The organism is Nonomuraea sp. B19D2, from assembly GCF_040137845.1.
Taxonomy (GTDB): domain Bacteria; phylum Actinomycetota; class Actinomycetes; order Streptosporangiales; family Streptosporangiaceae; genus Nonomuraea.
Map to the genome: position 1 here is coordinate 1 of NZ_JBEFAK010000021.1, position 57671 is coordinate 57671.

Annotated in this window: 47 protein-coding genes (1 of these 47 running past the window's edge); 17 read left to right on the forward strand and 30 right to left on the reverse strand. The window is 71.0% G+C overall.

The features are described from left to right. A partial coding sequence (locus tag ABN273_RS32735) for a substrate-binding domain-containing protein (protein WP_349452941.1) occupies positions 1 to 275 on the forward strand: 275 nt, incomplete at its 5' end. Here the strand turns inward: ABN273_RS32735 and ABN273_RS32740 are convergent. Further along, positions 259 to 1917, reverse strand: coding sequence for an AbfB domain-containing protein (locus ABN273_RS32740; protein WP_349452942.1), 1659 nt, complete (start codon positions 1915 to 1917; stop codon positions 259 to 261). The genes ABN273_RS32735 and ABN273_RS32740 overlap by 17 nt on opposite strands. Before the next feature lie 71 nt (positions 1918 to 1988). Continuing rightward, on the reverse strand, positions 1989 to 6473 hold the full coding sequence (locus ABN273_RS32745) for a hypothetical protein (RefSeq protein WP_349452943.1): 4485 nt from the start codon (positions 6471 to 6473) through the stop codon (positions 1989 to 1991). A gap of 564 nt (positions 6474 to 7037) precedes the next feature. On the opposite strand from ABN273_RS32745, the gene ABN273_RS32750 reads away from it, so the two are divergent. Beyond that, a complete protein-coding gene (locus ABN273_RS32750; RefSeq protein WP_349452944.1) occupies positions 7038 to 7571 on the forward strand; it encodes a hypothetical protein in 534 nt (177 codons plus the stop codon). On the opposite strand, the gene ABN273_RS32755 is transcribed toward ABN273_RS32750, so the two are convergent. The 7 genes from ABN273_RS32755 to ABN273_RS32785 all read right to left on the reverse strand — a co-directional run bounded on the left by ABN273_RS32755 (position 7572) and on the right by ABN273_RS32785 (position 13545). Next, positions 7572 to 9380 (reverse strand): hypothetical protein, encoded by a 1809-nt coding sequence (locus ABN273_RS32755; RefSeq protein WP_349452945.1) that lies wholly within the window; start codon positions 9378 to 9380, stop codon positions 7572 to 7574. It lies immediately after the preceding gene. Further along, complete coding sequence (locus ABN273_RS32760) at positions 9373 to 10089, reverse strand: response regulator (RefSeq protein ID WP_349452946.1); 717 nt, start codon at positions 10087 to 10089, stop codon at positions 9373 to 9375. Before ABN273_RS32760 ends, ABN273_RS32755 begins: the two co-directional genes overlap by 8 nt. After that, positions 10086 to 10418, reverse strand: a complete 333-nt coding sequence (locus ABN273_RS32765; RefSeq protein ID WP_349452947.1) for a hypothetical protein — start codon at positions 10416 to 10418, stop codon at positions 10086 to 10088. The genes ABN273_RS32760 and ABN273_RS32765 overlap by 4 nt, the downstream gene beginning before the upstream one ends. Positions 10419 to 10425: 7 nt before the next feature. Beyond that, positions 10426 to 11556, reverse strand: a complete 1131-nt coding sequence (locus tag ABN273_RS32770; RefSeq protein ID WP_349452948.1) for a sensor histidine kinase — start codon at positions 11554 to 11556, stop codon at positions 10426 to 10428. Next, entirely contained in the window at positions 11553 to 12617 is a 1065-nt protein-coding gene (locus ABN273_RS32775; protein WP_349452949.1) for a hypothetical protein, read from the reverse strand. Before ABN273_RS32775 ends, ABN273_RS32770 begins: the two co-directional genes overlap by 4 nt. Continuing rightward, the gene (locus ABN273_RS32780) at positions 12614 to 13237 is read right to left on the reverse strand and encodes a response regulator (RefSeq protein WP_349452950.1); all 624 of its coding nucleotides are present in this window, start codon (positions 13235 to 13237) and stop codon (positions 12614 to 12616) included. Before ABN273_RS32780 ends, ABN273_RS32775 begins: the two co-directional genes overlap by 4 nt. A gap of 74 nt (positions 13238 to 13311) precedes the next feature. Continuing rightward, positions 13312 to 13545: a hypothetical protein gene (locus tag ABN273_RS32785; RefSeq protein WP_349452951.1), complete on the reverse strand. Its 234-nt coding sequence runs from the start codon at positions 13543 to 13545 to the stop codon at positions 13312 to 13314. A 132-nt stretch (positions 13546 to 13677) separates the two neighbouring features. On the opposite strand from ABN273_RS32785, the gene ABN273_RS59715 reads away from it, so the two are divergent. The 4 genes from ABN273_RS59715 to ABN273_RS32805 all read left to right on the forward strand — a co-directional run bounded on the left by ABN273_RS59715 (position 13678) and on the right by ABN273_RS32805 (position 15053). Next, complete coding sequence (locus tag ABN273_RS59715) at positions 13678 to 14127, forward strand: DUF6444 domain-containing protein (RefSeq protein WP_502911169.1); 450 nt, start codon at positions 13678 to 13680, stop codon at positions 14125 to 14127. Between the two features lie 140 nt (positions 14128 to 14267). Then, a complete protein-coding gene (locus ABN273_RS32795; RefSeq protein ID WP_349452952.1) occupies positions 14268 to 14399 on the forward strand; it encodes a hypothetical protein in 132 nt (43 codons plus the stop codon). Positions 14400 to 14411: 12 nt separating this feature from the next. Further along, the gene (locus ABN273_RS32800; protein ID WP_349452953.1) at positions 14412 to 14831 is read left to right on the forward strand and encodes an IS66 family transposase; all 420 of its coding nucleotides are present in this window, start codon (positions 14412 to 14414) and stop codon (positions 14829 to 14831) included. An 81-nt stretch (positions 14832 to 14912) separates the two neighbouring features. Then, entirely contained in the window at positions 14913 to 15053 is a 141-nt protein-coding gene (locus ABN273_RS32805) for a hypothetical protein (protein WP_349452954.1), read from the forward strand. A 200-nt stretch (positions 15054 to 15253) separates the two neighbouring features. Here the strand turns inward: ABN273_RS32805 and ABN273_RS32810 are convergent, their stop codons facing one another. Beyond that, positions 15254 to 15712: a hypothetical protein gene (locus ABN273_RS32810; protein ID WP_349452955.1), complete on the reverse strand. Its 459-nt coding sequence runs from the start codon at positions 15710 to 15712 to the stop codon at positions 15254 to 15256. A 79-nt stretch (positions 15713 to 15791) separates the two neighbouring features. On the opposite strand from ABN273_RS32810, the gene ABN273_RS32815 reads away from it, so the two are divergent. Continuing rightward, positions 15792 to 16094, forward strand: coding sequence for a hypothetical protein (locus ABN273_RS32815; protein ID WP_349452956.1), 303 nt, complete (start codon positions 15792 to 15794; stop codon positions 16092 to 16094). Positions 16095 to 16496: 402 nt separating this feature from the next. On the opposite strand, the gene ABN273_RS32820 is transcribed toward ABN273_RS32815, so the two are convergent. Next, the gene (locus ABN273_RS32820; RefSeq protein WP_349452957.1) at positions 16497 to 16625 is read right to left on the reverse strand and encodes a hypothetical protein; all 129 of its coding nucleotides are present in this window, start codon (positions 16623 to 16625) and stop codon (positions 16497 to 16499) included. A 388-nt stretch (positions 16626 to 17013) separates the two neighbouring features. On the opposite strand from ABN273_RS32820, the gene ABN273_RS32825 reads away from it, so the two are divergent. Continuing rightward, entirely contained in the window at positions 17014 to 19149 is a 2136-nt protein-coding gene (locus ABN273_RS32825) for an ATP-binding protein (protein ID WP_349452958.1), read from the forward strand. Between the two features lie 16 nt (positions 19150 to 19165). Here the strand turns inward: ABN273_RS32825 and ABN273_RS32830 are convergent, their stop codons facing one another. Genes ABN273_RS32830 through ABN273_RS32845 form a run of 4 tightly spaced genes read right to left on the reverse strand, consistent with a single transcriptional unit; the run spans position 19166 to position 25091 of the window. After that, positions 19166 to 20293 (reverse strand): substrate-binding domain-containing protein, encoded by a 1128-nt coding sequence (locus ABN273_RS32830; RefSeq protein ID WP_349452959.1) that lies wholly within the window; start codon positions 20291 to 20293, stop codon positions 19166 to 19168. After that, positions 20290 to 21288: an ABC transporter permease gene (locus ABN273_RS32835; RefSeq protein ID WP_349452960.1), complete on the reverse strand. Its 999-nt coding sequence runs from the start codon at positions 21286 to 21288 to the stop codon at positions 20290 to 20292. The genes ABN273_RS32830 and ABN273_RS32835 overlap by 4 nt, the downstream gene beginning before the upstream one ends. After that, positions 21282 to 22793, reverse strand: coding sequence for a sugar ABC transporter ATP-binding protein (locus tag ABN273_RS32840; protein ID WP_349452961.1), 1512 nt, complete (start codon positions 22791 to 22793; stop codon positions 21282 to 21284). The genes ABN273_RS32835 and ABN273_RS32840 overlap by 7 nt, the downstream gene beginning before the upstream one ends. 12 nt (positions 22794 to 22805) lie before the next feature. Then, complete coding sequence (locus ABN273_RS32845; RefSeq protein ID WP_349452962.1) at positions 22806 to 25091, reverse strand: helix-turn-helix transcriptional regulator; 2286 nt, start codon at positions 25089 to 25091, stop codon at positions 22806 to 22808. A 346-nt stretch (positions 25092 to 25437) separates the two neighbouring features. On the opposite strand from ABN273_RS32845, the gene ABN273_RS32850 reads away from it, so the two are divergent. Next, positions 25438 to 28752: a glycosyl hydrolase family 95 catalytic domain-containing protein gene (locus ABN273_RS32850; protein ID WP_349452963.1), complete on the forward strand. Its 3315-nt coding sequence runs from the start codon at positions 25438 to 25440 to the stop codon at positions 28750 to 28752. A 207-nt stretch (positions 28753 to 28959) separates the two neighbouring features. Here the strand turns inward: ABN273_RS32850 and ABN273_RS32855 are convergent, their stop codons facing one another. After that, on the reverse strand, positions 28960 to 31515 hold the full coding sequence (locus ABN273_RS32855) for a LuxR C-terminal-related transcriptional regulator (protein WP_349452964.1): 2556 nt from the start codon (positions 31513 to 31515) through the stop codon (positions 28960 to 28962). A gap of 66 nt (positions 31516 to 31581) precedes the next feature. Here ABN273_RS32855 and ABN273_RS32860 point away from each other — a divergent pair, with 66 nt between their 5' ends. Next, entirely contained in the window at positions 31582 to 32682 is a 1101-nt protein-coding gene (locus ABN273_RS32860) for a hypothetical protein (RefSeq protein ID WP_349452965.1), read from the forward strand. On the opposite strand, the gene ABN273_RS32865 is transcribed toward ABN273_RS32860, so the two are convergent. Further along, entirely contained in the window at positions 32669 to 33484 is an 816-nt protein-coding gene (locus ABN273_RS32865) for an aminotransferase class IV family protein (protein WP_349452966.1), read from the reverse strand. The genes ABN273_RS32860 and ABN273_RS32865 overlap by 14 nt on opposite strands. Before the next feature lie 175 nt (positions 33485 to 33659). Between ABN273_RS32865 and ABN273_RS32870 the strand changes: the two genes are divergently transcribed. Then, positions 33660 to 34583, forward strand: coding sequence for a helix-turn-helix transcriptional regulator (locus ABN273_RS32870; protein WP_349452967.1), 924 nt, complete (start codon positions 33660 to 33662; stop codon positions 34581 to 34583). A gap of 104 nt (positions 34584 to 34687) precedes the next feature. Here the strand turns inward: ABN273_RS32870 and ABN273_RS32875 are convergent, their stop codons facing one another. From ABN273_RS32875 to ABN273_RS32885, 3 genes are all read right to left on the reverse strand, one after another. Then, a complete protein-coding gene (locus ABN273_RS32875; protein WP_349452968.1) occupies positions 34688 to 37435 on the reverse strand; it encodes a heparinase II/III family protein in 2748 nt (915 codons plus the stop codon). Positions 37436 to 37538: 103 nt separating this feature from the next. After that, entirely contained in the window at positions 37539 to 37715 is a 177-nt protein-coding gene (locus tag ABN273_RS32880; protein WP_349452969.1) for a hypothetical protein, read from the reverse strand. A 324-nt stretch (positions 37716 to 38039) separates the two neighbouring features. Next, positions 38040 to 38225 carry an aldo/keto reductase gene (locus tag ABN273_RS32885; RefSeq protein ID WP_502911170.1) on the reverse strand — a complete coding sequence of 62 codons (186 nt, stop codon included), beginning with the start codon at positions 38223 to 38225 and terminating at the stop codon, positions 38040 to 38042. Between the two features lie 100 nt (positions 38226 to 38325). On the opposite strand from ABN273_RS32885, the gene ABN273_RS32890 reads away from it, so the two are divergent. Next, the gene (locus ABN273_RS32890; protein ID WP_349452970.1) at positions 38326 to 39381 is read left to right on the forward strand and encodes a LacI family DNA-binding transcriptional regulator; all 1056 of its coding nucleotides are present in this window, start codon (positions 38326 to 38328) and stop codon (positions 39379 to 39381) included. Positions 39382 to 39524: 143 nt separating this feature from the next. Next, positions 39525 to 41540, forward strand: coding sequence for an alpha-galactosidase (locus ABN273_RS32895; RefSeq protein WP_349452971.1), 2016 nt, complete (start codon positions 39525 to 39527; stop codon positions 41538 to 41540). On the opposite strand, the gene ABN273_RS32900 is transcribed toward ABN273_RS32895, so the two are convergent. The 4 genes from ABN273_RS32900 to ABN273_RS32915 all read right to left on the reverse strand — a co-directional run bounded on the left by ABN273_RS32900 (position 41527) and on the right by ABN273_RS32915 (position 45496). After that, positions 41527 to 42300, reverse strand: a complete 774-nt coding sequence (locus ABN273_RS32900; protein WP_349452972.1) for a glycoside hydrolase family 43 protein — start codon at positions 42298 to 42300, stop codon at positions 41527 to 41529. The genes ABN273_RS32895 and ABN273_RS32900 overlap by 14 nt on opposite strands. A gap of 48 nt (positions 42301 to 42348) precedes the next feature. Continuing rightward, positions 42349 to 43305 carry a family 43 glycosylhydrolase gene (locus ABN273_RS32905; RefSeq protein WP_349452973.1) on the reverse strand — a complete coding sequence of 319 codons (957 nt, stop codon included), beginning with the start codon at positions 43303 to 43305 and terminating at the stop codon, positions 42349 to 42351. 164 nt (positions 43306 to 43469) lie between these two features. Next, positions 43470 to 43625 (reverse strand): hypothetical protein, encoded by a 156-nt coding sequence (locus ABN273_RS32910; RefSeq protein ID WP_349452974.1) that lies wholly within the window; start codon positions 43623 to 43625, stop codon positions 43470 to 43472. A 212-nt stretch (positions 43626 to 43837) separates the two neighbouring features. After that, on the reverse strand, positions 43838 to 45496 hold the full coding sequence (locus tag ABN273_RS32915) for a sensor histidine kinase (RefSeq protein ID WP_349452975.1): 1659 nt from the start codon (positions 45494 to 45496) through the stop codon (positions 43838 to 43840). Positions 45497 to 45648: 152 nt separating this feature from the next. Here ABN273_RS32915 and ABN273_RS32920 point away from each other — a divergent pair, with 152 nt between their 5' ends. Beyond that, a complete protein-coding gene (locus tag ABN273_RS32920) occupies positions 45649 to 46290 on the forward strand; it encodes a response regulator transcription factor (RefSeq protein WP_349452976.1) in 642 nt (213 codons plus the stop codon). Positions 46291 to 46296: 6 nt separating this feature from the next. On the opposite strand, the gene ABN273_RS32925 is transcribed toward ABN273_RS32920, so the two are convergent. From ABN273_RS32925 to ABN273_RS32945, 5 genes are all read right to left on the reverse strand, one after another. Continuing rightward, positions 46297 to 46953, reverse strand: a complete 657-nt coding sequence (locus ABN273_RS32925) for a CBS domain-containing protein (protein ID WP_349452978.1) — start codon at positions 46951 to 46953, stop codon at positions 46297 to 46299. A gap of 63 nt (positions 46954 to 47016) precedes the next feature. Next, positions 47017 to 47715, reverse strand: a complete 699-nt coding sequence (locus ABN273_RS32930; protein ID WP_349452979.1) for a DUF305 domain-containing protein — start codon at positions 47713 to 47715, stop codon at positions 47017 to 47019. A gap of 159 nt (positions 47716 to 47874) precedes the next feature. Then, positions 47875 to 48360, reverse strand: coding sequence for a CBS domain-containing protein (locus tag ABN273_RS32935; RefSeq protein ID WP_349452980.1), 486 nt, complete (start codon positions 48358 to 48360; stop codon positions 47875 to 47877). Between the two features lie 107 nt (positions 48361 to 48467). Then, positions 48468 to 49580, reverse strand: a complete 1113-nt coding sequence (locus ABN273_RS32940) for a carboxylate-amine ligase (RefSeq protein ID WP_349452981.1) — start codon at positions 49578 to 49580, stop codon at positions 48468 to 48470. A gap of 154 nt (positions 49581 to 49734) precedes the next feature. After that, positions 49735 to 50721: an NAD-dependent epimerase/dehydratase family protein gene (locus tag ABN273_RS32945; protein ID WP_349452982.1), complete on the reverse strand. Its 987-nt coding sequence runs from the start codon at positions 50719 to 50721 to the stop codon at positions 49735 to 49737. Positions 50722 to 50941: 220 nt separating this feature from the next. Between ABN273_RS32945 and ABN273_RS32950 the strand changes: the two genes are divergently transcribed. The 3 genes from ABN273_RS32950 to ABN273_RS32960 all read left to right on the forward strand — a co-directional run bounded on the left by ABN273_RS32950 (position 50942) and on the right by ABN273_RS32960 (position 55550). Then, entirely contained in the window at positions 50942 to 53779 is a 2838-nt protein-coding gene (locus tag ABN273_RS32950) for an ATP-binding SpoIIE family protein phosphatase (RefSeq protein WP_349452983.1), read from the forward strand. Positions 53780 to 53876: 97 nt separating this feature from the next. Continuing rightward, complete coding sequence (locus ABN273_RS32955; RefSeq protein WP_349452984.1) at positions 53877 to 54002, forward strand: hypothetical protein; 126 nt, start codon at positions 53877 to 53879, stop codon at positions 54000 to 54002. Between the two features lie 87 nt (positions 54003 to 54089). Beyond that, a complete protein-coding gene (locus ABN273_RS32960; protein WP_349452985.1) occupies positions 54090 to 55550 on the forward strand; it encodes an aKG-HExxH-type peptide beta-hydroxylase in 1461 nt (486 codons plus the stop codon). Positions 55551 to 55561: 11 nt separating this feature from the next. On the opposite strand, the gene ABN273_RS32965 is transcribed toward ABN273_RS32960, so the two are convergent. Continuing rightward, positions 55562 to 57671, reverse strand: the 3' portion of a protein-coding gene (locus ABN273_RS32965; RefSeq protein ID WP_349452986.1) for an AfsR/SARP family transcriptional regulator. 749 nt of this gene lie beyond the right edge of the window; 2110 of the gene's 2859 nt are visible here — the last part of the coding sequence; its start codon lies beyond the right edge, outside the window; it ends in the stop codon at positions 55562 to 55564.

A 57671-nucleotide genomic window follows, 5' to 3' on the forward strand; every position in this document is an offset into this window, starting at 1 on the left:
CGGGGCTGAGCGTGCCCGAGGACATCTCGCTCGTGGGCTACGACGACATACCGCTGGCGACGGACCTGCGGCCGCAGTTGACGACCGTGCGCGTGCCGTACGAGGAGCTGGGCCGCAGTGCCGTGCGCCTGGCGCTGGAGCTGAGGGAGGGGCGGGCGGGCAGCGGCTCGGAGCAGCATGCCGTCTTCGGCACCCACGTGGTGGTGCGCCAGTCCGTGGCCCAGTATGTGCCGGGGCCCGCCCGCGACATCACGGGAGTCAGGCCCACGCGGTGACGGCCGTGAAGGAGCTGTCGTCGCGGAACCCGGCCGTGCCGTCGTCGGCGTCCACCCAGAGCTCGTAGTTGCGGTGCCGCAGGAAGCGGCCGGGATAGTTGCTCGACTCGAGCCGCACCGAGCCGCTCGCGGCGCCGGGGACGGCGTAGAAGGTGGCGTCGGCCTTGAACAGGGCGGTCCCGTCGTCGGCGGCCAGGCGCGCCCGCCACCCGGAGTGGCGCAGGTACTGCCCGTTGGCGGCGCGCAGGGAGTAGCCGTTCGGCGCGGCGAGGCCCGGCACGATCGTGAAGGTGGCGTCCTGCCGGGTCAGGGCGTCGCTGGAGGCGCTCACCTCGTGCAGGTAGCCAAGGCTGTTCTGGTGCCTGACGTAGCGGGCGGGGAAGTTGACCGAGCGCAGCGACCTCGTCCCGGTCGGGAGGGTGGCGGTGCCGGGGACCCTGGTGTGGGTGAGCGTGCCGAACCCGAGCTGGTCGAAGCCGCCGCTGTTGGGCCCGTAGTCACCGCCGCCGCCCTCCGGCCGCACCTTGGCGACGAACGCGGCCGAGTACGGCATGGCCAGGCCGCGCCTGATCGCGTAGTGGTGGTAGACGGTCTCCCAGACGGGCCGCATCTCGCCGCGGCTCGCGGCGGAGATCGCGGTGTGCGTCTGCTGGGCGCAGTTCTGGCCGGTGCCCCAGGTGTAGGCGGTGAACGGGACGTCCTCGCCCAGGTTGTACTTGGCGATGTACTCGCAGGCTTTGGCGAACCGGTTGCCGTCGTAGCCGTACAGGTCGATGCCCTGGTTCCAGGCCATCTCGCAGAAGGCGCCCATCTGCCCGACGCCCATCATGGTGTGGCCCTGGTCGCGCCCGCTCTCCTGCCACTGCGCGAGGCCGCCGCTGTGCAGGAACGGGATGGCGTGCATGATCGAGCCGTTGCCCGCGCCGGTCTTGAAGTACGTGACGGCCCGGTCGATGAGGTCCTGGCGGTCGCAGAGCACGCCGATGGCCAGGATCGAGTTCATGTTGCACAGATCCCAGTTGGCCCAGTAGTTGGTGATGCAGGCGTCGTTGTGGTTGGTGAGGAAGTGCTCGTTGAGCGGGTGGAAGACGTTGAGCATCATCCGCTGGAAGCGGGCCAGGTCGAAGCCGCTGTAGCCGCGCATGATCTCGCCGACGTTGGCGAACTGGTAGCCGTAGATGCCCGCGGCGAGGAAGCGGTCGGCGTTGCCCGTGACCGTGGTGAGCGTGCCCGACCAGGCGTTGAGGATGTCGCGTGCCTTGTTGCCGTGCGCGGTGCTGCCGCTGACCTTCCAGCGCAGCGCGTTCTGGTAGGCGGCGTGGATGTCGTTGTAGAGGATGCCGTAGTTCTGCCCGTCGCCGCCGCGGATGATCGTCGCCTGCGGGTTGGGGGTCCAGGTGCTCTGGGAGTGGGAGTTGGCCACGAGCCGGTCCCAGCCCGCCTTCCACGGCTGGGCTCCGGCGTTGACCATGGAACGCATGCGGTCGAAGTCGGCCTGCGTGTGCAGCAGGCCGGGGTGGCTGGCCGCGGCGGCGGGTTCGGCGCGGCCGAGCAGGGCCGCGCCGGCGCCGGCGGCGATCACCGTGTTGAGCGCTGTCTTGAGCGCGCCACGACGGCTGACGGCGGGAGTGCGTGCGGACATGACCTCTCCTTTGGGGGGTTGGAGGGTGCGGCACGGCTCACGCCGGGCAGGCGCGAGCCGTGCCGCGGGGGTCACAGGCTCGCGAGGGCGACGCGCAGCCGCTCGGCCGCGGCGTCGATCTGGTCCTGACCGGACAGGCCGGAGCGGGCGTGCTCAAGCGCGGCGGTCAGCTCGGGGGTGTACCGGGTCGGGTCGACGGCCTCGGCCTCCTTGATGAGCAGGTCGAGCAGGGTGCGGTCGTCGCTCATGGACAGGAACTCGATCTCGGCCACGTTGGTGTTGCCCGCCGGGAAGGCGATCCGCAGCCACGGGTAGGCCGCGGTCCGCGGGAGCGGGACGGAGTACCACTGCGCCGTGTCGACCCCGCTGACCGTGTGCAGGTCGGTCCAGGTCGCGCCGCCGTCGGCGGTTGCCCTGAACACGGCGCCGTTCAGCCGCGTGACGTGCGTGGAGCGCGGGTGGTAGCGGATCGCGTCCAGCGCGACCGCCTTCGGCAGGCGCACGTCGATCCAGCCCGCCGCCGTGGTCGTGTCGGTCGCGGTGGCCAGGTCGCCGTCGAAGGCGCGCCAGCCGTTCTGGGCCTTGGTCCCGCCTCCGCCCCACGGCTCGGTGGACGCCTCCACCATGGACGGCTCGACGGCCACCTTCCTCAGCAGCGTGCCGACCGGCTCGAGCTGCTCGACGGCGGCGTAGATCAGGTCGATCAGCTCGTCCTCGTCGCCGCCCGCCTTCGCCTCGGCGATCGCCCGGGTCAGCAGGTAGTAGCTGCCCTTGGTGTAGTCGGCCGCGGGCAGCTTCTCCGCCTCGGCGATCACCGTGGCGAGCGGCTCGGCCGTCGCCATCAGCAGGCCCGGGCCCGGCCGTTCTGCGCCGTCCGCGCCGATCGCCGCGATCCGGTAGAAGCGCGTGCCGTGCCGCAGCGGCTCGTCGGTGAACTCGAAGGTCAGCGCGCCGGCCAGCACCGGGCGCCAGGCGGCGCTCGCGCCGTCCTTGCGGTACACGGTGAACCGGGTGGCGGTGTCCGGCTTGCTCCAGCGCAGCGTCACCCGGTCCCCGGCCCGCTCCACCCGGGCGTACAGCGTCCCGTCGCGGTCGGGCGAGACCGTGACGTCGGTGAACGTGGCCGCCGTGGCCGCCACGACCCCGGCGTACACGCCTTCGGGGAAGGGCGTGAACAGCTCCGCCACGTACGACCACGACCGGCCGTCCTTGCTCGCCCACGCCCGCACGATCTGCGCGTCGGCGTCCCGTACGAGCTTGACGAACGGATACTCGGCCGCGGTGTGGCCCTGGACGTTCGCGTTGAGCGGGCTGCGCAGCTCGTCCTGCCAGTCGTGCCGGGAGTCGCGGTTGCGGTTCTGCAGGACGAGCCTGCCCGCGGCGTCCGCGCCGAAGTAGATGTAGCGCGCGTCCGCCCGGAGCATCACGCCACTGGCCGGGCCCTGCGCCTGCGCGATCCGCGCGCTGACCGACCCGCTGCCGGTGAGCACCTCGTTGGAGAACAGCAGACTGTCCTGGATGTCACGCTTGTCCAGGTAGTAGTCATCGCCCTCGCCGAGGCCCTTGCCGTTGCCCCCGGTGAGCTCGACGCGGTGCTCGCCCGCCTTGACCTTGCCGGTGACCTCGCCGACGCGGTCCACCGGCTCGGCGGGCGGCTCGACGGCCTGCGAGGCCCAGCCGGAGCCGTGGCGGTTCACCCCGGTCACGGTGTACGCGCCCTGCTTGCCGGTCCTGAAGGTGGTGCCGCGGACGCCAGTGGCGATCACCTCGCCGTCGCGCCTGATCGTGTAGGACTCGGCGCCGGCGGCGGGCTTCCAGGTGAGGGTGACGCCGTCGCGGTCGCGCAGCGCCTGGACGAAGTCCACGTGGTGCGGCCCGGGCCGCTCGGCGACGACGCCGTCCAGCTTCAGCACCAGCGCGGTCTCGGGCGGCACGCGCACCGCGCCCTCGGGCACCTGCCTGCCCGAGACGAGGTCCACCGCGTCGCCGGGGACGTGCAGGGAGAACGACCGCTTGTTCCCGTAGTCGTCCCGGGTGGTGTTGAAGGCGAACACGTAGTTGCCGTAGCGGGCGGTCAGGAAGTCCGCGTATCCGGAGTAGGGCGTGTCGAACTCGTAGTTCTCCCGCCGTACGGTGCCGACGCCCGGCTGGTGGGCGGCGGGCAGGATCTCACCGGCCAGCGCCTGCGGCAGGCCGCCGTCGCCCTTCTGCTGGTCCTCCATGAAGTCGACGTCGATGTTGTCCATCCGCACGTTGTAGTCGCGGTAGGCGAACCGGGTGTCCGTGGCGATCTGCACGACGTTGTGGTGGTCCTTGGCCAGGACGTGCAGCCGCCCGTTCCCGGCGACGCCGCGCTGCCGTTCGAACAGCGAGCCGAAGATCCGGGTGTCGACGTCGCGGACGGAGACGAACATGTTGTCCACGTCCGCGAACGCGAACCGCTGGTAGCCGGCCGGATCGACGCCCAGCCCGGCGATCTCCCCGGGCGTGTAGGCGGCGAAGTCCGTCTGCGGGAGCACGGCCCCGGCCGCCGGCCGGTTGCGCAGGTAGGCGTAGGTCTCGGGCAGCCACATGTCGTACTTCCGCTTGGCCTCCACGGAGGAGAACGTGTTGAAGTACTGGTTGTCGGCGATCTGCTGCTGGAGGAACCCGGCGGCCTCGTTCGCGTAGCGCCGGTACGGCTCCCACTCCGCGCCCGAGTAGCGCTCGGCGTGCTCGGCCAGGTGCTTGTCCAGCGTGACGTACTCCATCGTCCGCCCCTCGCTGTTGCGCAGGGCGTAGGCGGGCCAGCCCGGGTAGCTGGCGTTGCGCTCGTCGACGACCATCTCGGCCAGGGACACCCGCTTGCCGTTGCCGTCCGTGCCGGTGTAGCGGGTGAAGCCGCGGGCGTGCAGGTTCTTCAGCGCCAGCTTGAGAATCTCGTCGTTGAGCCGCTCGTCGCCCTTGTGCCCCCGGGTGCGGAAGAAGTACTCAGGCAGGTAGTTGGTGGCTTCGCCGTAGTTGGCGACGAAGGTGTTCTCCCTGGTCAGGCCGGCTTTGGTCATGCCGGTGTAATGCTCGCCGTACGGTAGGCGGCGCACCACCTTCCCGTCGGCGTCGAGCTTGCTCCTGGCCAGGCCCTTGCCGACGATCTGCGCGAAGTCGTCGGTGAAGCGGGCGGTGGTGTCGTGCCAGAAGAGCGAGTGGTAGAGGTCCAGGTCCTTGCCGTCGGGCCCCACCAGCACCTCTTCACCGAGGAAGGGCTCGACGCCGAGCGACTCCAGCAGGATCCGGTGGCTCCTGGCCTTGCCCTCGTAGAAGCGCGAGCCGATCATCCGCAGGCCCTCGTGCGCCTCCCACGCGCCCTCGTAGGTGTACATCACCTGGTTGTAGATGTAGGACAGGCGGGCTCGGGCGAAGTCGAAGTTGGCCTTCAGCACCCGCTCGTACGCCTCACGCCGGGACAGCTCGCCGCCGTCCCAGTCCACGCCCTTGAGCGAGGCCGGCCCGTCCTGCGTGCCGGTGACGAAGGGCTCGTTCAGGAACGCCTCGAACTCCTGCGTGCCGTACACCTCCGGGATCAGGTTCTCCACGATGTACAGCGCCTCGCCCAGCGCCCCGTAGTAGCCGCCCCAGTCGCCCTGGTGGCCGCCCCTCAGTAGCAGCCGGGTGTCGGCGTAGTAGTCCTTCACGTGGTTGTCGATGGCCTTGAACAGGCGGCGCAGCGCCGCCTTCTTGAGCTCGGGCGTGTTCGCCGGCACCCACGGCTCAAGCAGCGCCGAAGCGTAGAAGCGCAGGTCGTCCTGGTAGCGGACGATCGACAGCTTCGCCGTCGGCGAGGCGTCGAGCTGGGCACTGTACTGGTTGAACAGGTCGATCTGGCTCTGCCTGTAGCGGTCGACCATCGCCTGCTTCTCGGCGTCACTCGGCCCGGGCGCGGGCGTGGTGTCCGGGGTGACCGCCCCCTGCTTCTCGCCGGAGACGTCCAGGTACGCGGTGGTGTGCGTGTAGGCCCGGTAGTAGCCGCGCGAGTCGGCGGTCACGGGCTGGCTGAACGCGGCGTCATACGTCCTGACGGTCATCTCGACCAGCCGCCTGCCTTGCGTGTGCGCGAGCGGCAGCATGATCGTGTTGTAGTAGAACCGGCCGGGCAGCGGCTTGCTCGATCCGAGGTTGATCGCTTCGTAGTCGCCCGAGCGGCGGTAGCCGATCTGCTCGCCGTTGATGTAGGCGATCGTCTTGTAGGGCGAGACGTCGCTCCCCCAGAACTTCAGCGTGAAGTAGTTCTGCGCGACCGGATCGACCGCCACCCTGAACCGCAGCTCGCCTCCCTTGACGCTCGGCGGGGCGGTCGGCTTGGCGATCCTGGCGGGCTCCCCCAGCGCCCCGTCCACCACCGCGGTGGACGCCGCCTGCAGCGCGTGGGTGCTCTCGGATTCGGCGTCGCCGAACGTGACCACGTCCACGTATCCGGCGGGCAAGGGGGCGGTCGCGACGGCCGCCGCGGGCGTCACGGCGAGGAAGGGCAGCAGCAGGGTCGCGGCGAGCGGGCCGGCTAACCGGAGCCGTGTGCGCATGGCGGATTGATCTCCTGACACGGGGAGTGATGCCTTCGGGCTTGAGGGATAGAAAACGTTGTCCCCCGACATTAAGTGGGAGTTAGACAAGCGACAAGAAGCTGTTACCTACGCGTTACAAGACCGAGCGGCTCGCAGCGCGTCCACCCAGATGCGTTCCCGCTGCTCCAAAGCCGAATATGACGCTCGCGAGATTCCCGCGCGCGACGGAAATGCGTCTCCCCCTCTTGCCGACTCGGCGGCTCACGCTTAGTCTGAGGGCACTTCAATAGACACCGGTCTCTACGCCCTCCGCCCGCGCCCTGGAGACGGCTGCCGTACGGAGGAGGCCCTCCCCGGCCTCGGGGGCGTCGTGCTCGCCGCCGCGCACGCGGACAAGGCGGACAAGGCTGCACCACCCGGCAGCAGACGATGTCCGCGTACGTACCCGTCACCGGCGCGGCGTTGCGGTGGCGTCGGGTGAATCTGGCCCCTGCGTGATTTCGGGGTGCGGAACGCGCGCCTGCCGTCGTTACCGTGAGCCCGCACCGGACGAAAAGGGGATTTCACGTGCGAACGAGGATCATGGTCGCGGCCGCAGGCGCGGCTTTGCTGGCCGGAATGCTGGGAGCCGCGCCGGCGGCGGCGGAGGAGAAGGTGACGTACAAGCTCAAGGCGTTCACGCACGCGCGCGAGGGCGTTGGCACCTGCCCTCCCGCAGACAGGCAGTGGTTCGAACGGAATGACAGGAAGGGCGCGCCGATCGCGTGGACGTACACCAACGGCGACAGTCCCTGCGTGATTGTCGTCTACAGCCCGAGGACGACCTCCCGCACGTGTGATTTCTACTTCTACGTCCCGAGCGACTGGGCGGACGGCATCGTCCGGTTCGATTTCGACACCTCCGACGGGAAGTACGTCGGGGGGCCGGGCACATACGGCCTCAACGAGGCGAAACGCGAGGGGTGGCACCGCATCGCAACGGGGTCTCTGGTTTCGTCGATCAGTTTCACCGACGCGAACGGGCAGGACTACAAGGAGAGGAAGCTCGGGTGGGGCCTGGGCGAGGAGTACGGGATCAGGCAGGTGTGCCCGAAGGCGATCCGGGAAAGCGCATAGTCAGAGCCGGGTGAGGCGGCGGCGGACCTCGGCGAGGCGGCGCTCGATCTCCGGCAGGAAGAACGGGTCGATCCGCGCCCGGTCCGCCACGAGCCGCCGCTCCGCCTCCTCCTGCGCCTGCCGTACCAGGTCGAGGACCGCCTGCCTGCCCTCCTGGTAGCCCGCCTGGACGGCCGCCGCGCGGTCCCGGGAGAGGACCTGGTCGAAGGCGGCCTTCTCCTGGATGAGGAGCTCGCGCAGGGTGGAGGCGCCGACGGTGAAGGCCAGCGGCCACAACAGCGCGGTGAGGTCGGCCAGGCGGACGGGCACGGGCAGGAGCGCGGAGCAGGCGGCGAAGACGGCCGCGGACGCGGCGACGGCGGCGACTCGCCGGCCGCGCGACAGGTCGCGGCCGTACATGACCGCGAGCGGCCAGGCGAAGAGGGGGAAGTGCAGGAACGGCATCCTGGTCAGCCCGCCGGCCGTGGGATTGCCCAACAGCAACGTCGAAACCAGCGCGTCCACCACACCGAAAGCGAGCGCCGCCGCCAGGGCCCGCCCGTGCGCGAAGTCGCCGTCGGCGACGATCTGGCGGTGTGACCACCAGGCGACCGCCAGCCCGATGATCATCAGAAGCAGGCCGACCGGAAGGGGCACCGCATCCAGCTTGGGCCAGCAATGGGACAGGCTGCCCACCGCTCCCAAGGCGATCATGCTGGGACCCGGGTCCAGCGAGGGAACCCGGCTCGGGGTGTCTTCGGGCAGGATCACCGGTGCGTCGCCGATCCGGACCTCCTGGCGCTGCCCCAGCGGTCTGAGCTCCGCCACCCTCACCGCGACGAGGTCCCTGGGCGCCAGCCGTTCCAGCTCGGCCTCCAGCCTGGCCACCTGACGGTGCGTCAGCAGAAGGGAGCCGCAGCCGTCCTCGGCGCGCAACTGCACGTCCCTGGCCAGGTCGGGGCTGGCGAGGTTGTGGCGTTGCTCCCAGCGCAGCAGGGCAGCGGACAGGTAGTCGGCGCAGCCGGTGGTCTGCTCGGCCAGGTGCTGGCGCCAGGCCGCCAGCGGCGAGTGCACGGCTTTGCCCGGTACGGCCAGCAGCGGCCACGTGCGGGTGATCAGGTCGACCACGGTGTCGGCACCCACCGCGATGCTGTGCCGCCCGGCGAGTGCGGCCTGGCCGCGCGCCGCCTCCCGGTCGGCCAGGGCGGTGCGCAGGTGTGCGTGCAGGCGCAGCTCAAGATAGCGGGCCAGCCCCAGGCCGCACAGCACGGTGAAGGCCGGCCAGAGGAAGGGGGACGCGCTGAACGGGCGCGCCGCGGCGAGCAGGGCGGCGTTGGTGGCCAGGCCCACCGCGAGGGGCACGGCGAGCGCTCGGGTGCCCTGCACCAAGGCCAGTTCGAGAGCCAGCGGCGCGGTCAGCAGCGCCGGGGCGTCGATCGGATCGCCCATGACGACCGACCAGCCCGCCACGTCCGCCATGTCCAGCGCCAGGCGCAACCGCGGCGGGACGCGCAGGCCGTGCCGCAGGCACAGGTAGAGCACCAGGTCGTAGGTCAGGCAGACCGCGCCGGCGACCAGTGCGCCGGACATGCTGAGCCGCCCGCCGGCCACGGCCATGACACACATCGCGGTCCGCGCGACGAGGCGCAGGTTGAGGAAGAACTGCGTGGTCGTGAACGCGGTGGTGGCGGCGGCCAGCCGGGCGAACGGCGGCATCTCGGCCACCGCCGGCCCGATGCGGCCGTGCCGGTCGTCCGGACCGGTGTCGCGCAGCTCACTCCTCGCCGGCCCGAGGCGGCTGTTGCGGCGCCGGACGCCGAGGTCAGCCATCGTCGGCCTGAGGTGGCGCGGCCTTGACCCGGGTGGCCCACTGCAGGAACCGGGATATCTGCGGCAACGACGGAAGGTCCTGGCGGCGGTCCGGGGTCCGGCCGTCGGAGGTCATCGCGGTCAGTTCGGCCACCCGGTTGAACTCCCGCCGCAGCCGCTCCCAGGCGCGCGAGCGCGGATTGCGCCGTTCGGCGATCGTGGCCGGCAGGTCGCGTTCGAGCGCGTACCGTACGGCCCTGTTGACCAGGCTGTGGCGGGACACGCCGTGCCTGATCTCCTCCTCGGGGTCGATCGGCGGCGGCACGACCCGGCGCGGGTCTCGTACCGTCGCCACGAGCACGGCGGCGTCGGCGAGCTCGCCTCGGTGGTAGAAGTAGTCGGCTCTGGCCTCCTTCATCCTGCGGCGGACGGCGCCGTTCAAGAAGTGGCCGGTGATGACGATGACCACGGTGTCCGGGCTGTTCGCACGGATGGCCGCCACCACCGCCACGCCGGGGAAGTGGTCGTCCTCGCGGCGCTCGTCTGCGGCGTCCACCAGGGCCACATGGGTGCCGGGCCAGCCCTGCCAGGTCGTCGCCCGCTCATGGTCCAGCACGGCCACCACGCGCAGGCCGGGCGCCGCCCGGAGGATGGCGGCCAGGCCGTGCCGGTTGATGTCGTCGTCGTCCACGATCACCACATGCCGCTCGGGGCCGTCGGTCGCCGTCATCGGCCGTCGTCCAGAGCTCGGTGGCAGGCGGCCAGGGTGGCGGCGCACTTCCGGCGGAGCCGGTCATCTCCACCGGACGAGGCGAGCGAGACCGCCTCGCGGGCCAGGGGCAGGGCCTCGCTGATCCGGTCCAGCGTCATCAAGTAGCGGGCGGCCTGGTCCAGCGCGCGGGCGAGCGCAAGCGGCGGGGCCGGTGCGATGCCGCGTAGGAGCAGGATCGCCTCGATCACCGCGTCCAGCGCGACTCGCGGGCTCCCCTCGTTGAACTCCCGTTCCGCGTGGGCCTGGAGCTCCAGTGCCCGCTCGAAGGCCGCGTCCATCGGGTGCATGCTCAGATCATGGGTGTCCGGAGGCTGTCGCGTCTGTCCCGGCGGTTGTCCCCGGTTCCGGGGACATGCCGGACGACAAGGGGAGGACGATCTCCACGCTGGTGCCGCGACCTGGGGCGGAGTCGATGGCGACCGTGCCGCCCACGCCCTCGATCCGGCCCTCGATCGACTGCGCCAGGCCGAAGCCGGGCCGGTGCCCTGGAGCGAAGCCGCGCCCCTTGTCGGTGACCCGTGCCACGAGCCGTCCCTCCGACAGCCGCGTGGTCACCTGGGCGTGGCCGGTTCCCGCGTGCTTGGCCACGTTGACCAGGGCTTCCTGGACGGCTCCTGCCAGCGCGGCGACGGTGGCGGCAGGCAGCGGCGGGCTCTCGGCGAGATCCGACGTCACCTCGAGACCGCGGGCTCGCGCCCGCGCGATCGCCTCGGTCAGGGTGGTGGGGCCGCCGCTCCCGTTCAGGTAACGGCGCAGCCAGGCGGCCTGCTCGGTGACGTGGGCGCGCAGCCGCGGATCGACGACCCTGTCGTCCTCACCCAGCCGGTCGAACAGCCGTAACACGCGTTCACTGATCAACTCGGTGTGGGCGGCGCGCTCTTGCTGCGCCGCCAGGTCCGCCGCCGCCTCGATCGCCTCCTCCCTGGCGGCGTCCACCGCGTCGGCGTAGGTGCGCAGGGTTCTGGCCACGTACCACGACATCACCGCCATGATGGGCAGGGTGACGGCGGTGGCGGGGCGCTCGGCAGGCGGCAGGGAGGCCGACACCGCGACGACCAGCGGCGCGATCGCCCCCAGCAGGAGCAGGGCAGAAGGCAGAGCGAGGCCCGCGCCGACGACGACCACGAAGGCATAGGGATAGGTCCAGGAGTGGCCGGTGGTTGGAGCGCCGGCCACGGCCGCGACCGCGACGAAGAGCGCGTCGGCGACGAAGATCCACGAAGGCGACAGCGTACGGCGGCGGGCCACCCACACCACCAGCGCCGTGGCTTCCGCGGCGGCGACGGCGAGAAACGGATGGAGCCAGTCGAGGCGGCCCCCGGCGAACGTCGCCGCCAACTGCACCCCGTACCCCACGCGTAAAACGGCGAAGGCCAGCATCAGCGAGTGCTCGGTGCCTTCCCTGCCGAGCGCGCCGCTCCTCACGGCCGCACCGCCCTCAGCTCGACCTCACAGCCCTCACCCGGTGTGAAGAGCACCTCGGACCTGTGCTCCCACCCCCGGGCGGGCGGGCCGGGGTGGGTGATGGTGACCAGCACGGTCCCCGCCTCCGCCTCGGCGAACACCACCGCCTTCCCTGCCTCCAGCGCGCCGAGGTAGTCGCGGACCGCGGTGACGATCTCCCGCGGTACGACCAGCCCGCCCGGCACTGTCAGCTCAACCCTGACGCCGAGGCCGCGAGCATGATCCGCGACCTCACCCAGCCCGCCGCTCCCGCCTGGCCCCGCTCTGCCACCGGACCCGATGAGCTGTCTGAGTTGCCCCGCCTCTGCCCTGACCTGGCCCCGCAGCTCCGGATCCGCGACCTGCCCCTGGTGGCCGAGCAGTTCCAGGGTCTGGAGCACCTGGTCGTGGATGACGCGCGCGTGCGCCGCCCGCTCCCTCGCGACGGCGGCCGCCGCCTCCGCCGTCACCGCCTCCCGGCGCGCGGTGTCCGCCTCGGCTCCCCTCCTGCGTACGGCCCGCGCCACGAGCGTCCCCACCACCGCGTTCACCGTGAGTGTGGCGAGGTCGAAGAAGGCGTACCCGGGCGGCTCCCCGATCAGCGGCGAAGCCGCGGCGACCACGGCCAGCGCCATCCCCAGCGCGGGCAGCGAGACCCGCCACCTCCCGCCGCTCACCCCGATCCCGATGGCCAACGGCACCGCGTAGTCGAACGGCCAGTTGTCCCAGAAATGCGGCCGCGCCGTCTGCACCAGGACGGCCAGCATCACCCCGGCGAGGAACGCGCCGTCGGCGACCACTGCCCAGACCGGCGGCACCCTGCCCGCCCGCCACGACAGCCCGGTCAGCGCCGCGCTCTCCGCCAGCACCACCACCATCAGCCAGTGACGGGACTCGCCGCTCAACGCCATGGCCACGACCATCGCCGCCCCGGCGGCCCTGACGACGGTGAACACCACCAGCAGCCACCGCTCGGCCGCGGCCACCCCGCTGGACGGGCTCACTCTCCCGGAGGACGCGGTCACCGCGCTGGACGGGCTCACTCGCCTGGAGGGCGCAGGCCGAGCTCGTCCGCCGCGCGAACGAGGTCCGCCATGGCGCCCAGCCCCAGCTTGACCCGGATGCGCTTGACCAGTGTGTCGACAGTGGACTCGGCCACGTTCATCCTGGTCGCGGTCTGCCGCCGGGTCCGTCCCCTGGCCAGGTGCGCCAGCACCTCGGCCTCCCGCGGCGACAGCGCCGGCCTGCCCGCCAGCGGCGAGGCGGGCGCGGACAGCTGACCATGCAGAATGCCGGCCAGCCCGCTGCCGAGCACGAACCCTCCCGACGCCACCGTCACCACGGCGGCGTGGAACTCAGCGGGTTCGGCGCCCTTGGTCAGATAGCCGCTGGCACCCGCCTGGATGGCCGCCACGACATCAGCCTGCTCCCCCGACACCGACATCACCAGGACTCTGGTCCTGGCCGACCAGTCGGCGATGTCCGGCACCGACGGCCTGCCGTTGTCCAGGTAGAGGTCCAGCAGGAGGACATCCACCTCGTGCGGCACCTCGCCCGGGCTCGCGGCGCTCGCCACGACGGCCACCTGCGCCGACTGCTCGAAGAACCGGGTGATGCCCTCCCGCATGAACGGGTGATCGTCCACGACGGCAAGCTTGATCACTGCCCTGCCTTCGCCTGGGTGGTCATGTCACCCTATTGTCCACCCACCCGCCATCGTGATCAAGAAAACGCGGGTTACATGAAGCGGCCGACGTGAACCACCGCCCACAGGACGAGCGCGGCCACCAGGGCGAGCTTGAGCACGTGGCGCACGGAGCCGAACGCGACCTTTCTCCGTGCGGGAACAGCCTTGACGGCGTCCTTCCATGACTGCCACATCATCGCCATGAGCTGGACCCGGCGACCCAGCAGGAAGAGCACGCCGCCGACGATGATGAAGAGAATGACGCGCCCGTCAACCGACTCCATCAAGACTCCCGTCTCTTCCCCGAACCGGAACGACAGGGCGAGGGTAGAACGGCGGCCTGCGCGATCAGGACTCGTGGATCGCGCACAACTCCGCAGGTAGTCCGGTTTCGTGCTGATCGCACGATCCGCAACATGCAGCGGGCGTTGGTGGCCAAGGATGAGTTGATCGCGAAGCTGCGTACGGAGAATGAGACGTTGCGCGCGGAGAACGAGCAGCTCAAGGTGCGGGTGGCCGAGTTGGAGCGCCGGTTGCAGATGAATTCCGGCAACTCCTCGATGCCGCCGAGCTCGGACCTGTTCAAAGCCGAGGCCCAGGTCGTTGCGGGAGAAGTCGGGCCGCAAGCCGGGCAAGGCGAAGGGCGAGCCGGTCTCTTTCCTGTAGTTCGCCATCCCGGACGAGGAACACGACTGGTATCCCGCCGATTGCCGGGACTGCGGCGCGGACCTGGCCGGGGCTGGACAGGCCGGGGTGATCCGGCGTCAGGTGCACGAGCCGCCCGAACCGACGATCACGGTGATCGAGCATCGCCTGCACATGCGGCGATGTGTCTGCGGAAGCGTGACGACGGCTGCGGCTCCTGAGGGAGGGACGCACCGGTCTCCAATGGTCCCGCGATGCGCGCGCTGGCTGTCTACCTGGCCATCTTCCAGTTGCTGCCGATCGGCAGGACGGCCGAGCTGATCGCCGATCTGAGTGGCGCGAGTGTCTCGAAGGCTGGATCATGACCGTGCTGGCGCAGGCGCATGAAGAGCTGGCCGACGTCGACGCGCTGATCAAGACGCTGATCACGCTGTCGGCGGTGGTGCATGCCGATGAGACCTCCATGAAGCTGGCCAGCGCCGCCGGCCGTTAGGGGTGGCTGCATGTGGCGGCTACCACCACGCTGACCTCCTATCACGCGCACGCCTCGCGCTGGCTGGCCGCCGTGCGCGAGCATGGGGTGCTGCCCGAGGTGAGCGGGGTGCTGGTCCATGACAGCCTGGCCATGTACGACTCGGCCAAGCTTGCCGACCCCGACGGGGAACGCCTGCCGGTCTTCACCCACGCCTTGTGCGGGGCACACCTGTGCCGGGAGCTGGTGGCCGCCGCCGAACGCCATCCGGGGCAGAACTGGCCGCTGCAGGCCAAACGCGCCCTGTACGCGCTCAACGATGCCGCCCACACCGCCCGCGACCAGGGTCACGAGCACATCCCACCGGAGATCCTCACCAGGCAGGCCACCCTGTTTCGGCACGCGGTCCGGATCGGACTGGCCGTCCATCCCCGCGTTTCGCCCATGACCTGACCGTGCCCTTCACCAATAACCGGGCCGAGGGCGACCTCAGGATGGCCAAGATCAAAGTCAAGGTCTCGGGCACCATGCACCATGACCGGCCTGCGGCAGTTCGCCCGCATCCGCAGCTACTTCTCCTCCGCCCGCAAGAACGGCATCACCGCCTGGCAATCCCTGCACGACCTCTTCGTCGGCGCCCCCTGGCGACCCAGCCCTGCTCACGCCACCGGCTGATCAAGTAGAAGCTGAGCAGTTACGGGAGCGGTGGCGTACAACGGCGGCAGACCTTCCGTTGGCGATGGGGCTTGGATAACCACCGTTGCTACCGGAAGGTCGCCCTATGTCGCAGAAGATACGCTCTACGTCACACTTTCACCCGATATCGGCCCCACGCAGCAAACGCCGGGATCAGTTTGTACGCGGGCACTTACGAGCTACCAAGTGATTGTTGGGCTCCATTGGTAGGTGTAGCCGGTGTACCTGCCCTCATAGTAGGCAGTCACCTTGATCTGGGTCTCGTAGCTATGGCCAGAGGTCGGCCAGACGTTGATCGAGTAGTTCTCGCCCCATTTGTTCTCCCGTGCCGCTAGGGTGCAGTCGATCGACTTGTCCACGACCTTGGACTTGGTGGTCAGGTCGATCAGGGCCATGTACATGGAGCAGTTCGTCCAAAGCCCTGGGTTCGCGGCACTGAAGTAGATGTAGGCGTCCGAGTTGATCCGAGCCCATCCCCCGTTCTGCGCGCACGCCTTAACTTTGTATTGGGCCTGACCGGTACCTGTCCAGGCGGAAAGAGAGCAGCCGCCTCCTGTGGACGCCGAGGCCGATGTCGCAGGCACGACGAGACCCGCCAAACACAGAAGAACCACGGTTGCGATCGAGTGGATACGCATTCTTCCTCCGTTTCTGTCAACGGGCCGAACGTTATGGGCGATGAGTGCGTGATCTGGTCCTCCAGATCACGCATCGCCTTTGAGCCGTGGGGAGCTGCCCAAGCCCGCCAGGCCCAAGCCGGAGGACGGTTGGGAACACTTCGTCAACCAGCCGGACGGCGAGCAGGCCAAGGCCGTGCTCGCAGAGATACTCAACTTCTCCCGTGGCGAGATGCTCCGCCACCGTAGGGACGCGGAAGGGCACGGCACGTACCCGCACGATCTGACGGAGCTCCGGCATCTCGTGCCCACCTGGTGGGGACAGTGGCGCGGCCAGAACGCTGTGCAGAACTACGGCATGGTGCTCGTGCAGGAGCACCTTTCGCCTGAGCTTGTTCTTTAAGGTCCGAGATCGCGTTGGGCGGTCAGGGATTTCGGCCGTGTGTGGACTTTCCCCAGGTCATAGCAGGGAGCGCGCTGCCGGTTGCATGAACCGAGCGGCCGCCCGGGGCCAGGTTTGCTGGGTTTGGGTGCTCGGGTCGGGCATGACGTTGCGGGGCGGATGTTACGAAATCCTCGCCGTACTCGGGCAAGGGTTAGCCGCCCGGGCGGGGCGGGTTTCTCCCATGGGCGGCGCAGGTCCTCTACCAGGTAGCGGGCCAGTCGGAGCTGGGTGTAGGCGGATAACGAGCCAGGTCCACACATCCGCCGCCTGCGGGTTGCGGAGCTTCGGGACAGTCCAGCCGAGGGTCTGCTTGAAAAGCCGGAAGGTGTGCTCCAGGTCGAACCTGCGAAGGAACGCCCGCTACAACAGGTTGACCTGGGCGGCGGACAGACTGGTGGCCGATGACCACAGCCAGACCGGCTTGGGGTGGGCGTCGCCGGGCAGGTGCTCGACGGTCAGCCGAATGAGCGTGCCCTCGATGATCGGCATCTCCGTCGCGCTCGATCCAGGCGGCGCGGCGGGTGAGCCGGTGGTGCAGCCGGTCCCACGCCTGGGCGGTGGCGGTGCCGTACCGCGTCGTCTGGGTCGAGGTGGTCTGGTCAGGGGTGTGCCAGGTCGACGGGTCGCCGAAGCGGAACTCACCGCCATGCTTGGGCGGGCGGCCACCGGCGGGATGGGCCAGGCAATGCTCACGCCGCGCAGGAAGCGTACGTGAAACCCCTTTTACTCGGAGATGGAAAAGCGCTTCCCAAGCGACTCCGCCCCGCTGTCTGGCGGAATGCTCCAGGAATAACCTGGTGGTGGATGCTGTGCACGCTTGGGGGCGACTCGCGGCCTGGTTCGGCGAGCGGGGAGGTCACCTTTCCGGGAGCTCCTTATGAAGCCTTTGACGGAAAAATCAACATTTGTCGGGCGGAGGCATGAGCTGTCCGCGGCGCGAAAAGCGCTGTCGAAGGCGCGGCTGCTGACCTTGACCGGCACGGGCGGGGTCGGCAAGACCCGGCTGGCGCTCAGGCTGGCCGAGCTCCTGCGGGACAAATACCGGGACGGCGCCGAGGTGGTCGAACTCGGCCCTCTGGAGACCGGTGACCTGCTGGAGCCGGCGGTCGCCGCGGCCCTCGGGCTGCGCGACGCGCCCCCCGACCTCATGGGCGCGCTGGTGGAGCACCTGTCGGCCAGGCGGATGCTGCTGGTCCTGGACAACTGCGAGCATCTGGGCGAGGTCTGCGCCCGTTTCGTGCAGCGGCTGCTGCAGGCGGCGCCCCATGTGCAGGTCCTGGTGACCAGCAGGCAGACGCTGGGCGTGTACGGCGAGCAGGTGCTGAGGGTCCAGCCGCTGTCCGTTCCGTGCCCTGACCGCACGGTCCCGGCGACCGGCCCTGCTCTGCCGGGTCAACCTGGCACCGACTGCGCGCTGCTGGCGGAGCCGAGGACCGGCCGCACGGTCCGGGAGGTCGCCCGGCATGACGCGGTTCGCCTGTTCGTGGAGCGCGCGGCGCACGTCGTGCCGGGCTTCTCGCTGGGCGTGGGAAACGTGGAACGCGTGGCGCGGCTGGTGCGGCGCCTTGAGGGGATCCCGCTGGCGATCGAGCTGGCCGCCGCACGGCTGCGTACCCTGTCGCTGGAGCGGCTGACGGACGAGCTGGACGAGCGCTTCGACGTGCTGACGGCCGGCGCGCCCACCGCGTTGCCGCAGCACCAGACGCTGCGCGCGACCATGGACTGGAGCTTCCGGCTGTGCTCGGCGGCGGAGCAGCGGCTGTGGGCGCGGCTGTCGATCTTCCCCGGCGGGGCCGATCTGGACACCGCCGAGAAGGTCTGCTCCGGCGAGGGGATCGACCCGGTCGACGTGCTGGATCTCCTGGCCGGGCTGGTGGACAAGTCCGTCCTGGTCCGGGACGGGCTCGGCTGCCGCATGCCGGAGAGCCTGCGCGCGTACGGCTCCGAGCGGCTGACGCCCGCCGAACGGCGGCTGCTGCGCACGCGTTTCGTCGGCCACTACCGGGAACTGGCGCAGGCGCACCGGCTCGACCAGCTGGTACCCGACCAGCTGGAGCGTTACCAGGCGCTGCGGCGGGAGCTGCCCAACGTACGCGCCGCCCTGGAAATCTCCCTGAGCGAGCCGCCGCTGGCCCCTGCCGGGCTGGAGACCGCGTCGGCGATGTGGTGTTTCTGGCTGCTGTCCGGCGCGCTCAACGAGGGCCGCTACTGGCTCGAACGCGGCCTGGAGCTGCTGCCGGAGGCCGGCCGCGCCCGGGCGACGGCGCTGTGGGTGGACAGCATGCTCGCCCTGCGCCAGGGCGACCTCGCCGCGGCCCTGCCGCGGCTGGAGGAATGCCACGCCATCGCCCGCCAAGCGGGGAATGAGGACATCTTGCCGTACGCCGTCCGGACCGAGGGCGTGGCCGCCTTCTCCAGCGGCGAAGGGCGGCGCGGTCTCGCGCTGTTGCGGGAGTCCCTCGCCCTCCACCGGGCCAGGCACGACATGGACGGGGTCCTGTTCAACCTCTACTTCGCGGCCGCGTACGGCGCGAGCGAGGACCCCGCCCAGGCCGCGGGGTTCGGCGAGGAGCTCCTGGACCTGTGCGAGTCCCACCACACCCTGGTGTCCCGCGCGTACGCCCAGCTGGCCCTCGCCGTCGCGTGGTGGAACCTGGGCGACCGCCCGCGAGCCGAGGCCCTGGTGACGGCGGCCACGGAGTTCGCCGGGCAGAACGACGACCGGTGGTGCCTCGCCCAGTGCCTGGAGGTGCTGGCATGGGTCGCCTGTGCCCGGGAGGAGCACGAGAGAGCCGCCGGGCTGCTGGGAGCGGCGCATGCGCTGTGGCAGGCGGCCGGCGCCTCGCCCGAACGGCTGTGCTACCACGCCCCGTCGCACGAACGGTGCACGGATCAGACCCGCCGCACTCTCGGGAGAGGGGCGTTCACGTCCGCGTTCCGCCAGGGGGCGCGGCTCGGGGCCGGCCGTGCCGTCACTTTCGCGGTCCGTCCCGGGCACGGGAACTCGTCCTGAGGCTCAACGGCCACCGCTACCCCCGCCAGATCCGCTGGTAGGCCTCACGGTAGCCGCGGGGCTCCCATGACGTGGCGCCGTTCACGTTCTCCGCCGTGGTCAGGTGGACCGGCGACACGTAACCGCTCGGCGGGCGACCGGCGAAGGCGCGGTTCAGCTCGTCGACGATCTGGCTGCCCTGCGCGTTCAACGGCTCCGGTACGGTCGCCTGCTGGTGCCGCCGGTCGCGGATGCGCTCGAACGCCGATGGGTCGCCGTCCCCGGCGCCGATGGAGTAGGGCGGCCCGCCGCCCGGCCGGCGGGCCGCGCGCAGCGCCGGAGCGGCGTCGGCCAGGTAGACGTCGTTGATGGCGACCGAGTGCGTCCAGCGGTCGCCGAACCGTGCCAGCAGGGAGGAGACCACCTGCGGCATGCGGCTGCCGACGTCAGGGAGCGGGATGTTCTCGTACGCGAGGAGCTTGACGCCGGAGCAGCTCAGCAGCGTCTTCTTGATGAGCTGGGACTTGTTCTCCGCGAACGGGATCGAGGAGTCGGTGAAGATCACGACTCCGGCGGCGCCGTTCGACCTGGCGATGATCCAGTACGCGCTGATCCTCGCGACGTCCTCCACTCGGCTCGTGACATTGGTGAAGAGCTTGGGGTTCACGCTGGGGCCCGGCGCGTTGGTCGCATGCCAGCCCACGAGCACGATGCCGGCGGCGTTGGCCTGCCTGACCTGCAGGGCCACGGAGTTCGGGTCGAACCCGCCGATGACGATCCCGGACGGCCGCAGCGCGATCGCCTCGCCCAGGGCCGCTCGTATCCCGGCGGGGGTGCCCTGGCCGTCGATCACGCGGAACCGCCATCGTACGGACTGCGCGGCCTGCCGCACCCCGTTGGCGGTGCCGGCCACGCCGGGGTTGGTCATGGTCGACGCGACGAAGACGACACTCTTGCCGGGGACCGCCCGCGGCCCGCTCGTGGGACCGTCCCAGGCAACGTTCACCGCCTCGGCCCGCTTGACCTCCCGCGCGGCGATGCGCACCACGCCGGGGCACGGGCTCACGGCGGTCCGGCCGGGAGCGGGCTGCTGCGGGCCGCGCGAGCAGCCGCCCGCGACCACGGCGGCCAGCGCCAGCGCCGTGGCGGCCCGCACGAGGTTCATGTCCGGTTCCTCGCCCGGCGCCGTGCGGAGTAGCCGGCCAGCCCGACCGCGATCAGCAGGGTGATGCCGTTGAACAGCGGTGTCACCCAGAACTCCGCCCCCAGCTGGCCGATGCCGGACAGCCCGATGGCCAGGACCGCGACGGCGACGACCGTGCCCCAGGGGTTGGGCCGGCCCGGTTTGATCGTGGTTGAGCCGAGCAGGGCGGCGGCGAACGCCGGCAGCAGATGGTCGAGGCCGACGCTCGGGTTGCCGATCTGCTGCTGGGCGGCGAGCAGGATCCCGGCGAAGCCGGTCACCAGGCCGGAGATCGCGAAGGCGACGACGACGTACCGGCGGATCGGGATCCCGACCAGTTCGGCCGCTCGCGGGTTCGAGCCGATGACGTAGAGATAGCGGCCCACGGCGAGCCGCTCCAGCATGAGCCAGAGCACGGCGGCCAGGACGAGGACGTAGAAGGCGGGTACGGGCACGTTCAGGAACGTCGACTCGTACAGGCCGGTCAGGCCCGCCGGCAGGCCTTCGGGACCGGGGAAGATCCGGGCGCCGTGGGTCACCCAGCCCGTGGTGGCGTACAGGATGCTGCCGGTGCCGAGAGTCGCGACGAACGAGTCGATGCGGACGAACTCCACGAGCAAGCCGTTGATCATGCCGACCACGACTCCGCCGGCGAGCACGGCCAGGCATGCCTGGGGCCACGGCCACCCGGCGTTGATGACGAGGAGCAGCGTCATGACGTGCCCCAGGCCCAGGCCGTACCCGATGGAAAGGTCGAAGTGCCCCGTGACGATGGGGATCATCGCGCCCAGCGCCAGGATCGCGACGATCGAATAGGCGGAGACGATGGCCGTCAGGTTGGCCATGGTGGGGAACGTGTCCGGCAGCACGAACGCGAACACGGCAAACAGGATGACGGCCAGCGCGAGCAGTCCGTAGCCGCCGATCAGCCGGCCGGCGGACAGCCGCCGCCGGCGCGCGGAACCGTTGATCAGCAATGGCCCGTCCCGTAGGCCGTGGCCGCGCGGGCGAGAGCGGCGGCGGTGAGGGCGTCACCGCCCAGCTCGGTGATCATCGCTCCGCGCGCGAACACGAGGGCACGGTCGCACATGTTCACGACTTCCTCGAAGTCGGCCGAGACCAGGAGCGCGGCCATCCCGGTCGCCAGGGCGTCGTCGAGCAGCCGGTATATCTCGGCCTTCGCGCCGACGTCGACGCCGGCTGTGGGCTCCTCCAGGATCAGGAGGCGGGGGCGGGCCTTGAGCCATCGCCCGATCAGCATCTTCTGCTGGTTTCCGCCTGACAGGTCGGTGAAGGACGCTTCCGCGTCGGCGGGGCGAACGCGCAGGCGCGTCATGAGCTCGGCGGTCTCGGCGCGCTCGCGGCGCGGACTCAGCGGGCTCAGCGGCGATCGTCCGCGCGTCCCGGGGTTGGCCAGCAGGTTCTCCCGTACGCTCAAATTCTCCGCCGCCCCCTCCTCGTACCGGTTGCCGGTCACGAGGCCGACGCCCGCGCCGACGGCGGCAGAGACCGAGCCCGGCCGGTACGGGAGGCCGCCGAGCAGCACGTGGCCCGAGAGCATGGGGCATGCGCCGGCCAGCACGCGCCCGATCTCCCAGTGCCCGGCGCCGGCGAGCCCGACGAGCCCGAGCAGTTCCCCGGCCCGCAGGTCGAATCCGACCGGGCCCGCCTGGCTGGTGCGCACGTCCTCGAGGCGGAGCAGGACCTCTCGCGGCCTGCGGACCTGGCGCCGGTGGCGCCTGCTCTCCCGGCCGACGATGTCGCGCACGAGACCGGCCGGATCGCGGCCGGCGAGCGGGCCGTGGCTGACGAGGCGCCCGTCGCGCAGGACGGCGACCCTGTCGGCGATCCGGTAGACCTCGTCGAGCCGATGCGTGACATACAGGATCCCGTGGCCGCGCTCGCGGAGCGCACGCAGGACGTCGAAGAGACGGCCGCGTTCGGCGACGGGCAGGGAGGCGGTCGGCTCGTCCAGCACGACGATCTCCGCGTCCGTGGCCAGCGCGCGGGCGATGGCCACGAGTGAGCGTTCGGCGCGCGTCAGGTGCGCGATCGGCTCGTCCGGGTCGAGATGGCAGGCCACGATCTGGAGGGCGTCCATGCAGCGGTCACCGACCGCGCGCCAGGATATGAGGCCGCCGCGCCGGGCGTATCCCGTGCCGAGGGCGATGTTCTCCGCGACGGTCATCCACTCCACGAGGCCGAGATCCTGATGGATGAACGCCATGCACGCGGTGGCGGCCCGGCTGCCCAGCGGCTGGCCGGCCACGACCACCTCTCCCCCGTCGGCCCGGTGGACGCCGGCCAGGATCTTGATCAGCGTCGACTTGCCGGCGCCGTTCGCGCCGAGCAGGGCGAGGACGTCGCCGCGGTAGAGTTCGAGATCCACGCCGTCCAGCGCGTGGATGCCGCCGAAGTGCTTGCGGAGCCCCCGGATCCGGATGAGCGGATCGGGGGTGGTCGCCGGTCCCGGCGTGGTCATCTCTCGAGGTCCTCAACTGGCCTGGCGCGAGGCCCACGTCTTGGCTATCTGCGACCTGGACGTGAAGTTCAGCTTGCGCAGGATGTTCTCCACATGGCACTCCGCGGTGCGCTGCGAGATGACCAGGTCTTCGGCGATCTGCTTGTTGCTCAGGCCCTGGGCGACGAGTTCGGCGATCTCCCGTTCTCTGCGGGTGAGGACGGACGCGACGTCGGATCCCGGCTGGACGCCTTCCGCGCGCCGGGTGAGCTTCTCGTCCAGCGCGATGGCGGCGGCCTGGTCGACAGTGAGCTGCGAGCCGCGCTCGAAGGCCGCCTTGAACGTCTCTTCCTTGAGGTGGCGCCGGACGGTGGACTCGCACCGGTCGTGGGCACCCGCCAGATGCCCGAGCCCGGACAGTGACGTCCCGATCGACCGCCAGGTCATGTGAGCGGCGCCCAGCATCCGGGCGGCCTGATCGTACTGCTCGTCGTCGGCCAGGATCCAGGCCAGCCCCTCCAGGCACTGGGCGAGGCCCAGATGGTCGTTGCAGCGCAGCTTCAGCCGGACGGCGTCCCGCATCATGGTCGCGGCCCGCCCGTGGTCGCCCTGCCGCCATCGGTCCAGGGCCGCGACCCACAGCGCGTACGAGACCGACCACTCGGCGTTCGCCCGCACGGCCGTCTCCAGGACTTCCTCGCACAGCTTCGCGGCGCGCGGATCGCCCATGAGCACGGCGGTCATGGCCAGCTGGAAGAGCGCCACCCACGCATTGCCGCGATGGCCCAGGGCGCGGCGCCGGGACAGGGCCTCTTCCAGGAGCTCGAAGGCTCGGGGGAAATCGCCGGTCAGCAACGTGGCGAACCCGGTGATGTGGACGGCGCCGGCGAGCTCGGCCTCGTCACCCAGCCGCTCCGCGAGCTCCCGGCACTCATCCAGCAACGGCTTGGCGGCCTGCGCTTCCCCGCGGAGCAGCACGAGCCAGGCGTCGACCCACAAGGCCTTGGCCCGTAGAGCGCCGGCGCCGGGCTCCTGTGCCAGCGCCCGCTCCAGCCAGTGGTGCCCTTCGCTCGGGGAGCTCCACGAAAGCCGATGGCTCCACATCGCGGCGGCGATCTCGAGCGCGGCCCATGCCTCCCCCGGCTCGCTCAGGCAGAACTCCAGCGCGGCCCGTACGTTCCCCTGCTCCTCGGTGAGCCGCGCCAGCCAGTCCATCTGCTGCTCGCCGAACCACTCGGCCTCGGCCCGCGCCGCCAGGCCGCGGCACCAGTCGCGGTGGCGCAGCCGAAGGGCCCTGTCCAGGCCGGACTCGGCGAGCCGCTCCGATCCGTACTGGCGCAGCGTGTCCAGCATCCCGAAACGGCCCTGCCCGCGGCGCTGCACGATCGACTTGTCCACCAGCCGGCCCAGCACGTCCACCACGCTCTCCGGGGCGATCCCGCCCCCCGGGCACACGCACTCGATGGCGTCCAGGCAGCAACCGCCGGAGAAGACCGACAACCGCTCCCACAGCGCCCGCTCATCGTCGGAACACAGGTCATAACTCCAGTCCAGCAGCGCCCGCAACGTCTTCTGCCGCGGCGGCGCGGTGGTGGGCCCGGCCGTCAGCAGGCGGAACCGGTTGTCGATGCGCTGGAGGATCTGCTGCACGGACAGGACCTGCACGCGCACCGCGGCGAGCTCGATGGCCAGCGGGATGCCCTCCAGTCGCCGGCACAGCCGCGCCACCGTCGCGCTGTTGGCCTCGTTGACCCGGAAGTCGGGCACGACGGAGGTGGCGCGATCCTCGAACAGCCGCACCGCCTCGTTCCGCAGTGCGTCATCCAGCGGCATCTCGGCCGCGTCCGGCACGGTCAACGGCGGGACCTCGAAGATCTGCTCCCCCGCGACGTGCAGCGCCTGCCGGCTGGTGGCCAGGATGCTCAGCTCAGGGGACATCGCCAGCAGATCGCCGGTCAGGCCGGCACACTCGCAGTGCAGATGCTCGCAGTTGTCCAGCACCAACAGCGCCCGCTTGTCATGCAGGAACTCGGCAACAGAGTCCAGGTCCGGCCGGGGGCAACCGACGGCGGCGGCGACCGTTTCCACGAGCAGGTCTCCCGCCACCAGCGGAGACAGGTCGATCAGCCAGACCCCGTCACGGAAGTCCCGTGACAGCTCCGCGGCGATCCGGCACGCCAGCCGCGTCTTGCCCACCCCGCCGGCACCGGTGAGCGTCACCATCCGGCCGGCCGCGAGCAGGCGCTTGCCCTCGGCTATCTCGTGCCTGCGACCGACGAAGCTGGTGAGCTCAAGCGGCAGACTCCCCGATCGCGTCATCGCGGATGGCACAAACGTCCACCCCCCACATATCCCCGTGACATATTCAATTACCCGGCCCCGGTAATGCCATGGCACGGCAGACGTAAATGCTGCACTAGTCACACTGAATTTTTTCCAACCGCCTTCACCCGTGCCGCCAAAGGACCGGTTCGTTGGCGATCCCACTACCGCCGGCACCGGCGGCGGGGCGATCGCTGGATCTCCCGCCGAAGCCGACCGCGGTAGATACATCGGATGTCAAGGCTTGTTAAGAGGGTGTTTCGGTGCTATCTCCTTGGACGAAGGCCACCGGTGATCGGAGGAATCAGTGCCCCACCCCCCGCGGCGGCGATTGAGCGCCATCTTGATCGTCGCGTTCATGCTCGCCAACGGACTGTCCGGCCCGGCGCACGCGCAAGCGGAACCGGAGCCGGCCGCCGACGCCGGTCAGACACCCGATGACCTGACCCTCTGGTACGACAAGCCCGCGACCGATTGGGAGACCCAGGCCCTGCCCATCGGGAACGGCCCTTTGGGCGCCATGGTCTTCGGCGGCGTCGGGGCCGAGCAGATCCAGTTCAACGAGAAGACCTTATGGACCGGCGGCCCGGGCTCCCCGGGCTACGACTACGGCAACTGGAAGGCCCCGCGCCCGGACGCCGTCTCCGAGGTCCAGCAGCAGATCGACCGCGACGGCAAGATGGCGCCGAACGACGTAGCCGCCAAGCTGGGCCAGCCCAAGACGGGGTTCGGGGCGTACCAGACCTTCGGCGATCTCCATCTCGACTTCGCCGGCGCGCCGCAGAACCCCACCGCCTACCGCCGGGAGCTGAGCCTGCGCGAGGCCGTGGCCCGGGTCGGCTACACCGCGGACGGCGTCCGCTACTCGCGCGAGTACTTCGCCAGCAACCCCGGCAACGTGATCGTCGGACGGCTCTCCGCCGACCAGGGCGGCAAGGTGTCGTTCACCCTGCGGCACACCTCGCCGCGCAACGACAAGACGATCACGGCCAGGGCCGGCCGCCTCACCATCCGCGGCGCGCTCAGCAACAACAAGATGACGTTCGAGGCCCAGGTGCAGGTGATCACCAAGGGCGGCACCCGTACCGACGACGGAGACAGGATCACCGTCACCGGCGCCGACAGCGCTGTGTTCGTGCTGTCGGCCGGCACCGACTACGCCGACACCTACCCCGCCTACAAGGGCGAGGACCCGCACGCCAAGGTCACCGCCGCGGTGGACGCCGCCGCCGCCAAGAGCTACGACGAGCTCAAGAAGGCGCACGTCGCCGACTACCGCAAGCTGTTCGACCGGGTGCAGCTGGATCTCGGGCAGCGCACGCCGGCCATCCCCACCGACCGGCTGCGCAAGAGCTACACCGGCGGCGCCGCGCCCGACGACCGGGCGCTGGAGGCGCTGTTCTTCGCCTACGGCCGCTACCTGCTGATCTCCTCCTCCCGCGAGAACGACCTGCTCCCCGCCAACCTGCAGGGCGTGTGGAACAACTCGACCAGCCCGCCCTGGTCGGCCGACTACCACGTCAACATCAACCTGCAGATGAACTACTGGCCGGCCGAGCAGACCAACCTGCACGAGACCACCAAGCCCTACGACCGCTACATCGCGGCTCTGGTCGCGCCCGGCCGCAAGACCGCCCAGGACATGTACGGCGCACGCGGCTGGCTGGTCAACAACGAGACCAACTCCTTCGGCTTCACCGGCGTGCACAACTACGCCAGCTCCTTCTGGTTCCCCGAGGCCGCCGCCTGGACCACCCAGCACCTGTACGACAGCTACCGCTTCACCGGCGACGTGGACTACCTGCGCCGGACCGCGTACCCGGTGATCAAGGGGGCGGCGGAGTTCTGGCTGGACTTCCTGCACACCGACCCGCGTGACGGCAAGCTCGTCGTCTCCCCGAGCTACTCGCCCGAGCACGGAGACTTCTCCGCGGGCGCGTCGATGTCCCAGCAGATCGTCCGCGAGGTGTTCACCAACGCCCTTGCGGCGGCCAAGCGGCTGAAGGTGGACGAGGACTTCCAGGCCGAGGTGAGCGCGGCCCTGGCCAAGCTCGACCCGGGCCTGCGCATCGGCTCCTGGGGCCAGTTGCAGGAGTGGAAGAGCGACTGGGACTCCAGGACCGACACCCACCGGCACGTCTCCCACCTGTACGCCCTGCACCCGGGCAACCAGATCACGGCCGGCACGCCGGAGGCCGGGGCGGCCAAGGTCTCGCTGGCCGCGCGCGGCGACGGCGGCACCGGCTGGTCCAAGGCCTGGAAGATCAATTTCTGGGCGCGGCTGCTGGACGGCGATCACGCCCACAAGATGCTCGCCGAGCAGCTCAAGAGCTCCACGCTGGACAACCTGTGGGACACCCACCCGCCGTTCCAGATCGACGGCAACTTCGGCGCCACCTCCGGCATCGCCGAGATGCTCGTCCAGAGCCAGCACGACGTGGTGCACGTGCTGCCCGCGCTGCCGTCCGCCTGGCGGGACGGCTCGGTGTCGGGCCTGCGCGCCCGCGGCGACGTCACCGTGGACGCCACCTGGAAGGACGGCGCCCCCGACACCGTGACCGTGCACCCGGGCAGGAGCGGCCCGATCAAGGTCAAGTCGCCGTTCATCGCCGGCCGCTACCGCGTCCACGACGAGCAGGGCCACGAGGTCGCGCCACGCCGCGACGGCGACACCCTGAGCTGGAACGCCCGCGCGGGCACGGCGTACACGATCCAGAACGAGGCGGCCGTCACCCTGAGGGCGCCCGGCACGGCCATGCCGGGCACTCCGTTCGAGGCGCAGGTCACGGTCACCGCCACCCGCCGCAGGGCGGTGCCCGACTCGGACGTGACACTCACCGCGCCCCAGGGCTGGACCGTCGAGCCGGCGTCCCGTCACCTGGCCGGTGTGGCGCCCGGCCAGTCGCGTACCGCCGCCTTCACCGTCACACCGGGACCGGCCGACGGCTCGCGCCGCGCGGTGCTCGCCGCTTCGGTCACCGGCTCCTGGAAGGGCGCGGCCACCGCCGTGCTCGCCCTGGACCCCTGCGCGCCGGCCACCGCCGGTTCGGTCCTGGTCGCCTGGGACCCGAAGGAGGGCGGCGCCGTCGCCGACGCCTCCGGCAACGGCCGCCACGCCACCGTCACCGGCGGCGCCCCCGCCTACGACGCCACCGCACCGTCCGGCAGCGGGCTGACCCTCGACGGCAACACCTACCTGACCACCGCGAACACCACGCTCGGCCTGGTGCGGGAGGCGACGTTCGCCGCCGAGGTCAAGATCTCGGGCAGCGGCTACCGCCGGCTGTTCGACTCTCAGCCGTCCGGGGACCCCGGCACCGACGGTGTCCTCATCGACGTGACCCCCGGCAATACGCTGCGCTTCATCGGCGCCGGTGCGAACGTCGGCCTGAACACCACCCTGCCCACCGGCCGCTGGATCGATCTCGTGGTCACGCTGGACCGCACCGGCGCCATCACCGTCTACGTGGACGGCGAGCGCAGGGCGAGCGGCCAGGCCACCGCCGACGGCGTCGCCGGCTGCGCCTCCCGCCCCCTGCGCTTCGGCGCCGACCAGGGCGGCGGCCAGCGCCTGACCGGCGCGGTCGACCGCGCCGCCATCCTGGCCCGGTCGTTGACGGCCGACGAGGTGAAGAACTGGCGGGACCTGGCCTTCTGACGTCCATCGGTGCGCGGCTCCGGCAGGCCCTGCACCGGCCGACCGCCTGGCTGCTCCGCCGTCACGGACCCCGATAGGCTTGCCCGCGGCCGCCCTCGGGGACCGGGCGGCGCTGCCGTCGAGTGATCGGTGAACATGGAGATCCGCGAGGCCTCGAGGCCTTCCAACGGCGGGCATGGGCCGGCGCTTCCTCTGTCAAAGCGATAATCAGCGATGACTGTCATCTCGATCGGAGATGGGCCAGTTCAGCAGTGCGGCCAGGGCAGTGCGGTCGTTGACGCCGGTCTTGTCGTAGACGGCGTACAGGGTGTTGGCCACGGTGCGGACGGACACGACGAGCCGCTGGGCGATCTCGCGGTTCGTCAGCCCCTGGGCGGCCAGCACCGCGATCTCGCGCTGCCTCGGCGTCAGGCCGGGGACGCCGACGTCCATCAGCGCGAGGGTACGGGCGCCCTGGCAATGCTGGGAGAGCCGCCAGGCCCGGGTCTCCGCCGCCCGCGCGCCGCGCCACAGCCCGGACTCGCGGAAGCGGGCGGCCGCCTGCGCCGCCGCCTCGGCCGCGTACAGCAGCAGGCCGAGCCGCTCGAAGCCCTCCGAGATCGCGTCGAGCTCCGCGCCGTCGCGGGCGGTGGCGTGCCGCGCGAAGAGCGCGACCAGCGGGCTGTCCAGGTCGAGCGCGGCGAGCCGGGCGGACACCAGCTCGGGACGGCCCAGCCGGACGACGTCGTGCAGCGCGAACGGCACGTCGCACGGCAGCCCGCTCCCGGCGGTCTCCAGGCAGAGCTCGACGGCCCCGGCCGCGTCGCCGCGCCCGGCCATGGTCCATACCCGGGCGAAGCGGAGGGGCAGGACGGCGGACGGGCCGATCGGCATGCCCGTCGCCTCCGCCCGCGCCAGGGCTTCTTCGGCCGCGGCGACGTCGCCGAGGAGCGCGTACGCGTGCGCGAGCTCGCCCAGGCAGGACCCCGCCAGCGCGCTTCGGGCAGGCAGCCGCCCGGCCGTGTCGCGGGCCCAGGCGAGGGCGTTGGTGAGCCGGCCGCGCAGCCGCAGCACGCGGGCCTTCACCGTGCCGAACTCCAGGAGCGCCCGCGTCCAGCTGCCGAACTGGCCGTCCAGGCCGTATCCCTCGTCGGCGAACCGCTCGGCGGTGTCCAGCTCGCCGAGCAGCAGGGCGGCGTTCGCGGCGTTACCGGTCAAGGTGGCGGCAAGGCTACGCATGTCGTCCCGTTCCTCCACGAGCCCGGCCCGGATGTCCGCCACGCGGGCCAGGCATTCCGCGGCGCGACCCCGCGCCGCCATTACGGCCACCTCCGCCACGACCAGCAGGCGTGCGCCGTGCCGGCTGAGCGGCCCCATGTCCCTGGCACACGCCAACAGGTCCTCGGCGGCGGCGATGTCGCCGGTGAGGACAGCCAGTACGGCCCGCATGATGAACACGCCCTGCCGTGCTCCGGCGTCGCCCACGAGCCGGGTGGTCTCCTCCAGGACGGCCCGCGCCCGCGCGACGTCCCCGAGCCCGACGGCCAGGTTCAGCGCCCGCTGCACGCCGAGGTCCGTCCTGGCCAGCTCGGTCATATCCGCTTCCCACGCGATGGCGGACGCCTCGTCGGCCTCGGCGTACCGGTCGGAGTAGGACAGCACCGTAGCCAGCGCGGCCAGCGCGGGCGTACCGCCGCCCGCGGCCACGGCGGCACGCCCGAGCCGTACGGCCAGTTCCAGGTCCCGGATGACCCTGGCGCGCTCGCAGCCGGCCAGCAGCAGCCCGGGATCGCCGGCCATGCCGCCGTCCAGCCGCCAGACGGCGACCCTGAGCACGTCCTCGCGCCGTCGCAGCCCGGCCTCGGTGACCGCCTGGGCCAGCCGGCGCATCATCGTGCGGGCGCGCAGCACCCCGCAGCCGTCCCTGATGACCTCGCCGTACAGGGGGTGCGCGAGCCGTACCTGGAGCCGCTGGCCGTCCGGCTGCACGGTGACGAGCTGCCTGTCCTCCAGGTGCTGGACGGCGTCGAGGGACCCGAGAACGGCCAGCAGGTCGGCGCCGAGCGGCTCGCCGTAGGCCAGGAGCTCCAGCACCTCCCGCTCCCGCGCGGTCAGCTCGCCGATGCGGCCCGCGATGGTCTCGCGCAGCGTGGGCGTGATCGTCAGTGGGCCGCGCCAGCGCCACACGTCCCCGTCCTCGGTGAGGATCCCGGACAGCACGAGCTCGTGCAGGTAGAGGGCGTTGCCCTGGCTGGCGCGCCACAGGCGCGCGACGGTCGCGGACTCCACCCGGCCGCCCAGAGCGGCCTCCAGAACGGCCGCAGTCTCCTCCAGGGAGAACGGCTCCAGCTCCAGCCGCGGCACCAGATCGTCCTTCCACAGCGCGAGCACCGCGTCCGGCACGGGCGTCCGGCTGCGCAGCGTCGCGATCACCCGGGTGCCGCCCCGCGTCACGAGGTGGTGGACGAGCGCGGCCGAGGCCGGGTCGAGCAGGTGGGCGTCGTCCACCACCAGCACCGGCGCGCGCAGCGCGGCGGCGGCCCAGCCCAGCGGGTTTCCGGCGGGCGGCGTGGCAGGCAGCAGCGGGGCGAAGGCGCCCAGCGGTAGCTCCCCTGCGGCCGCGGTGGCCCGCGCCCAGGCCACCTCGCCGAGACCGTGTACGGCCTGCGCCACCAGGCGGCTCTTGCCCGTCCCCGGCGGACCGGCGACCACCACACCCTTGGCGGCGGACCTGATCTCCGCCAGTTGCGCCGCGCGTCCGATGAACGGCCAGGAGGCTGCCACGGCGAAAGCGTATTTGAGTAGGCCATGCTCATGCGAGAGCGTTGCCGCGCCGAGCATGCTGGGCCCATGACCATGACGCTGCCCACCGGCCTGACGGACCTCGTCCGCGCCAGCCTCGGCGACCCGCTGGCCGAGATCGCGGACCAGCACGCCGAGCTCCTCCACCACGGTCCCGGGTCGCTGTCGACGGCCTCGCTCCACCGCGTGCGCGGCACGACGACCGACGGCGTGAGCTGGTCGTTCTTCGTCAAGTCGATCCACGCGATCAACCACTCCCCCTGGTACGCGAAGATGCCCGAGGAGCTGCGGGCCGACGCGGTCGCGAACTTCCCCTGGCGGGCCGACGCGGACGTCTACCTGGCCCGCCCTTCGCTTCCCTGCGGGTTGCGGCTGCCCCGCATGTACCGGCTGGACGACCTGGGGGACGACCGGCTCGTCATGTGGCTGGAGGACGTGCCGGTCGCTCCCGCCGCGTGGGACCTGGACCGCTACCGTGCCGCCGCCCTCCTGCTGGGCCACCTGGCCGCCGCGCGACCCGTGGCGGGCCGGTCGTCCGCGCCGCGCGAACCGCTCAACCGCAGCCTGCGCCATTACTGCGCGGGTCCGGTGGCCGGCCTGTTCCTGCCGATCCTGCGGGACCCGGCGACGTGGCGGCATCCGCTGGTCGCCCGGCACGCCGACCCCCTGCTCCGTACCGACCTGCTGGCCCTCGCCGGCCGGATCGACCCGCTGCTGGACGCCCTGGACCGCCTCCCGCACACCCTCGTCCACGGCGACGCCAGTCCCATGAACCTGCTGGTCCCGGCCGACGGCTCAGCGGAGTTCGTGGCCGTCGACTGGGGCTGGCCGCACCCGGCGGCCGTGGGCTTCGACCTCGGCCAGCTCCTGGTCGGCCGGGCGCACACCGGCGAGCTCGACCCCGCGGACCTGCCCGCCGTCCACGAGGCGATCGAGGCCGCGTACGCCGCCGCGGCGGCCGGCATCGCCGACCCCGGCGAGATCTCCTTCGGCTACGTCGCCACGCTCGTGCTGCGCAGCGCGTGGACCGCGATCCCCTTCGAGCTCCTGGGCCAGGAGCCCACCCCCGAGCTGCACGACCTGTTCCGCAAGCGGGCCGCGCTCGCCCGCTTCATCGCCGACCTGGGGCGGTCGGTCACGGCTTGGTGAGCGGTTCGGCCTGGTAGGCACGGTGCAGCAGCGCCACGAAGGACGGCGCCTCAGGCAGGGGCACGGCCCCGATCCGGTGTACGGCCACACCCGGTGTCCATGAGTTCATGACCACGGCCCCGGACAGGGCCGGCAGGCCGGAGAGCGTGATCTCCTGGGTGCGCTGAGGGATGCCGAGGCGATCCAGTTGCCGGCGGACGATGGTCATCGTGATCCCGCTCAGCATCTCGGCCACAGGCCAGACCACCGCGGTGCCGTCCCAGAAGGCCAGGTTCCAGATCGACGCCTCGCTGAGCCGGCCCCGGCGATCGACGAAGGCGGCGTCGTCGAAGCCCTGTCCGACGGCCTGGCGGAGGAAATACGTCTTCGCCACCTCGCCGACATGCTTCACGGCCGGGAGCATCCGTTCGTGCTCGACCGCCGCCAGCGCCAGCGGGCCTTCCGGTCCGGAGGCGGCGGGTCCGGTACGGACCAGCACCTCCGGCTCGACCTCGGCCCCGGCCACGGTGAACTCGCCCGCCGGCGAATACACCGTGGCCGTCAGCGAGACGTCACCCGGACCGCCCTCCAGGGCCGCACGCAGGTAGGACCGCACTCGATCGCCGGGCAACGCCCGGCCGAACAACTCCACCGAGGCGACCCGCAGCCGCTCCAGATGGAGGTCCAGGCCCCGGATCCGCCCACCACGCACCTGCATGGCGGTGAAGTGCGCGTAACCCGCGAAGGCGAGCGGCGCCAGCTCCTCGGCGGCCACCGCCCGGCCGTTGCGTTGCACGACAGAAGAGGCAGCAAGAGTGCTCATCGACGTCTTCCCTCAGATCATGTCCAGGCCCCGGAGGTTCGGGGACCGCCAATGAGCCTGCCGCGGCGGGGCGAGATCTCCCAGAGCTCTGTTCCGCGTACGACCAGTGGTCCTACTACTGACAGGGTCAGTCTCATATCTCCTCCTATGCGGACGATCGGGGACAATGAGCGATATGGACTTTCTGCCCGGCCCGGAAGGGGAGGCGGGTCCGGGCGGCGAGCAGCCGATCGATCCGCGTGCCGAGATCGGCGCGTTCCTGCGCAGCCGCCGGGCCAGGTTGACGCCGGAAGACGTCGGGTTGCCGGTTTTCGGGCGGCACCGGCGGGTGCCGGGACTGCGCCGCGAGGAGCTGGCTCAGCTCGCCGGTGTGTCGGTCGCGTACCTGACCCGGCTCGAGCAGGGCCGGGGCAACAACGTCTCCGACGAGGTGGTCGACGCGATCGCGCGCGCCCTGCGGCTGACGGACGCCGAGTACACGCACCTCACGCACCTGGTCAGGTGCCAGCACAGGAAGCAGCCCGCGCCACCCCACCAGCAGCAGGTACGCGCCACGCTCCGGCAGCTGCTGGCCTCCTTGGACGGGGCGCCCGCGTACGTGACCGGGCCGCGCTCGGACATCGTGGCCTGGAACCGGATGGCGGCGGCCCTGTTCGGCGACTGGGACGGGCTGCCGTCCCGGGAGCGCAACTGGGCGCGGCTGGTGTTCCTGCGGCCCGGCCATCGCCGGCTGTTCGCGGACTGGGAGTCGAAGGCCATCGACGTCGTCGGCGCCCTGCGCCTGTACGCGGGCTGCTATCCGGACGACCCGCAGCTGTTGACGCTCGTGGGCGAGCTGTCGGTGAAGAGCGAGGAGTTCCGCCGCCTGTGGGCCAGGCACGACGTCAAGGAGACCAATCACGGCACCCAGCGCCTGCGTCATCCTTTGGTGGGCGAGCTCACCCTCTCCTTCGAGTCGATGCGCCTGCCCGATGACCCCGAACACTCCCTCACCGTGTACCACGCCCCGCCAGGCTCCGCCGCGGCGGAGAACCTGAGGCTGCTGGGCAGCTGGGGCGCGGACACGATCGCCGCGGAAGGCCCCCGGCACCGGCCCTGACGGCGCCACGACGTCCGAGGTCCTTTACAAAGTAGACTTCAGGGCGTGCCGCACCCGGCCTACCGCAGGTCGGGCAGCTCAACGATCCGGGCCGGAGTTCTCCTTCAGGCGGCCGCGTAGATGAGCGCGCCCGCGCGTTCGAAGGGAACGACCTTGCCGTTGAGGATCACTTCGGCGGCATTCGGCGCCGCGATCGCGATGGCCTTGGCCGGGTCGGTGCTCGCGGTCAGCCCGCTGCCGTCGATGCGTACGGTGCCGTCCCCGCCGAAGGTCACGGCCAGGTCCTTGACCGCGGCCGGCGCCTTGACCAGGGTCGCGCCGGCACGTTCGACCGACGAGCCGTCAACCATCACGATCGACCCGGCGTCGGAGTAGAGCAGCTTGCCGTCGAAGGTGTAGGACCCGAACGCGCGCGGCGCCTTCGTGGTCCAGGACTTGTAGTAGACCCCCGCGCCGCCGTTCAGGCTCAGTGCTGTCGCCTCATACGACTGGGTGGCGGCGATGGGGAGCCGTTCCACCGTCACCGAGGTGTCGGCTGCTCCCTTGGACGGCAGCAGGAGGGCGTCGAAGGTCGTCTGGCCGGTAGCCGTCTTGACGTAGGAGGCGTACTTCGCGTTCTCCACCGAGTAGAAGCGCGGCGCGTAGTAGCCGTCGCGCAGGGTGGCGGCGACCTCGGCCGGGTCGGCGGGGACGATCGTGAGGTTCGCGCCCGTCGCGAAGGCGGTGGTCGTGGCCTCCGTCCCGGAGCGGATCGAGGGATTGGCGTCCGCGGCGAAGTGCCAGTTCTGCTCGTAGCGGTGCGTGGCGGTGTCCACCGGCTTGAGCCGGTCGGAGACCACCCACAGGCCCGAATGCAGCGACAGGACGGATCGCTCGTGGCGAGCACCGGCGGAGCTCTCGGTGTTCGCGCCGATCAGGTCGAAAGCGGGGTTGGTGATCAGATGCGAGATCCCGCCCGCCGCCGTCGAAATCTGCGGCTTGTCGTCGATCTCGATCGTGCTGTGCGCCTCGGTGGTACGCCGCAGCCACTGCGCGCGGGCGTCCGTGCTGTAGGTGAAGGTGCCCATGTCGGGCAGGAGCGGCCGGCCGTACGCGTAAGCGGTGATCGCCAGCTCGTCAGGGTGGCTGTGGTTGCCGCGGTCGGCGTTGATCCGGAGGTGGGAGTCATCGGCGGTCCAGCCGGAACGGGAGACCGCGACCCTGGTGTCCGGGTAGGACACGGAGGTGTGCGCCGGTTTCTCGCCCGACTTGCCGGAGGTGCCGACGTAGCGGAGTTCGGGGTCATTGAGCAGCTCGCCCAGCTCCCCGAGGGTGCTGCGCAGGTCGAGGGAGTCGCTGTCGCCGTAGGCCGGGCCGTACCCGCTGGGATAGCTCTGGTCCATGAGGAAGTGGCCCAGCTGCCGCAGCTTGGCGGTGGCGGTGAACGTGATGCCGTTGCGCTGCATGTAGGCGACGACGTCGACGTACTGTCTGAGGTAGCCCCGCAAGTAGGCGTCCGTGGACTCCTTGTAGCCGCCGTCGGCGTAGGTCGAGTCGTTGAGCTGAGCCGAGAGGAAGTCGGCGGCGTTGGTCCGCCACGCGGGCGCCACGCGGAACTCCGGGAAGTAGACAGAGGCGTGCAGCAGCGTGATCTTCTGCGACTGCATCTTGTTCGGCGTGCCGTTGACGTTCACCTGCAGGTACAGGCCCGCCCGGTTCATCGTCTTGAGGATCGCGGTGTTGGCCTCGGGTGTCAGCGACGGGCTCTTGCGCAGGATCTCGTAGGCGGCGATCCAGTTGTGCAGCCGGCGCGCGGCGTGCAGGTTGCCCGGGTAGGAACCGGCGCCCTGGTCGGCGTCGTAGGAGTCGGCGTCCTTGATGAAGTCGGTCATCAGGCCGATGAGCGTGCGGGCGTGCTGCTCGTTGCCGGTCTTCTGGTACTCCAGGGCCAGCGGGCCGGCGAAGTAGAAGCGGGGCAGCTGGTAGAGATACTCCATGTCGGCGCCGCGGGGCAGCTTCCAGTCGAAGCCGCCGGGGTCGCCCTCCCAGGAGAACGTGTTCTGCACAGTGTTGGACCAGGTGCGGGTGGCCTCGTCGAAGGTCTCGGCGTTGCCGTACAGCATGATGTCCTTCGCGGTGTCGGCCGTGCCGGTCAGCGTCAGCTCCGCCTTCTTCACGCCTGTGACGCCGCCGAGGTCGAACCGCAGGTACGCCTTGCGCGTCTCGCCGGTGAACGGCCCCGTGCCCTGGTCGCTGACCTGCATGTAGTACTTGGTGCCGTACACGTTGCCCGGGTTGGCCGCCCAGATGTAGGTGTCGTGCGTGGGCTGAAGAGTCTTCACCGAGCCATCGGCCAGGGTCAGGCGGAGGGTGGGCTTGCCCGACCCTTTGCTCCTGCTGTTGATGAGGGCGATGACCGCGTCCTTGTAGCGGCTCATCAGGAAGAATCCGGGCTTGCCGCTGGTGATGCTGCTCGTGACGTCTGCCGTGACCGTCTTTTCCCCCGGGCCGAAGGCCAGCGTCTTGATGTAGACCTCGCCCGATCCCAGCGTCCAGATGTGGCTGGGGGTCAACTCGAGTGCGCCCGGCCAGGTCGTGTGCGAGAAGCCGCCCGCCTCGATGGCCGGGCGCGCGCGGTAGTAGTCCAGCAGCCGCTGCTTGGCCAGCGCGTAGTCACCCGCCTTCACCGCACTCTCCACGGGCCCCAGGCCCGCGTGCGCGTAGTTCAGTCGCGGCCCCACCGTCCAGGCGCCGGCGCTCCACCTGCCGAAGAAGCCCGCGTCGGACAACGCCGCCGCGGCGGCCGGAGGAGCCGGCACCAGGAACGCGGCGACCAGAATCAGGACGGCGAGCCGCCGCCACGAGGGAGACATGCACGCCAAAGTAGGGGTGCGCGGTATGCCCGCGGTATGTCGGGCGCAGGAGGCCAGATGATACGCCCAGGCGGGCGGCCGGTTCCAGGTAGAGGCGAACGCTTCAGCCGTACGACAGTAACGCGAAGACGAGCAGAATCAGCAGGAGGACCAGGGTGCAGGCCGGGATCGCCAGCAGGGTGATCAGGCAGCCCTTCCCGTTCCATGGCTGGGGGGCGGTGCCGAGGGCGCCTCGGGAGTACGCCCACAGGGGAGCGCGGTACTCGAGTTCGAGCGCCATCCCGGGTTGGAGCCAGATCGTCAGATCCGCGGGGCCTATCCGTGCTGGGAGGAGACCCGGTAGGTAGACGTGAAGATGGTGCTGACCGGGAGGAAGCGGGATCGTGTTGCGCCCCCATCGGCCCGGCATCACGTGACCGTTGAGAATGATCATAGGTGTGATCGAGGCGAGTAGAACGCCGAACCAGTGCCGTTTCACGTCGAGCACCAGATGCGCTTGTGCCCCGGAGGGAATGGGCTGGGGTGGCCGGCTCCATGGAGTGTGCGGCGCGGGCGGATGCATGGCGCTCATGCTAGTGCCGTGCCGATCTTCTGAGCTCTCCCTTCAGGCGTCGTGCAGGGCCTCCATCGTCTCCTCCACCGGCGCCTCCGGTTCGAAACGGTGAATCTGCCAGAAATCAACGTAGTCCGTGCCGAGACGGCCAACGAGGCATCGATCTGCTCCATGATCGCCTTGCGGGACAGCCTGGCACGGAGAACGCTTTCCATCTCGTGGCAGAGGCGGCGAGATGGCCGGTCGATGGAACGGCGATCTGCCACGTCAGCCGCATGCCGCTCCGTGCCAGATAGGCTGGAGATCGATATCCAGTCGTCTGAGGGAGAGGATGCGCGTGGCGAAGGACTCGCCGGCGAAGCCGGCCACGCTGGCGGATGTGGCGCGGCTGGCGGGCGTTTCCGTGCCGACGGCGTCCCGGGTGCTGAACGGCGGCGTCCGTGGAGCCGCGAGTGGGCGGCGGGAGCTGCGTGAACGCGTCGAGGACGCCGCACGCACGCTCGGATACGCGGTGAGCCCGGCGGCCCAGGCGATCAAGGGTGGGCGGGCGCGATCCATCGCGCTCCTCGTCAGCGACATCGCGGACTTCGGCTGCTCGACCATGATCGCCGGCGTCATGCGCGCGGCGGAGGACCGCGGGCTCTCGGTCGCCGTGCGCGCCACTCTCGACGACGCCGATCGCGAGGCCGATCTGCTGACGGATTTCCGCGGCGAACGGCATCGCGCGATCGTCCTGGCCACGAGCCGGTCGACGAACCTGGCGAGAGAGTCGGCACTCGACGCGCAACTGCGGATCCTGCAGAGCCAGGGCACGAACGTCGTGCTGATCGGCGACAGCAACCTCGAATACCCGCGGGTGACCGTCGACAACCGCAACGCCGCGGCCGCCCTCGCCGGCGCGCTCGTTGCGGCCGGACACCGCCGGTTCGCGATCATTTCCGGGCCCGAGGAGCAGATCACCTCCCGGGATCGCGCCGGCGGTTTCCTCGCGGGACTCTCCGCCCACGGCATCGCCGTCCCCGAGGACGCGGTCGTCCATTCCGGCTTCAACCGCGACGGGGGCTACACCGCCGTGGACGCCCTCGAAGCCCACCTGCGGGACCTCGATGTGGTGGCGGCGATGAGCGACGCGATGGCGGTGGGGGCGATCGCCCGCCTTCGCGAGCGAGGCCTGCTGGTCCCGAGGGATCTCGAGGTCACGGGATTCGACCACGTGCCGCTGCTCGGTGACGTCATGCCCGAGTTCACCACTGTCCAGGTCCCGCTGGCGGAGTTCGGCGAAGCGGCGCTGCGGATCGCCCTCGACGAGCCCGGATCCGCCGCAGGCCGGCGGCACGTCGCGCTGAAGGCGTCACTGATCGTCCATGGCGTAAAGGTCGGCGCCGGGTCCTGACACGACCCGGCGTCCATGCTTGGATAACGATATCCTCGCGAACGCCCTGGAAGGAGTCAGTCATCACCATCGAGCACGAAGCCGGGCTGCCGCCCGCTCGACTGTCGTCGTTCGTCGACCTGAGCTGGGACGCCGATCGGCCTGTGTCCCTCGCCGGCATCGATCGCTCGGCCGGGTTCGGACGCTCCGACGTCCCGCTCGTCGAGCTCTTCACGGCCGAGGAGCAGCGCGGGCGCACCAGCCAGGCGTACTTCCGGTCCGCCGTCGGCGGCCGCCTGCGCTACGTCGAGCACCAGCGGCTCGGCGGTCCGGCCTCCGACCGGCTCGTCGTCACGCAACGCGACGATCGAACAGGGCTCGTCGTACGTACGACGCTCACCAGGCCGCACGGCACGCGCGTCGTGCGCATCCAGAGCACCGTGGAGAACACCGGAGAGGCGCCGGCGCTGCTCACCGCCGTCTCGACCGCGACCTTCGGATTCGGCGCATCCGACGACGATCTCGACGGCTTCACGCTCGCCGTCGCAGAGAGTGAATGGCTCGCCGAGAACCGCTGGCGAGAGGAGCCGCTGCGGCACCGGCTTCCCCGGATCGCCCTCGGCCTGCACGGACAGGACGGGCGCGGGCATCTCGGCATCGGGAGCCACGGAGCATGGTCAACCGGCGAACATCTGCCTGCCGGGGTGCTCACAGACACCATGACAAATGCGGCCATCGCCTGGCAAATCGAGACGAGCGCCGGATGGCACTGCGACATCGCACAGGCCAGGAGCGGCGGGGTCGTCAGCCTCATGGGCCCGGCCGACCTCGAGCATCACTTCGCCCACGAACTCGAGCCCGGCGGACACTTCACGACCGTCCCGGCGGCCGTCGCCGTATCGTCGACCGGCCGGGACGGCGCGATCGCCGAGCTGACCCGGTACCGGCGCCGGCTTCGGCAGCGGCAGGCCGAGGAAGCACTGCCGGTCGTCTACAACGACTTCATGAACACCCTCATGGGCCGGCCGACGACCGAGGCGCTCATTCCCCTCATCGACGCGGCGGCCGACGCGGGCGCCGAGTACTTCTGCATCGACGCCGGCTGGTTCGCCGATCCCGAGACCGGCGACTGGTGGTCGACCGTCGGCGAGTGGCGGGAGGCGCCGAACCGCTTCACGCACGGGTTGAAGCACGTCATCGAGCACATCCACGCGCGTGGAATGCGAAGCGGGCTCTGGCTCGAGCCCGAGGTGACCGGCGTGCGCAGCCCGGCAGCCGAGGCGCTTCCCGACGAGGCGTTCTTCCATCGGTTCGGTCGGCGCGTCCAGGAGCACGAGCGGTATCACCTCGACTTCCGCCATCCCGCGGCCCGTGCTCACCTCGACGAGACCGTCGACCGTCTCGTGGCCGAGTACGGCATCTCCTACCTCAAGCTCGACTACAACATCAACCCCGGAGCCGGGACCGAGTGGCGCGCGACGGCGGCCGGAGACGGCCTGCTGGCCCATACCCGTGCGTTCCAGGAGTGGCTTGTCGGGACGCAGGCGCGCCACCCCGAGCTGCTCATCGAGAACTGCAGCTCGGGCGCCATGCGCGCGGACTACTCCTTGCTGTCGGTCACTCATCTTCAGTCGACGAGCGACCAGCAGGACTTCCGCCTGTATCCCCCGATCGCGGCCTCGGCTCCGGCGACGATCCTGCCAGAGCAGTGCGGCAACTGGGCCTACCCGCATGCCGACATGACCGACGAAGAGACCGCGTTCACCCTCGTCACGGGTCTCGCCGGTCGTCTGTATCTGTCCGGGTTCCTCCACGACCTCCGCCCCGCGCAGTCGGCGCTGGTCGGCGAGGCGGTGGCCGCCTACAAGTCGCTTCGTGACCAGCTCCCCCGCGCCGTGCCGTTCTGGCCGCTCGGAATGCCCGGCTGGGACGCGCCGGTGGTCTGCGTCGGTCTCGGCATCGGTGACGACCGCGCGCTCCTCGTCGTGTGGGATCGCAGCCCCGCTCCGTCGGCGATCGAGATCCCCGGCCTGACGGGTCACGTCACGGAAGTGTTCCCGTCGGCCCTGGAACCCTGGACCGTCACGATCGGCGACCACGGCCTCCGGTTGCGCAGCGTCGCCGGCTTCTCGGCCCGGGTGTTCCAGGTCACCGGAGCCAGCACGATCACGTCGCCGTAGTCAATCCGGGCGCAGGGCGAGTCCCCCGTCCTGCGCCGTACTGCTCGCGGCCGATCCGCTCCCGCAGGACGACGGCGTCGTCGGCGAACAGCGACGACACCACGTCCGCGTAGAGCTGGCGACCGGCGGGTCCGTTGTCCTTGTGGAAGCGGAACACCTTGCCGCCGTGGCGGATCATCGTCGTGTCGATCGTGGTGCTGCCGGTGTCCAGGTACACCCGCGCCGGGCTGAAGGTCACGAAGTCCTTCGTGGTGGCGTACATGGTGCGGCTGTACGTGGGCTGGGTGTGGCCGGGGTCGTTCTCCTGGTCGAACAGGTTCGAGGAGAAGGTCACGACGTACTCGCCGAGCTGGTCGTCGTAGATGGACTCCGGCGCCCACGCCATCCCGGCGTTCCGCGGCGCGACCTCCGCCAGGCGTCCGTCCGACCAGTTCACCAGGTCGCCGGTCTCCCACACCATGATCGAGCGGCTGCCGTGGGCGGACCACACGCCCCATCCGGCGTCGTCGCCGCCGAAGACGCGCAGGTCCGTGGCCACGAGATAGAACCGGTCGCCCGCCGGCGAGCGCACCAGGTGGGGGTCGCGCAGCCCGGTGGTCCCCCGCGCCGACTCCAGGATCGGCTCTCCGCCGTTGAGCCGGAACCAGCGGGCCGGGTCCTCGCCGCGGCTCAGGGAGAGATAGATCTTCTCCGCGTGCCTGTGGGCATCCTCGACGAAGCGCGCCATGACGTACCCGAACGGCGCCTGGTCTCCTGTCATCGGTCTCTTCCGTTCATCTCGCACCCGGCCCGGCGGCCACGGTGGCGGTCACGCGATCACGCCGGTCGCGGGATCGATCGTCCAGGAGTCGCGCCACTCGACCTGCGCCTTGCCGCCGCCGATGTGCATCGGCAACCAGACCGGCGCCGAGTGGAACAGGTCGTCCCTGATCCACCGGTCCCCCACGTACACATGACTGATGGCGTCGGAGCCGTGCACGGGGACGATCACCGAGGTCTGCGAGTCGTGGGTGGCCGAGCCGGGCGGCGCGAAGTCGGCCCACTCGCTCCACGGCCCCGCCAGTGACGTGGCCGTGGCGACCTTGTTGTCGTTCGTGGCCCAGCCCGTCAGGTCAGAGCCGAACAGGTAGTACAGCCCGTCGGCCTTGACCAGCGCAGGTGACTCGTACCCGTGCTGACCGGCCGGGTGGTCGCTGGGCGGGGCCAGCGTGGTCGAGACGATCTCCTCGACCGCGAGGTGGTCGGCGGAGAGGCGGTAGATGTGCAGCCCGTGCTCGCGGTCCTCCGACATCAGGTAGCCGGTGCCGTCGTCGTCCTGGAAGACGCCGATGTCGCGGCTGATGTTGCCGAGCGGCCGCTCGCTGCGCAGGTAGGTGTAGGGACCCTCCGGCCGGTCGGACACCGCCCAGCCCAGCCGGGCGTAGGCGTAGTCGGCCGAGTCGACGTGCAGGAACATCACGTACCGGCCGTCGGGGTTGCGCAGCACCTTGGGACGCTCGACGACCCGCCCCGGGGCGAGGTCCGGCACGCCGGGGTCCGGTGCGAGCGCGTGCCCGTGCGAGGTCCACGTCGCCAGGTCGGGCGAGGAGTAGCAGGCCACGCCGCCGAAGGTGCCGCCCGCCGACTTGTCCTCGCCCCAGGCCCAGAACAGGCCGTCGAAACGCTGGATGCCGACTCCGTGGAGCTGGGCCACGTGACTGTGCTGGTCGGTGAAGAGCTTTCCCGGGGCGATGGTCCCTCGTGGTGCGCGCGGATAGGTGGACACACGACCTCCCTCGACTTGGCGGGGGAAAACGTTATCAGGAACGCTCGATCTGCCACGGCGCGGGATCGGGGGCTCCTCGACCCCCGCCCCGCCTCTCGGATGACGGCCGCGCAGGAAGAGGCCGTCCTTCAGGCGGTGACACCGGCTCGAGGCCCGGGACACCGTTATGCCCGGCACCCACGGATATCGTTGTCTATTTCCCCGGCGTGGAGGCCGCACTCCTGGCGCTCTACCTGGCCGTCGGGGCGGTCGACGCCGTGGTCGAGACCGGCGACCACGAACCGCTCGTACTGCGAGACCTGCGCGGGCGTCGCGTCCATGGGCCCGCCGAGGCCCCCGTCAGCTGTGTGCGTCCGGATCCCGGAAGCCGGTCACGGAGCCTCAAGGCGTGTCGGGGAGCCGAATATGCGGTCCAGGTGACCCCGGCCGTCGCCGCCGTCCTGCAACTGGTGCCACGCCAGAGATCCGGCGTCGCCTCCGCCACCGTGAACACAACCTGCCGTCCACCGGAAGCTCTCCCGACCCCTGTGACTCACAGCGGGATCTGCCAGCGCAGCCGCGTGCCCCCCTCGTCGGGGATCTCGAGCTCGGCGGTGCCGCCCAACCGGGCGGCGCGGTCCTCGATGTTGCGCAGGCCGCTGCGGCGTCCCGTCTCTCCCAGGCCCACGCCGTTGTCGGTGACCAGGAGGACGAGCTCGGAACCCACGGCCTCGACAAGAACGTCGGCGCGGGTCGCGCGGGAGTGGCGGACCACGTTGGACAGGGCTTCGCGCAACACGGCCAGCAGGTGCGCGGCGACCGGCTCGGCCACCAGGGTCTCGATCTGCCCCGCCATGCGCAGGCCCGGCATGAAGCCCAGATGGCCGGCGGCGCCCTCCACCAGCTCCACGATCTGCCCGCGCAGACTGGGCGCGGCCTCGCCGGCGCCCTGCAGCGCGAAGATGGACGAGCGGATCTGCCGGATCGTCTCGTCCAGCTCGTCGATCGCGTGCTGGACCCGCTTGGCCGCCTCCGGCCGCTCCACCAGCCGGATCGTGCTCATCAACGTCATCGCCGTCGCGAACAGGCGCTGGATGACCACGTCGTGCAGATCCTTGGCGATGCGGTCCCGGTCCTCCAGCAGACCCAGCCGTTCGGCGTCCCGGCGCGCCTCGGCCAGCTCCAACGCGACCGCCGCCTGGCCGGCGAACGCCTGCAGCACCTGCTGATCCGCCCCGCTGAACGGCAACCGGCCGCTCCGCTTGGCCAGCACCAGCACCCCGCGCACGTCCGGCACGCTGCCGAACGGCACCATCAGCACCGGCCCGTAACCCAACCGCTGCAGCGGCGAGCCAGGACGCGGGACGCTCTGCATGTCCGGGGCGGACATCGGCTCACCCTGGGTGAACACATCACCCGCGAGCGTGTCCGACACCGCGAAGACGGCGCCCGGCAGTTCCTGGGCGCCCTCGCCCTCCGCGAGCTCCACGATCAGCGACTGCCTCGACGGCTCAGGCAGGAGCACCTCGACCAGGTCCGCGTCGGTTATCTCGCGGGCGCAACCCGTCACCAGGCTCAGCACCTGGCGTGGGTCGGCGCCGGACAGCAGGCTGGTGGTCACCTCGGACGCCGCCTTCAGCCAGGTCTCACGCCGCCGTGACTCCTCATACAGGCGGGCGTTGTCCACGGCGACGCCGGCGGCGGTGGCCAGCGCTGTCACGATGGCCTCGTCCTCCTCGTCGAACTCGCCGCCGCCGTGCTTCTCGGTCAGGTAAAGGTTTCCGAAAACCTCCCCGCGCACCCGTATCGGAACGCCGAGGAAGGTGCTCATCGGCGGATGGCCCGGCGGGAAGCCGTACGACTCCGGATGGTCGGCGATATGGGCCAGCCTGAGCGGCCGCGCATCCTTGATCAGCAGCCCGATCAGGCCCAGGCCGTGCGGCCAGTGCTCGATCCTGGCGATCTCCTCCTCGCTCAGTCCCACCGGGACGAACTGGATGAGCGTGTGCTCCTGGCCGACCACGCCCAGCGCGCCGTAGCCGGCGTCCACCAGCCCCGTCGCGGTCTCTGTGATGCGGCGCAGCACGCCTTCCAGATCGAGCTCGCTGCCCACCGACACGACGGCCTCGAGCAGCGCGTGCACCCGGTCCCGGGTGGACAGCACGGCATCGAGCCGCGTCTGCAACTCGGCCAGCAGCTCATCGAGCCGCATGTGCGGCATCAACGGTTGATGCTCGCCATCCACATCTCTCAGTGTCGCACCTGACCAGCCACAACGCCCATCTCCGGTGCCGGAGCGGGCGCGCCTCCCCGGGAGCCTCCTTCCTACGTTTCGGCCGCGTGCGGCCGGATAGCGTCGTAAGTGTGATTCGTGTGTTCCTCGTCGACGATCACGAGGTCGTGCGGCGGGGTGTCGCGGCGCTGCTGGAGGCCGAGCAGGACATCGAGGTCATCGGCGACGTCGGCACGGCCGAGTCGGCGATCGCCCGCATCCCCGCGCTGAAGCCCGACGTGGCGGTGCTGGACGTGCGCCTGCCCGACGGCAGCGGCGTCGACGTGTGCCGGGAGGTACGGTCCCGAGTGCCCGGGCTGGCGTGCCTGATGCTGACCTCGTTCGCCGATGACGACGCGCTGTTCGACGCGGTGATGGCCGGCGCGTCCGGCTACGTGCTCAAGCAGATCCACGGCTCCGACCTGGTCGGCGCGGTCCGGACGGTGGCCGCGGGACAGTCGCTGCTCGACCCGCAGACCACCGCCGCCATGCTTGAGCGCCTGCGCCGGCAGGCGACCGCGAAGGACCCCCTCGCGGCGTTGTCGGAGCAGGAACGGCACATCCTTGAGCTGATCGGCGAAGGGCTGACCAACCGGCAGATCGGCGAGCGGATGTTCCTGGCCGAGAAGACGGTCAAGAACTACGTGTCCAACCTGCTGGCCAAGCTCAACATGCAGCGCCGCACCCAGGCGGCGGCGCTGGCGGCGCGGTTGCGCGACGGCCGTCGCGAATGACGCCTCCTACATCCCCGGGGGGACCGTGAGGAGGTCGTCCTTGTCGAAGGTCACGTCGGACCGCACGTCCACGACGCCCTCGATCATCCGGATCTTCTCCGTCAGCGCGACGGCCTGTGATCTCCACTCGACCGCGCCGCTGATCCGCACCACGCCCTGGTCGATCTCGATGGTGAACGTCTCGGGACTTGGCAGCACGGCTCCGATGTCCGCGTCCAGTTCCTCGGCCGGGCGGGTGACGGCCCGCAGCACGTCACGCTGGTGCAGGGTGCCCATGATCCGCCCGGTGACCACGTTGATCACGGGTATCTGCTTGATGCGCGTCGCGTGCATCAGCAGGGCCGCGTCCCGCACGCAGGTGCCCGGCGTGACAGTGATCGCCGGCGAGGTCATGAGCTGAGCCGCCATCGTGTCCGCCGGCTTCTGGTGGTCCTGCCGCTGCCTGACGGGCTCGGACATCGGCACGCCGGGCCGTACCGTGTCGGCCTCCGTGAGCAGCAGGTCGTCCTCGAAGACCACACCCACCGGCCGCCGGTCCGCGTCGATCACGGTCACCGCGCTCACCGCGAACCGTTTCATCGCCTCCGCGATCTCCGTCAATGGGGCGTCCTTCATCACGGCGATGGCCACACGGCCCATGATGTCCTTGACCTCGATCGCCATGACATCCTCCTCCAGTGCGCCGGCACGGACTCGCGCAGGAGTGGCGAATGTCCCGCCGGTCGCTCACCAACCCCTCGTGCCCGGCCCGCGTGACTGCGTGCCCTGCGACGTGTCCCACGTCCCGCACGGCATGTCAGAACCGCCGAACCAGCCGGCCGAGTCCCGCTGCATCTGGAAGATCTCGGCACGCCGGTCATCGCGCGCTTCGGCGGCGAACGCGGCGACCTCGCCGAGCTTGGACCACCCGGACACCAGCAGCTGCTGAGACATCGTGACCGACGTCATGTGCTGGTCGATCATGTCGCACAGGAACGCCTTGTCCAGCGCATCACCCGACAGCCTGGACATATCGCGCATGAGTGAGGCGTAGCCGGTCCCCGTACCCGAACGCTCCGGATACCACTTCTCCAGCCAGGCCTTCATCGTGGCGGTCTGAGCGCCTTCCGTGGCCGAGATCGAGACCCCGAGCGCGCGCATCTGAGGCCGGTCCGAGCGTTGCAGGTGCCGGGCCGCCGCCACCGCTTCGTTCTGGTAGGCCACCATGCGGGCCAGATAGTCGGCCTCGTCACTTACGCTCGCGTCGAGCATCGGCCCGGCGGACTCCGCCGTGCCCCACCCCGCCAGTGGCGCGGCGCTCGCCTGCCCGGATGTGATCTGCGTGACCTGCTGGGCCACATCGGTGGCTGCGACGGTGACGCCGGTCAGGGCCACGGTCGCCAGCACGGATCCAGCCGCGATCCTCGCAACTGCCGACCGTTTCATGTCCCGACTCCAACACTCTGTCCAAGAATTGGCTTTTCCCTCTTCCTTTCCAGGCTGGCGGTTGCCCCCCGTACCGGGCCAGGGCCGTACGACCCTCATGACCGGGACCAACGGCCTTCGCCGGCACCTGTGAGACGTGGCGTGGCACGTCTCGGAGCGTCATCGCGCGCGGCCTCGAGAAGGTGTCCGGGGCAGGACGGGCTCCAGGTGGAACATCCCGGTGACCACCTCACCGGGTGTCTCGGCGGGCCGGACCCGTCCGGCGACGGCCGACAGCACGTCGCGTGCCGTGACCAGGCCGACCAGTGTGCCGCCGTCGACCACCGGCACGGCGTCGCATCCGGCGTCGAGCATCACGGCAGCGACCCGGGCCAACGGGGTATCCGGCAGGACCAACGGCCTGCGCTCGCACCCGAGCAACGCCCGGACCTGGCGCCTGGACTGCTCATAGGGCCCGCCCGACCAGGACGCCGCCAGCTGCTCGCGGGTCAGGACGCCCAGCACGTGACGCCCGTCAACGACCGGCAGGTGGTGCACGTCAGCGCGGCGCATCAGCTCCCAGGCCATCAACGGCGACTCGTCCGGCTTGACGACCACCAGAACACGGCTCATCACCTGCCTGGCGGTCAGCGATTCGACGGTCATGACTTCCCCTACTCCACCCTCGCGACAACGAGCGCGCCACACCCGGGGACAAAGTCACGAAATGTTGTGACATTGGTCCCATAACCGGCGGGACGGTCGGCTGGGATTCAGCGGAGTGTCGCGCCGGCGAGCAGCTGGGCGAACCGTGGAGGTGTGCCGGCCTCGGACCACATCGTTCGCTGCCGGGCGGCGCCCGTTCCGCGGCCGGCGAGCCGGTCGATCAGCAGGGCGACCGGTTCGGGCTCGGGCAGGCGCGGCAGGAGGTGCTCCAGCAGGGCGCGGTGCGGCATGGCGCGTGAGGTGTACGGATCCACGGCGAGCGCGTCCAGGCCGTGGCGGGCGGCGGCGTTCAGCTCGGCGACGACCTGCCTGTCACTCAGCGTCTTGATCGGCACACCACGTGCCGCGTCGGCGATGGCCAGGCAGACAAGTGCTCGTGCCATGGCGGCCATCAGGACGGCGTCCTCGACCGAGAGGCAGGTGTCCATGACGCGAAGTTCCACTGTCGGGTAACGCGGCGACAGGCGGGCGTGGAAGTACACGCTCCGCTCATCCATGGCACGGCCGCAACGGATCAGGTGGCACACGGCGGCGTCGTAGTCGGCCGCCGATCTCCATGCCCGGGGAGGCGCCGCCGTCGGCCAGCGGCTCCACTGCCGGTGGCGGCGGCTGGCCCAGCCCGTGTCCACCCCGTCGGCGATGGGGGAATTGGCGCTGAGTGCCAGGAGCGTGGCCAGGAAGGGCCGGAGCCGGGTGAGGACCTGTACGCCCAGCTCGCGGGAGGGCACGCCGACGTGTACGTGGCAGCCGCAGGTGCCGGAGCCCGCGACCAGGCCATGGCGGGCCGCCAGCTCGTGATAGCGGGCGTCGGCCGTGAGGGCGGACAGACCGGGCGGGTGTCGCGGAACGGTGCCGGAGGCGACCAGGTGGCAGCCCAGCTCCTCCGCCGCGCGCGAGGCCAGCATCCGGTGGCGGGACAGCTCCTCCGCCAGCTGCTCCAGGTCGGTGCACACGCCGGTGACCGTCTCGAGCTGGTAGCGCATGGCCTCGGCTTTGATGTGGGGGTCGCCGCCGAGCAGCGCCAGGACCGCCGGGGCGCTGAGGGCCGGGCGGCCGTCGGCACGGTCCAGCAGCAGGAACTCCTCCTCCACCCCCACCGTCAGTGTCCGGCTCCCGGAACAACGTGCCACAGTGGTGGCGACCGTGCCGCCCGCTCCCATCGCGGCCTCCCCGAAGCGATGACCCGCTCAGCTTCAGGATCGCCGTTCGACAAGATCCTCAGAAGTGACCAAAGTCCCTGCTCAGTGGGACTTCCGGCCCTTGTGCGGGCCCTTCACGGGCACCCCGGCTGCACGCCGCGATCGGCGCCGGTCGTCAGCCCAGAGCGTCGAGCAGCTCGCGCTCGCGCCGGACGCTCAGGCCGGCGCGCCGGTCCCGATCCAGGCCCTGCTCGCGTTCCCAGGTCAGCGTGTCGGCCAGCAGCTCCGCCCGGGGCCGATGGCGGAGCCCCGCGGCGCGCGCCGCGGCCCCGCTCCGCGCCGAGAAGCCCTCCCAGCCCTGCTCGACCAGCCACATCGGCAACGACTCGGCCCCCATGTACTCGGCCACGCCGTTCGCCAGCAGCCACGCCGAGTCGGCGGCGACCACCGGACCGGTGTGCCCGCCGATGGTGCGGGACAGCTCGATCCACTCTCCGAACGGAACGACCGGACCGACCGCGTCATATGTGCCGGCTCGCCCCGCCTCCCCGGCATCCAGCAGCCAGGCCGCGAGGTCCCGCACGTCGACTGCCTGTGTCGGCAGGGCCGGCGCGTCGGGAACCAGCATCGGCCCTTGCGGATCGCGCGCGGCACGGGCCACCCAGTAGCCGGAGCGTCCGCTGCGATCGCCCGGTCCGCCGATGAGACCGGCGCGCGCGATGAGGAGGCGGTCGCCGACGGCCGCCGCCGACGCCTGCTCGCAGGCGACCTTCGCCTCGCCGTACGATTCGCGGCCGGCCTCGTCCTGATCGGTCGGGGCGAGCAGCGCCGTGGACTCGTCCGCGTCCGGCGCGGCATGGGAGGCGTAGGCGCTGGCGGAGGACACATAGGCCCAGTGCCCGGCCCTGCCGCCCAGTGCGTCGAGCGCCGCACGGACGAAGCCCGGCTGCCATGACACCTCGATGACCGCGTCCCATTCGCGGTCGAGCAGCGGCTCGTACGCCGCAGGAGCACGCCGGTCGGCGGCCACCAGCCGCGCTCCGTCCGCGACGTGTCCGCTCTCACCGCGAGCCAGGCACGTCACCCGATGACCGCGCTCGACCGCCTGCCGCGACAGCTCCCGGCCCACCCACGCCGTCCCACCCAGAATCAAGATCTCCATCCCGACACCCAAGCACCGCGAACATCGGACACCCACCCGGGTTCACTGACAGCGGACCCGATCCGCTGTCAGCGCACCCGGGACCCGCCGCAGGGCGGTGCGTTTTGCCTGGTCTTGGGGGGCCGTTCATTAATCTGCGAAGAGGTGATGTCCCGCGTCCGCTGTGATCGGCATCGGACCGATGGCATACCTCTCGTGGCTTGGGGGCGAGAGGATGGTGGTGAACGGGCCCTCCCCCGCGGCTTCGGGGGAGAAACGGCTTCGGCTGCTCGTCTCGGCGTGTGCCGGGCTGAGCGACATCGAGGTGCTCGAGTACGCCCTGGACCAGGCGGTCGCCGCCACGCACGCGCTCGGCGGGATGATCCACTGGGCCGGCCCCGTCGGCAGCCGGCAGCCGCGCATGGTGGCCGCCTCCGGGCTGCCCCCGGCCGCGCTGGAGACGTGGGGACAGACCCGGGACGTGGTCATGCGGGTCCTACGCGACGGAACATCCCTCCGCGTCCCCCTCACGCGCTCCGCGTCTGAGGCGGCCGGGGCGATGCCCGTGATGATGACGGCCGTGCCGCTGCACGGTCCCGACACGCCCGTGGGCTGCCTGTCCGTGTTCTGTGACGAGACAGTGGAGCCGGACTTCCTGCAGTCCTTGGCCGCTTGGCTGGACAAGCGGCTGGCCAGGACCGGTGCCGGTTCGGCCGCGAAAGGTCCGTGGTTGCAGGAGCGGTCCGCCGACTCCGGGCTCAGGCAGGCGTTGAAGGCGGTCAAGATCGGATCCTGGGACTGGAACATCCGCACCGGTGAGCTGTGGTGGGACGACCCGGCGCTGACCCTGCTGGGCATCGATCCCGCCACCGCACCGCACCACATCGACACCTGGGCGGGCATCGTCCATCCGAAGGACCTGCCCAGGGTGATGGCCGCGACCGAGGAGGCCATCCGCACCAGGGCACTCTACGAGGTCGAGTACCGCGCCCGCCGCCCGGACGGCACCACAGGCTGGATGCACGCGCGGGGCCGCCTGCTCCTGGACGAGCGGGGCGAGCCGGTCCGCATGGTCGGCACGGTCTGGGACACCACCGAGAGCCGCGTCGCCCGCGAATCGGCCGGCCGCGCGCTGCGCGACATGAGTGACGCCTTCATCGCGCTGGACCGCGACTGGCGGATCACGTTCGTCAACCGCGTCGCCGAATCCCTCCTCGGGTCCGCCGAGCTGATCGGCCAGATGGTGTGGGACCTGACCGTCGGGTGCCCGCCCGAGCTGCAGGCCATGTGCCGCCAGGTCGCCGCCGAACGCGTGCCCGCCAGCCTCGACGTACGGTGGCCGACCGACGACCGGTGGTACCACGTGCGCCTGGTGCCGGTGCCGGACGGCCTGACGCTCTACCTCGCCGACATCACCGAGAAGCGCGTCCAGGACGAGCAGCGCGCGGCCGCCGTACGGGCCGCCGCCGAACGCGCCACCTGGATCCAGGAGCTGACCCTCGCCCTCGGCGAGGCGGTCACCCTCCGCGACGTCATGCAGGTCATCGCCCGGCGGGTGCTGCCGCCGTTCGACGCCGCGGGACTCACCGTGCTGGCCGGCGAGGGGGATCACCTGCAGGTGGTCGAATCCATCGGGCGTCCCTCCGACATCCTCGGCGAGTTCCGGAACCGGACGACCCTGGCCCCCGCGGCCCTCGCCGACGTGTGCCGATCACACGTACCGATCTTCATCACGTCGAAACCGGAACGCCGCGCGCCGGACGGCGACGAGGCCGGACGGACGGCGTGGGACACGGACAGCTGGGCGGTCCTTCCCCTGCGCGTGCCCAACCAGCCCGCGGGTTGCTGCGTGATCTCCTTCGACCGGCCCCACGAGTTCGCCAGCGAGGAACGCACCCTGCTCACGGCGCTCAGCGGGCTGATCGCCCAGACGCTGGCGCGGGCCCGCATGTACGACGTGGAGCACACCCGCGCCCAGGAGCTGCAGCGGCACCTGCTCCCCCGCGATCTGCCGTCGTCGCCCTGCCTCGCCGCAGCGGCCCGCTACCTGCCCGGCGGCACCGCGGCAGTCGGCGGCGACTGGTACGACATCATCCCGCTCTCGGCGGACCGGGTCGCCCTCGTCATCGGCGACGTCATGGGCCACGGCCTGACCGAGGCCGCCACCATGGGCCGGCTGCGCACCGCCGTACGCACCCTCGCCGACCTCGAGCTGCCGCCGGGAGAACTGCTCGCCCACCTCAACGACCTGGTCAGCGACCTCGGCGACGACTTCTACGTCACCTGCCTGTACGCCGTGTACGACCCGGCCGACGGCCGGTGCGCCATGGTCAGCGCCGGCCATCCGCCGCCTGTCCACGTGCTCCCTGACGGCACGGTCCGCGCCCTCGACGTGACCTCCGATCCGCCTCTGGGCGCCGCCGCGCCGCCGCTCAGCACGTACGAGCTGCACGTGCCCGAAGGCAGCCTGCTCGTGTTCTACACCGACGGCCTGATCGAGTCGCCCACCCGCGACGTCGACAAGGGCATGGCCGAGCTCACCGAGCTCCTGACCGGCCTGCGCCCCGGTCCCTCGGACACCGACCTCGACCGGCTCTGCGAGTCCGTCACCGCGGCCATGCTGCCGGCCCAGCAGCAGATCCCCGACGATGCCGCCCTGCTCATCGCCCGCACCCACCGCCTCGCGGCTGAGAACATCGCCTCCTGGGACCTTCCTGACGAACCGATCGCGGCTCGCGAGGCCCGCGAGCACGTGCGGGAGCAGCTCGCCACCTGGCGGCTGGACGACCTCGTCGCGACCACGGAGCTCATCGCCAGCGAGCTGATCAGCAACGTGATCCGCCACGCCAGAGGCCCGCTCAACCTGCGCCTGATGCGCAGCCGTACCCTCATCTGCGAGGTCACCGACGGCAGCCTGACCACCCCGCGGATCCGTCGTGCCGCCGAGACCGACGAAGGCGGCCGCGGCCTCCAGCTCGTCGCGGCTCTCTCCCAGCGCTGGGGAACCCGCTTCACCACCGACGGCAAGTGCATCTGGACCGAACAGGCCCTCCCCGCCGCGGGCGCGGCCGGGGCGTGACAGGCCCGGCTGGAAGAGATCGCCACCACACCGGCCCCACACCCGGGCTTCCTAGATTCGACTCGCCAAGTGATCCATGGCGAACGGAGGAAGCAGCATGCCAACTCAGACCGTTGAACTGCCGACGTTCTCGCTGACGGGAGACGCCGTGCCGAGCGTGACGACTGACGCCCCGCACGAGCGCGCGTGGACCCCGCCCTTCTCCTCTCCTCGCGCCGAGTAACGGGGCCCGAGTAACGGAGAACGAGATGGCCGGCGGCGGGATGTCCCCCGCCGCCGGTCCCCTACCGGTGAAATCGAGGTGACGTCATTGGCTCCCGTATCGAATGTCGAGCTGACCTCCGACATCGATCTGGCACTCGGCTCGAACCGCCGGTTCGGTTCCGCCGAGGCGATCGAGGCCAGGAACCTGGCCCGCTACCGGCTGGGCCTTCAGGTACTGGCCCGCTACCACCCCCACGCCGCCGGCAGGCTGTCGCGGCTGTCCCTGGCGGGCGACGCCGAGCTGCGCCCGCTGATGTACGACCCCGTCCTGCGCAACGCGTTCGAGAACGACATGACCGCGCTGGAGCGGCAGGCCGGCGAGGCCGCCGACCTGGTGGCCTACCTGGAGAGCGGGGTGGCGGACGCGCTCGACGGCGTCGGGCCCTGTGAGCGCCTTTCTCGCCCAGCGGTGCGTCCGTGGCCGGATCGCGCCATCTCGTGGGTGTGGACGGACCTCGCGACGGGCTCCGAGCCTGAGCTGGCACTGAGCGCTCGCCTGGAGGAGCTGCTGGCAGGGACGCTGTCCAAGGACGGCTCCGGCAGCCGGGTGCGTCCCGATGCCGGCCTGCTCGCCGGGCTGCGCCAGGCCGCCGAACTCCTCGCCGAGCTGCTGCCCCACACGGGCGCCGGGGTGCTGCCGCACGTCTCCCTGGTCGGGTTCGTACGGGATGAGCTGGCCGACGGAACCCTCAACTCGATCTCCGGCGGCGACCCGCTGCCCTCGGCTCTCTTCCTGGCCCCTGAGCGGCTGGCCGATCCCTGGACCGCGGCCGAGACGCTCTTCCACGAGGGACTGCACCTGAAGCTGTTCGACGTGCTGCGGACCGGCTCCATGGCCGCCGAGTCCGAGCGGCTGATCCCGATCCCGTGGCGCGTGCAGCCGTGGACGCTGACGCGGGTGCTGTTCGCCATGCACGTCTACGCCCACCTGGTGCTGTTCCGCGCGGCGGCCGCGCAGGCGCCGCCGGCCCTGCGGGCCCGGTACGGCGAGCCGCCCGCGGCCGAGTTCGTCGATCTGGCCACCCCCGGCAGCCAGGCGGCCGCCGGCGGCGGGTACACCACCAGCCTGGAACGGGTGACCTATCTCGCCCAGCAGGCCGCCCAGGTGTACGGCGAGCTGCTGACCCCCACCGGCAGGCAGTTCGTCGACTGGCTGATCGGCAGCGTGGCCCCCATCGCTCCCGGAATCCTGCCCGGACCGGCGCCCGCCGCGACCCGGCCGGCCGTGGAGGTGACGTTGGCGGCGCGGGGCTACCGCCGGGCGGAGCCGGTGCAGGTGTGCCCGATCCCCGAGCAGCGGCAGCTGGTGGCGTTCTCTCCGGCCCCGCCGAGCTTCCGCTGGCTGAACGACCACGCCTGGACGATCTACGCGCTGTGCGACGGCCGGGACCTGTCGTCGCTGCGTGAGCGGTACAGCCAGGTGGCGGGGCCCGGCGCCGAGGACCGGCTGAGCCCCGGGCTGGCCGGCCTCCTCCAGGCCGGGCTCATCGTGCCCGTGGGTTCCTGAGGAGCCCACGGCTACCCGGCCGCCCCCAGCTCCTTGAAGATCTGTTCCGCGGCGGCGAGGTGGTGGCCGGCGGCGGCGCTGTCGCCCTGGTCGGCGTAGGCCTCGCCGAGCTCCTTGTGGGTCTCGGCGAGGCCCTTGCGGTCGCCGATGCCGGATCGGATGCGCAGCGCCATGGCGAAGTGCGCGAACGCGTCCGTCTCCCATCCGAGAAGGTGATAGAGCCCGGCCAGGTCGTTGATCACCTGACCCTCGCCCCGCGCGTCGCCGGTTTCCCGATGGATGGCCAGCGCGCTCAGGAGATGCCCGAGCGCGGACTCGTGCCGGCCGAGCTTCGCCTCGGTCAGGCCGATGTTGTTCAGTGCACGCGCTTCGCCCTTGCGGCTGCCGGTGGACCGGCGCAGCGCGAGCGCCTCGCGGTAGAGCTCCAGCGCTTCGGCGTGGCGGCCGCGGGCGTCCAGCACCACGCCCAGGTTGTTGAGCGTGTTGGCCTCGCCGTGGGTGTCGCTCGTGCGCCGGTGGATGGCCAGCGCGCGTTCGTAGTGGGCGACGGCCTCCTCCATCCGGCCCAGGTTCCGCAGCACGATGCCGAGCAAGTTCAGCGTCTGCCCCACGGCGTCGTCGTCGCCCGCGTTCTCGAGGATGTCCAGTGCCTCGCGCAGTTCGGCGAGGGCCGCGTCGTATCGGCCGAGCAGCCAGGAGACGGTGCCGATGCTGCGCAGCGCGGCGCCCGTTCCGGCCGGGTCCCCGAGGCGCTGGTAGATCTCCAGTGCTCTGCGGTGCTCTGCCAGGGCCTCGGGGTAGCGGCCCAGGTACTCCAGGGTCGCGCCGAGGTTGTTGTGGGCCACGGCGGCCTCCAGGTGCTCGCCGGCCCGCTCGGCGGCGCTCGCGGCCAAGGTGTGCAGCTCCGCGGTGCCGGCCAGGCTGTGGCGTAGACGCAGCAGCCGGGCCAGTGCCGCGGGCAGCCGCCAGGCGGCGTCCAGGTCGTGGGCGGCGGCGTGCCGGGTGGCGGCGAGCACGTTCTCGTACTCGTCCTGCAGCACGAGCGGGTCGTCGATGGTGCGGTACCACTCCAGCAGCCGGCGTACGGTCTCCTCGCGCACCACCCCGTCGTCCTCGGCCTCGGCTCGGTGGCGGGCGTAGTCGAGCAGAAGATCATGGAGGTGGTAGCGCTCCTCCGGCGACCGGCTGTGACGGGCCTGAATCAGGCTGCCCGCCCGCAGCGCGTCCAGACGGGCACGGGCCTCCGCGGCGGAGACGCCGAGCATCGCGGCCAGCGCCCTGGCCGTGAAGCCGCCGCCACCGGGGACCAGGCCCAGGCGGCGGAAGGCGATCCGGTCGGCCTCGGTCAGTGCCCGGTAGGACAGGTCGAAGGTGGCGCTGACGGCGGCGGACGGGGCGTCGCCGAGGTGCAGCGTACCCAGTCGTCCGCGCTCGGCGAGGTCCGCCACGTACGTGGCGATCCGGCGATGAGGGTGGTCGGCCAGATGAGCGGCGGCGATCCGCAGGGCCAGCGGCAGGTGTCCGCACTGGTGGGCGAGTTCGGCCACGGCGGCGGGCTCGGACTCGCAGCGGTGACCGATGACCGCGGACAGCAGGGCGACCGCCTCGGAGGCGGTCAGGATGTCGAGGTCGACGGTACGCGTCGCGTTGCGCAGCGCCAGGCCGGAAAGCCGGTTCCGGCTGGTGACCAGCGCCAGGCAGCCTTCGGTGCCCGGCAGCAGCGGCTGGACCTGGGCGGAGTCGGCCGCATTGTCCAGCAGCACCAGCACGCGCCGGCCGGCGAGCAGCCGCCGATAGGCGGCGGCGAGCTCGTACTCGCCGCCGGGCACCTGCTCCGGAGGCATGCCCAGGGCGCGGACGAACCGGTCCAGCGCCTCCCGAGGCGTGATCGCCTCCTCCGGCCGGTGCCCACGCAGCTCGATGAAGAGCTGCCCGTCGGGGAAGCGCTCGGCCATCCGGTGGGCCCAATGCACCGCGAAGGCGGACTTGCCGACGCCGGGCATGCCGCTGATGACGGTCACCGCCGCCAGGCGGCTCTCGGCCAGCGCGGTCAAGTCCCGCAGAGCGGCACCGCGCCCGGTGAAGCCGGCCAGGTCTGGGGGAAGCTGCCGGGGTACGGGC

Bases quoted from the DNA above. Each gene is read 5' to 3' on its own strand.
- ABN273_RS32945 (WP_349452982.1), bottom strand. From the start codon at position 50,721: ATGGAGATCTTGATTCTGGGTGGGACGGCGTGGGTGGGCCGGGAGCTG.
- ABN273_RS32940 (WP_349452981.1), bottom strand. From the start codon at position 49,580: ATGGGAGCGGGCGGCACGGTCGCCACCACTGTGGCACGTTGTTCCGGG.
- ABN273_RS32760 (WP_349452946.1), bottom strand. From the start codon at position 10,089: ATGACGGCGACCGACGGCCCCGAGCGGCATGTGGTGATCGTGGACGAC.
- ABN273_RS32805 (WP_349452954.1), top strand. From the start codon at position 14,913: ATGACCGGCCTGCGGCAGTTCGCCCGCATCCGCAGCTACTTCTCCTCC.
- ABN273_RS32750 (WP_349452944.1), top strand. From the start codon at position 7,038: ATGGTCGCGGCCGCAGGCGCGGCTTTGCTGGCCGGAATGCTGGGAGCC.
- ABN273_RS32820 (WP_349452957.1), bottom strand. From the start codon at position 16,625: ATGCCGATCATCGAGGGCACGCTCATTCGGCTGACCGTCGAGCACCTG.
- ABN273_RS32930 (WP_349452979.1), bottom strand. From the start codon at position 47,715: ATGAAACGGTCGGCAGTTGCGAGGATCGCGGCTGGATCCGTGCTGGCG.
- ABN273_RS59715 (WP_502911169.1), top strand. From the start codon at position 13,678: ATGCAGCGGGCGTTGGTGGCCAAGGATGAGTTGATCGCGAAGCTGCGT.
- ABN273_RS32785 (WP_349452951.1), bottom strand. From the start codon at position 13,545: ATGGAGTCGGTTGACGGGCGCGTCATTCTCTTCATCATCGTCGGCGGC.
- ABN273_RS32795 (WP_349452952.1), top strand. From the start codon at position 14,268: ATGACCGTGCTGGCGCAGGCGCATGAAGAGCTGGCCGACGTCGACGCG.
- ABN273_RS32865 (WP_349452966.1), bottom strand. From the start codon at position 33,484: ATGAGCACTCTTGCTGCCTCTTCTGTCGTGCAACGCAACGGCCGGGCG.
- ABN273_RS32810 (WP_349452955.1), bottom strand. From the start codon at position 15,712: ATGCGTATCCACTCGATCGCAACCGTGGTTCTTCTGTGTTTGGCGGGT.
- ABN273_RS32825 (WP_349452958.1), top strand. From the start codon at position 17,014: ATGAAGCCTTTGACGGAAAAATCAACATTTGTCGGGCGGAGGCATGAG.
- ABN273_RS32875 (WP_349452968.1), bottom strand. From the start codon at position 37,435: ATGTCTCCCTCGTGGCGGCGGCTCGCCGTCCTGATTCTGGTCGCCGCG.
- ABN273_RS32900 (WP_349452972.1), bottom strand. From the start codon at position 42,300: ATGACAGGAGACCAGGCGCCGTTCGGGTACGTCATGGCGCGCTTCGTC.
- ABN273_RS32840 (WP_349452961.1), bottom strand. From the start codon at position 22,793: ATGACCACGCCGGGACCGGCGACCACCCCCGATCCGCTCATCCGGATC.
- ABN273_RS32910 (WP_349452974.1), bottom strand. From the start codon at position 43,625: ATGGACGCGACGCCCGCGCAGGTCTCGCAGTACGAGCGGTTCGTGGTC.
- ABN273_RS32925 (WP_349452978.1), bottom strand. From the start codon at position 46,953: ATGGCGATCGAGGTCAAGGACATCATGGGCCGTGTGGCCATCGCCGTG.
- ABN273_RS32870 (WP_349452967.1), top strand. From the start codon at position 33,660: ATGGACTTTCTGCCCGGCCCGGAAGGGGAGGCGGGTCCGGGCGGCGAG.
- ABN273_RS32765 (WP_349452947.1), bottom strand. From the start codon at position 10,418: ATGCACCCGATGGACGCGGCCTTCGAGCGGGCACTGGAGCTCCAGGCC.
- ABN273_RS32880 (WP_349452969.1), bottom strand. From the start codon at position 37,715: ATGGCGCTCGAACTCGAGTACCGCGCTCCCCTGTGGGCGTACTCCCGA.
- ABN273_RS32845 (WP_349452962.1), bottom strand. From the start codon at position 25,091: ATGACGCGATCGGGGAGTCTGCCGCTTGAGCTCACCAGCTTCGTCGGT.
- ABN273_RS32830 (WP_349452959.1), bottom strand. From the start codon at position 20,293: ATGAACCTCGTGCGGGCCGCCACGGCGCTGGCGCTGGCCGCCGTGGTC.
- ABN273_RS32740 (WP_349452942.1), bottom strand. From the start codon at position 1,917: ATGTCCGCACGCACTCCCGCCGTCAGCCGTCGTGGCGCGCTCAAGACA.
- ABN273_RS32755 (WP_349452945.1), bottom strand. From the start codon at position 9,380: ATGGCTGACCTCGGCGTCCGGCGCCGCAACAGCCGCCTCGGGCCGGCG.
- ABN273_RS32745 (WP_349452943.1), bottom strand. From the start codon at position 6,473: ATGCGCACACGGCTCCGGTTAGCCGGCCCGCTCGCCGCGACCCTGCTG.
- ABN273_RS32860 (WP_349452965.1), top strand. From the start codon at position 31,582: ATGACCATGACGCTGCCCACCGGCCTGACGGACCTCGTCCGCGCCAGC.
- ABN273_RS32955 (WP_349452984.1), top strand. From the start codon at position 53,877: ATGCCAACTCAGACCGTTGAACTGCCGACGTTCTCGCTGACGGGAGAC.
- ABN273_RS32915 (WP_349452975.1), bottom strand. From the start codon at position 45,496: ATGCGGCTCGATGAGCTGCTGGCCGAGTTGCAGACGCGGCTCGATGCC.
- ABN273_RS32935 (WP_349452980.1), bottom strand. From the start codon at position 48,360: ATGACCGTCGAATCGCTGACCGCCAGGCAGGTGATGAGCCGTGTTCTG.